This is a genomic window from Nesterenkonia xinjiangensis (assembly GCF_013410745.1).
Lineage (GTDB): Bacteria > Actinomycetota > Actinomycetes > Actinomycetales > Micrococcaceae > Nesterenkonia > Nesterenkonia xinjiangensis.
Map to the genome: position 1 here is coordinate 1,662,503 of NZ_JACCFY010000001.1, position 56,059 is coordinate 1,718,561.

Below are 56,059 nucleotides of genomic sequence, written 5' to 3' on the forward strand. Positions count from 1 at the left end.
GCTCGGCTCTACGTGGAGGAGCACCTGCGCGGCGGTCTCGGCGGACCGGACCACCAGGTGGCCAAGCAGCCCGCCCTGCACACCACGCTGCCGCTGCCGCTGGTGAAGAAGCATGCCAGCGCGGATCAGCTCCGACGCATCACCGCGCTCGCCGAGCAGGGTCGCATCGTCAATCCCTTCTTCTACGACGCCGACGGTGACCTGCGGCGGACCCTCTACCACCGTGCCATGCAGGGCAAGGCGTTCCGCACCTACCGTCAGCACCCGCCGCCCGTCGGCGACCTCCGCAAGTCCGCACAACTGCGGTAGTTTAGGGGGCATGAGTGCATACCTGGCGGTCATCGGCGAGTGCCTGGTGGATGTCGTCCATTCGGAGACCTCCGCCCCGAAAGCCCACGTCGGAGGCAGCCCTTTCAATGTGGCCGTCGGGCTGGCCAGGCTCGAGCATGACGTCGTGTTCGCCGGTCGGCACGGTGAGGACGAGTATGGGCGGATGATCGCCCGCAGTCTGCGCGCCCAGGGCATCACTGCTCTGCTCGACGCCGACGCGAGCCCCACCTCTGTGGCCAAAGCCGTGCTCGATCCGGCGGGTCAGGCCAGCTACGAGTTCACCCTGGACTGGACGCTGCCCCCGGCCGCCGCCCTGGAGAAGTCTTTCTGCGCCCTGGTGCAGGAGACCCGGGCTGAGGAGTCTCCCGCACTTGACCTGCTGCACACCGGCTCCATCGGGGCCATGATGCAGCCCGGGGCGGAGACCGTGAAGGGTCTGCTGCACCGTGCGCGCGACGTCGCGACCATCAGCTATGACCCCAACTACCGGCCCTCCATCATCCCCAACCGGGAGGAGGCCCGGGACCAGGCCGAGGAGTTCATCTCCCTGGCCGACGTCGTGCAGGCCTCCACCGACGACATCGACCTGCTCTACCCGGAGCGCACCCACGAGGACACCATGCGGGCCTGGCTGGAGCTGGGCCCCGGCGTCGTCATCATCACCCGTGGCTCCTCCGGAGCCATGGGCCTGGCCCGTTCCGGCTTCGTGGACCAGCCGGCGTTCTCCATCGAGGTGGCCGACACCGTCGGCGCCGGAGACTCGTTCATGGCGGCCACCCTGTCCACGCTGCGCGGCCTGGGGCTCCTCGGGGCGGCCCGTCGCGAGGCCCTGCAGGACATCACCGCCTCCCAGCTCACCGATGTGCTCAGCACCGCCGCCCGCGCGGCCGCCATCACCTCCTCACGCTTCGGCGCCCAGCCGCCCACCGCCGCGGAGCTCGGGGCCGCGCTCGAAGAGGGTGCAGAGCCTGCGTAGCGCACCGGTGACCACGCTGGAGAGGACCCGGCTGATCGCCAGCGACATCGACGGCACCATCCTCAGCTACGCCTCGGCCGAGACCGGGATCGTCACCGACCGCACCGTGGCCGCCTTCCGCGCAGCCCGCGACGCCGGTGTGCGCATCGTGCTGGTGACCGGCCGCCCGGTGCGCTGGCTCAAGCCGGTGGCCGACGCGCTGGGCGGGATCGGTCCGGTCATCTGCTCCAATGGGGCGGTGGTCTACGACCTCGCTGAGCAGCGGCTGCTGCGCGAGGACCCCATGGAGGAGGCCACCCTCTTCGCCGTGAAGGATCACATCCTCGAGATCGATGCGCAGGCCAGCTTCGCCGCCGAGACCCTTCAGAACCTGCACGCTGAGCCGCCCTTCCTGGTGGACTCGCTGTTCTTCGAGGAGGACCGCCGCCGCGCTGCTGGTGTCACCGACGACATGTTGCGCCTGGGGCGGCTCGACGACACCCTCGGCCGCCATGACAGCCGCTCCCGCCCCGGTGTGGTGAAGCTGCTGGCCAAGACGACCGCCATGGACGCCGACGCGTTCCTGGAGGCGGTCCGGTCCCGGGTCGGTCAGCTGGTCACCGTGACCCACTCCGCCCCCGGGGTCAGCCTCCTGGAGATCTCCGCCAAGGGTGTGGACAAGGCGGCCGCACTGAGGCGGTTCGCCGCCGCCGAGGGGATCACCAGGGACCAGGTCATCGCCTTCGGGGACATGCCCAACGACATCGAGATGCTCCAATGGGCCGGCACCTCCTGGGCCGTGGGCTCGGCCCACCCGATGGCCCGCTCGGCCGCGCGGCATCTCACCGCGGACTGCGACGCCGACGGCGTCGCGCTGGTGCTGGAGGACCTGCTCGACGGCGGGGACGGTGTCCTGTGGCGTACCTCCTGAACACGGTGCCCGGGCCCCTGGAGGGTCAGGTGCTGGCCTTCGCCCACCGAGGCGCGGACCCTGAGCGGGAGAACACCATGGGTGCCTTCCGCCGGGCCGTCGAGCTGGGCTTCCGCTACCTGGAGATCGACGTCCGAACCGCCGCCTGCGGCACCCTGGTGGTCTTCCACGACGAGATCCTCGACCGCGTCACCGACGGCACCGGCAAGCTGCGGGAGAAGACGTGGGAGCAGCTCTCCCGGCTGCGCGTCGGCGTCAAGGGCCGCGCCGGTGACGACGACGCCCGGCTGGTCCGCTTCGAGGACCTGCTCACCACCTGGGACGATGTCCACTTCAACGTGGACCTCAAGGATGCCCAGGCGGTGGAGGAGTTCGTCCGCATCGTCGAGGAGCATCAGGCCCATGACCGTGTCCTGGTCGCCAGCTTCAACGACGCCCGACGCCGGCGAGTCACCCGGCGGCTGACCCGCCGCATGCTCACCTCGGCCGGGCTGGCCTCCACCGCCGCCTTCGTCCTGCTCGGCCCGTTGGGGCTGATGCGCGCGATGTCCGGCCGGATCGCCGCCGTCGACTGTCTCCAGGTGCCGGTGCGGCAGGGCCCGATCCGGATCATCACCCCAGGATTCCTGCGCCGCTGCCACCGGGCCGGACTGCAGGTCCACGTCTGGGTGGTGGACGACGCGCAGGAGATGCACCGGCTCATCGACCTGGGTGTGGACGGACTGATGACCGACGACGCCGAGGCGCTCGCCGAGGTGATGCGCGCCCGCTCCGTGTGGCCCCAGCGATGACGACGATGCAGCCTCTCCACGTGCGGCTCTGGCAGACGCTGGGCCGGCGCCCATGGATCCTCGACGGGGGGCTGATCGCCCTCCCGCTGGCGCTGTTCGCCGTGCTGACCGCCGTGGGCGCGGAGGGACGCACGCTGTTCGGCGGGCAGGGGCCCTGGCTGCTCGTGCTGTCCCTGGACCTGATGACCACCCTGCCGCTGGCAGCCCGTCGCTCCCGACCGGCGTGGGCCGCCGGGCTCATCGCCCTCGGCGCGCTCGGGCAGGTGCTCACCCTCACCGGGCCCGGGTACACCGCGCTCACCGTCCCGATCGTGCTCTACTCGGTGGCGAAGTTCGGCACTCGGCGGGCCTCCCGGCTGTACCTGATCGTGGCGCTGATCGGCGCCGTCCTGCTGGGCGGGCAGGTGTTCGTCCAGCAGATGATCTTCCTCGGCGGTCCGCCGGTCGACCCCATGACGTTCGTCCTGGTCCTGCTGCTCACCGGATTCTCGGCGGCGGTGGTCCTGGTCGCCTGGCTGCTGGGCGATCTCGGGGGGCGTCGCCGTCGGGAGATCGCCGCCATCACCGAGCGCAACGAGCTGCTCGAGCTGGAGCGTGAGCATGAGACGCGGCTGGCCGCCGACGCCGAGCGGATGCGCATCGCCCGGGAGATGCACGATGTGATCAGCCATTCCATGTCGGTGATGATCGCCCAGGCCGATGGCGGCCGGTACGTGGTCGCCCAGGACCCGCAGCGCGCGGGGGAGGCCTTCGAGACCATCGGACGGACCGGTCGGGAGGCGCTCACCGAGATGCGCAGCATGCTCGGGGTCCTGCGTGAGGAGCGTGAGTCCCTGCTGCTTCGGCCTTCTCCGGGTCTGGAGGACCTGGGCCGGATGATCGCCGACGTGCGTGCCGCCGGCCTGCCCGTGGAGCTGAACGACCGGGTGGCCGAGACTCTCGGCAGGCCGCCCGCTCTGCCCGAGGGCGCCGGGCTGGCGGTGCACCGCATCGTGCAGGAGGCCCTGACGAACACGCTGAAGCACGGCGGCCCGGAGGCCTCGGCCACGGTGGCCCTCCAGGCCGAGGACGGCTGGCTGATCGTCGCGGTGCGGGACACCGGCCGCGGCTCTCGGGCTGAGACGGACGGAGCCGGCTCCGGGCTGCTGGGCATGGCAGAGCGAGCCCGGCTCCATGGAGGCACCGTGGAGGCGACGGCGCACACCCGAGGGTTCGACGTCGTCGCTCGGCTCCCGCTGACAGACCATGACGAGTGACGAGGAGATCCGATGACCACCACCGGTGTGTTGCTGGCCGACGACCAGGCGCTGCTGCGCGCTGGATTCGCGATGGTCATCGATTCCCAGCCCGACATGCAGGTCCTGGCCCAGGCCGGTGACGGGCAGCAGGCCCTCGAGGCGGTGGCGACGCACGCCCCTGACGTGGTGCTCATGGACATCCGCATGCCGGTGCTCGACGGATTGGAGGCCACCCGCCGACTCACCTCCGGGGCGGCGGGGCGGGCTGCGCCGAAGATCATCGTGCTGACCACCTTCGACACCGATGAGTACGCGGTGGAGGCGCTGCGGGCAGGAGCCTCCGGCTTCCTGCTCAAGGACGTCCAGCCGGAGATCCTGCTGGACTCCATCCGCACGGTCACCACCGGCGGGGCGGTGATCGCGCCCACCACCACCCGGCGTCTTCTCGACTCCACGCTGCTGTCCGGTGCCGGACGCCGGCTGCCCACCGCCGCACAGCGGGCGAAGCTGGACTCACTCACCGCGAGGGAGGCCGAGATCCTGCAGGAGATGGCCACCGGGGACTCCAACGGAGAGATCGCCCGTCGGCTGTTCCTCTCCGAGGCCACCGTGAAGACCCATGTGGGGCATGTGCTCACCAAGCTGGAGGTCCGGGACAGGGTGCAGGCAGTGGTGTTCGCCTACGACTCCGGGCTGGTGGGGGACTGATCTCTCATCCTGCAGGATGAGAGGGGAACCATCCTCTGTTCCGATGTGGGCTGACCTGGGCGGACCATAGCGTGGAGGTATGACACACGCACCTGCCGTCGCCGTCCGTGCGACCGACCTCACCAAGATCTACGGCTCCGGCGACACCGCCGTCCGGCCGCTGAAGCGCCTCAGCCTGGAGATCCCGGCTGCCCGGTTCACCGCTGTGATGGGGCCCTCCGGTTCCGGCAAGTCCACCCTGATGCACGTGCTCGCCGGCCTCGACGTCGCCGACGGCGGCAGCGTCGTCGTCGGGGACGTGGAGCTCACCGGGCTGGAGGACAAGCGGCTGACCCGGGTGCGCCGGGAACGCCTCGGGTTCATCTTCCAGGCCTACAACCTGGTGCCGGCGATGACCGCCGAGGAGAACATCCTGCTGCCCTCCCGGTTGGGACGCACCCCCGTGGACCGACAGTTCGTGGACCTCGTGGTGGAGCGGCTCGGACTGACCGGACGGCTGCATCACCGGCCCTTCGAGCTCTCCGGCGGGCAGCAGCAGCGCGTCGCCGTCGCCCGCGCACTGGTCTCCCGGCCTGAGGTGATCTTCGCCGACGAACCCACCGGCAACCTGGACCAGGCGGCCGGCGCCGAGGTGCTGGAGCTGCTCCGTGCCGCCGTCGACGAGTTCGGGCAGACCGTCATCATGGTCACCCACGACGCCGCGGCCGCCGCCCGGGCTGACAGGACGGTGCTGCTGGCCGACGGTCAAGTGGTGGACACCCTCGAGGCGCCCACCGCCGAGCAGCTGGCGGCCGCGATGATCGAGGCCGGCCGATGAACACGATCCTGCGCACGAACCTGCGCTCAGGCGGCACCCGGCTGTTCGCGGCGGGTGCCGCCATCGCGGTGGCGGTCGCCTTCGTGGTGACCTCCCTGCTGATGGTCGACGCCTTCAGCCGCACCATGGAGTCTCAGGCGGAGGCCGAAGCCGCCGGTGCCGACCTGATGGTCAGCGTCGGTGGAGTGATCGAGGATCCCGACGAAGCCGAGGAGCTGGCCGGTGAGGTGGGGGAGCTCGACGGGGTGGCCTCCGCCCAGCTGATCCGCACCGGCTTCGCTCCCGCCGACCTGGGAGGGCGCGACGGGTACCTGTCCGTCTCCGAGCTGCCCGAGCATCTCCCGACGGAGTACTCCGCAGGGCACGCGCCGCGGGCCGCCGGTGAGATCGTCCTCTCCGAGCAGTTCGCAAGCGCCTACGCCCTCAGCGTCGGGGACACGGTGACCTCTTCGGACTTCGACGGGGACACGACGGGGGTGCCCTATACCGTGGTGGGGCTGATCAGCGGCGTCCAGGGCGCCGGTGCGGCCTTCGTCACCGCCGAGGGGATGGACGCCTTCCCGGAGGATGCATATGCGGATTCCGTCCGCGTGGTGCTTGCCGGGGATCTGCATGGGGACCCGGCCGCGCAGCGGATCGCTCAGGAGCAGATCCAGCAGCTCGCCCCTGAGCTCGAGGTGCTCACCCACGAACAGATCGTCGAAGCCTGGCTGGAGGACCTCTCCGGCAGTGGTGACATTCTCATGAGCATCGGGCTGGGCTTCGGAGCGATCGCCGTCTTCGTGGCCGGGCTGGTCATCACCAACACCTTCGGGGTGCTGGTGGCCTCCCGGATGTCGACACTGGCGCTGCTGCGCGCCATCGGAGCCACCGCCCGCCAGATCAAGCAGGCGACGATCGCCGAAGGCGCGCTGCTGGGGTTGGCAGGCTCCGCGGTGGGTGTGCTGCTGGGCCTCGGCGCCGCCTACGGCCTGGGTGCTGCGGCCCGTGGCTTCTGGCTGGAGGAGTTCGCGGCCGTGCAGCTCACGGGGGCCGCCGTCGTCGTCGGGTTGGCGCTGGGCACACTGGTGACGAGTGCGGCCAGCCTGTTCCCCGCGCTGCGTGCCGGGCGCACCTCGCCGATGCAGGCGCTGCGCCCGGTCGACGTCGCTCCCGCCGAGGGCGGGGTGCCGCGGGTGCGGACCACGATCGGTGCCGTGCTGGCCGTGCTGGGGCTGGGCACGGTGGTGGCCGCCGCACTGCTGCACAGCTCGCTGCTCGGTGTCGCCGGGGCGATGACGGGGTTCCTCGGTGTGCTGCTGGCCGCCCGGGCGATCGTCCCCGCCGCGGTGCGCGGACTCGGGCTGCTGCTGGCGCGGATCACCGGCGGAGAGGTGCCCCGGCTGGTGGCGCAGAACGCCCGGCAGACCCCCGGCCGGCTCGCCACCACGACCTCGGCACTGCTGATCGGGGTGACGCTGGTGGTGACCATGACGGTCGGCGCGGCGACCGCCCAGCGATCGCTGGACAAGGATCTCGCGGAACGGTATCCGGTCGACGCCGCCGTGGCCTCCACCGAGTCCGACGCCGCCCTGTCCGCAGATGACGCCGTGACCGGCAGCGTGACCCTCGCCGGGGAGCAGGCCGAGCTGGCCACGGAGGACGGGGAGACCGCCCCGGTGCAGGTGGTGTCCGGCTCCGCGGAGGACGTGGAGACCGTGGCTCGCCGAGCAGGGGTGCTCCCTGAGTCGGGGAAGGCGCTGATGGCGTCCTCCTTCTACGAGGGTGAGCAGCCGGTGGCCGCCTGGGGCGAGACCGCTCGGGTGACGCTGAGCACCCCGGGGGAGGAGCCGCTGCAGGTGGAGGCCGAGCCGGCCGGGTGGCTGCCCGCCGGAACCGTGCTGGTGGCCTCCGGATCCGGATGGGACCTGGAGGAGGCCGCCGGACAGACCTGGCTGCGGATCAGTGATGCGGCCTCCGCCGATGACGTGATGCGCGTGGGTTCCACGCTCACCGATGTCGTGGGGGAGCAGACCCCCTCGACGGTGGAGGCGGCGCTGTCGCGGGCCTCCTTCTCGGAGGTGATCGACACCGTGCTGCTGGTGGTGCTGGTGCTGCTGGCCGCCTCCGTGGTGGTGGCGGTGATCGGGGTGTCCAACACCCTGGCGCTGTCGGTCTTCGAACGCCGGCGCGAGGCCGCCCTGCTGCGGGCGCTGGGTCTCACCCGCGGCGGAGTGCGTCGTCTGGTGTCCATTGAGGCGGTGCTGATGGCGGTCGTGGCGCTGCTGCTCGGCGGTGGGCTGGGCGTGTTCTTCGGCTGGGCCGGAGTGTCCTCTCTGGTGGCCGAGGACGTGATGGGAGTGGCGCTCGCGGTCCCCTGGGGCCGGCTGGGGCTGATCGCCGGGGCGACGCTGCTCGCCGCCGTCGTCGCCTCAGCGATCCCGGCCCGCGCGCTGGGCCGCACCGAGCCTGCGGCCGGCCTCTCGCGGGAGTAGCGCTCCCCTGCTGCGCCTGCGTTGCCTCCGGAGCCAATGTCACTAAAGCTCGCGTAAGTGCGAGTATTCCGACAATGGCTCCGGAGGCAACGTCAGGGCGTGGGCCACGCGAGCGACGATGCGGCGGAACCCGTCGCGGAGATCCTCCGCGTTGGCGTGGATGATCCGCCAGCCGTCCTGTTCGAAGGCACGGTCGCGACGTTGGTCCTTCGCCTGCTCGGCCGCAGAGAAGTGCCCGCTGCCGTCGTACTGGATCACGATCTTCAGCTCCGAGTATCCGAGGTCGCCCGACCAGGGGCTCCCGGGCCGCGGTCGGACCTGGAGCTCCGGTTCCGGGAGCCCGGAATCGAGCAGGGCGAGCCGAAGGAAGCTCTCGGGACGGGAATCCGCACCGATCCGAATCAGCTCGAGTGCGGCGCGCCCCTTGACGATGCCCTTGGTCTTGCGGTGCGCCCCGACCAGCTCGGCCAACGATGACGGCGTCTCCCAGGGATCGTCGCGTCCCTCGAGGGCCGGCCGGGGATGTCGGACCAGCTGATCCCCTAGGGCGACGAGCTCCTTCAGGGGCAAGTCCCGCATGAGATCGAAGTACACCCGCGCCGGCCGACTCACCGGCAGCCCCAGGTGCTCCGTGACCTCGCCGTCCTCCACGACCACCGCGTGCGATCGGAGGCCTGGGAGGCGATGGGTCGTCGTCGAGGACTCGGCCCGGCTCAGGTGGATCGGGGATGAACCGTCCAGCCAGGACGGCAGGTCCAGGCCGTAGAGGGCCGCGGCGGTCGCGTGGCTGAACCAGGATCCGGGGTACTCGTGGTGCAGGGCTCGCAGCGTGCTCATGAACCGCGCATGCTGGGTCGATGGGGAGAAGACTGGCTGGGCTGTGCATCGGTACAGGCCATGGCCGACGCGGGTGATGTCGCCTGCGCGGAGGCGCCGCGGCGAGACCCCGAGCTCCAGGGCGCGTCGTCGAGAGAAGACTCCCTCGAGGAGTTCTGTGGGGAGGGACGACGGTCGACGCATGCCCTGGAGTCTCCGGGTGAATGTCGCACGTGAGGAGGGGCAAGGCCCCGGCTGTGGAGCTCCCGGGCGTGTTGCGAACGCTGTGGAGGAGGCCATCGCCCGTTGCCTCCGGAACCGTTGTCGGAATACGCGCACTTAAGCGATGTTTAGCGACAACGGCTCCGGAGGCAACGCATTAGGACGGGTGTACGATCGCCTTCAGCGACCGCGGATCCTCTGCGGCCTCGAGGGCCTGGGCGGTCTGTTCCAGGCTGAATCGGCCGGTGACCAGCCGGTCCAGGTCCACACGTCCGGACCGGACCAGCTCGATGGCGGTCGGCCACGTGTTGGCATATCGGAAGACTCCGGTGACCTCGAGCTCACGGTTCTGCACTGCGGACAGCGGGATGGTCACGTCATCGGCGCCCATGCCGATCAGCACCGCGCGCCCGGCCGGGCCCAGTGCGCGCAGTCCGGCGTGGATGGCTGGAGGTGCGCCGGAGGCCTCCAGGAGGACATCGGCGCGCAGCTCCGAGAGGTCGGTGTCGGCGACGACGGCGCGTGTGGCGCCGAACGTCTCCGCCAGCCGCAGCCGGTCCTCGGAGACATCGGTGACCACCACCTCGGAGGCCCCCAGCGCGCGGGCCACCTGGGTGAGGATCAGCCCGATGGGACCGGCCCCGGTGACCAGCACGTGATCTCCGACGCCTAGGCGGGACTTCCGCGCGGCGGCCACCGCCACCGACAGCGGCTCCAGCAGGGCGCCGGCCTCGTCGGAGATCCCCTCCGGCAGCCGGTGGGCGAACATCGCCGGGATCGTCACGTACTCGGCGAACGCACCGTCCACGGGCGGGGTGGCGAAGAACTGCACCTGCGGGTCCAGGTTGTACCGCCCGGCGCGGGCCTGGGCGGAGGACCAGTCGATGCGCTGCGGCTCCACCGAGACCCGCTCGCCGATCCGGGAGGCGTCCACGCCGTCCCCGACGGCGGCCACGACGCCGGCGCTCTCATGGCCGAGCACCAGCGGCTCCTCCACCACGAAGGGTCCGATCCTCCCCTCCCGGTAGTAGTGGACGTCGGAGCCGCAGATGCCCACTGCGGTGACCCGCACCAGCACGTCCCCGGGGTCCGGGAGCGGGACGGGCCGCTCCTCCACGGTGATCTCTCCGGGGGCCTGCAGCACGGCGGCACGCATGGTGGGGGTCATCGTCGGGGCCTCTCTGCATGAGGGGAGGGGGTTGACGTCGGGGCTGCGGCGCGCATGCGGCTCATTTCACGGCTCCCATGGACAGGCCCCGGACGAGCTGCTTCTGAGCGAACCAGCCGGCCAGGACCACCGGCAGGGAGGCCAGCACCGAGGCGGCGGAGAGCTGAGCGAGGAACTGGCCCTCCGAGGTCATGGTGCTCATCAGGTAGACCGGCACGGTGGCGGCATTGGCCGCGGTGAGGTTCAACGCGAAGAAGAACTCGTTCCAGGCGAATATCACGCAGATCAGCGCGGTGGCCGCGATTCCCGGGGTGACCATGGGGATCAGCACCCGCCGCATGGTCAGCATCAGCGAGGCTCCGTCCATGGAGGCGGCCTCGAGCACCTCGCCGGGCACCTCCAGGAAGAAGGAACGCATCATCCATACCGCGATCGGCAGGTTCATCGCGGTGTAGAGGATGATCAGCGTGATGATGTTGTCCAGCATGCGGAGCTGTCCGGCGATCACGTAGATCGGCATGATCACTGCCACGATAGGCAGCATCTTGGTGGAGATGAAGAAGAAGAGCACGTCCTGAGTGCGCTTCACCGGGCGGATGCTCAGCGCATAGGCCGCCGGCACGGCCATGGCGATGACCAGCAGCGTGGAGACGGCGGTGGCCACCAGTGAGTTCAGGAAGTAGCCGCCGGCCTCTGAGGTGAAGATCGCTCGGTACTGGTCCAGGGTCGGACTGAACAGGAAGGTCGGGGGCGAGGAGGCGGCGTCGGACTCCTGCTTGAAGCTGGTGAGCACCATCCACAGCACCGGGGCGAAGAAGACGAACGCTGCCGCCCAGGCCAGGCCGGTGAGCAGGTTCCCGACGGCGCGGGGCCGGGCGTTCCCTTGCGGTCCCGTGGCCGAGCGGCTCCGGGGTGCGACGGGCGTCTCGACGGCGGCGGTCATGACTGCTCCTTGGAGTTGATGCTGCGGAAGATCAGCCGCAGGGCGAACATGGCGATGACGATGGTGGCGATGACGGTGACCACGCCCATGGCGGCGGACTGGCCGATGTCGAACCCGAGGAAGGCCCGCTGGTAGATGTAGAAGGGCAGGTTCGCGCTGGCGGTGCCGGGCCCTCCGGCGGTCATCAGGTAGATGTGGTCGAAGGTGTTGACCACGTAGATCGCCCCCAGCAGCACCGAGAGCTCCAGGTAGAACCGCAGGTGGGGCAGGGTCACGAACAGGAAGGTCTTCCACGCGCCGGCGCCGTCGATGGAGGCGGCTTCGAGGACGTCCTTGGACTGGGACTGCAGCCCCGCCAGGAGCAGAAGCATCATGAAGGGGGTCCACTGCCAGACCAGGGCCACGATGATCGAGAAGACCGGGAACTGGGAGGTCCAGTCCACAGGGGAGATCCCCACCAGTCCGATCAGCCAGTTCACCAGCCCGTAGCTGGGGTTGAACATCGAGATGCTCCACAGCATCGCGCCGGCCACCGGCATGATGAGGAATGGGGTGATCAGCAGGGTCCGGACGAGGCCACGTCCGACGAACCTCCGGTCCAGCAGCAGGGCGAGTCCGAGTCCCAGCAGCACGGAGACGAAGACACAGCCGAGAGTGATCAGCACCGAGTTCATCGCCGCGGTGCGGAAGGTGGAGTCCACGAAGAGGTCGGCGAAGTTGCGCAGTCCCACGAACTGATCGCCTTCGGGGCGGAGCAGGTTCCGGGACCGCAGCGAGTACCAGATGGTCAGCAGGAAGGGGACCTGCGTGCAGACGATCACGAACAGCAGCGCCGGCAGCAGCGGCAGACGACGACGTCGCGCCTCGGCCTTCTCCGCGGCGCGGTGGGCACGCAGGCGATCATCGAGGGCGGAGGTCCGTGGGCGGACCTTGTCGCCTCCGCTGTGCGGAGCGATGCGGGTGTCAGCAGGGGTGGCCATGGCTCATCCCTCCCATCCATAGGTGCGGGCGACGGACTCGGCGAAGGTCTGTGACTGGCTCAGCGCCTCGTCCACGCTCTGCCGGCCCGCCACCGCGGCAGAGATCTGCTGGGCCACGCGGGTGCCCACGTCCTGGAACTCGGGGATGCCGACGAACTGCAGTCCGGGGTAGGGGACTTCGTGGAGCATGCAGTTCTCCTGAGTCGCGTGATCCATCGAGTACAGAGTGGGCTCCGCGTAGTTCTCGGCCAGCGCGGCATACTCGGGGATCTCATAGGTGGACTGGCGTGAACCCGGGGGGAGCACCTCCCAGCTGAGCTCCTCTCCGACGAGCCGGAAGTAGTCCGGGTGAGTCATCCAGGAGATGAAGTCCCAGGCCGCCTGCTTGTGCTGGCTGGTCTCTGGGATCGCGAGGCTCCAGGCATAGAGCCAGCCCGCATGGTTGCTCTCCATGACGGGGGCGAGCGCGTAGCCGACGTCGCCCACCACGGTGGACGAGGCGGGGTTCTCGATCCCGGAGACCATGGAGGAGGCGTCGTACCACATGGCGGCGTTGCCCTGGCTGACGCGGGTGAGGCAGTCTCCGAACCCGGAGGTCGCGGCTCCCGGCTGACCCCACGTGCGGACCGTGTCGACGTAGGTGGACACGGCCTCGTGGACTTCAGGGGAGTCGAGCATGGGACGCCAGTCCATGTCGAACCATCGGCCGCCGAAGGTGTTGACCACCGTGTTGAGCGGGGCGAGGACTTCGCCCCAGCCGGCGAGGCCCCGCAGCGCGACGCCGGAGACGCCGTCTTCGGGGGCATGCAGCTCGGCGGCGAACTCGCGGACCTGATCCCAGGTCGGCTGGCGGGGCATCTCGAGGCCTGCCGCCTCGAAGAGGTCCCGACGATAGGCCAGGAACGAACTCTCGCCGTAGAACGGGACCGAATGCTGCCGCCCCTCGTGAGAGAGGGCCTCACGGATGGTCGGGATGAAGTCCTCCGCGTCATAGCCTCGGGTCTCTGCGATGTAGGGCTCGAGGTCGGTGAGCCATCCGTTCGCCGACCACATGGGTGTCTCGTAGTTGGAGATCATCACCACGTCGAACTCGCCGCCGCCGGAGGCGACGGATGCGGTGATCTTGGCCCGGGCCTCGTTCTCGGGCAGCGAGACGAAGCGGACGTCGACGTCGGGGTGGGCCGCGCGGAAGTGGTCGATCAGCCCCATCGCGTCCTGCATCTGGGGGTTGGAGACGATGGCGACGACGATGGTCTCTCGGGTGCCGGCGGCCGTCCCTGTGGCGCAGCCGTTCAGGCCGAGGGTCGCAGCGCCGAGCCCCGCGCCGAAGCCGGCGCCGAGGAGAGTGCGTCTGCTCAGGGCCGAGCCGGAGGACCTGCTGGAGGGAGGGTGCGGTGTCATGGGGAGTCCGTTCTTCGCGGAGGCACGATGTCCATGCTCATATGAGAGTGATCTATCGCTCATTTGATACGTGATCGTAGTCATATATGCTCGAATGAGCAAGCATTGGAGGCATCATGACGTCCGACCCGCAGGATGAGCGGCGTGATCTGACGCTGCTGGCCGAACTGGCGACGGAGTACTATCTCGGGGGGCTCTCGAAGGTCGAGATGGCTCGTCGTCATGGGCTCTCGCGCTTTCAGGTCGCGCGACTTCTGGATCAGGCCCGGGATGAGGGCATCGTCCGGATCACCATCGTCAACCCCTCCGACGGAGGGACCGAGCATGACGGCCTCGCCGAGAGGCTCGGCATCTCTTCGGTGACCGTGGTCGCCCAGCGCTCAGATGAGACGCTGCGCTCGGCGCTGGCCCGCCAGGTCGCGGACCTCCTCCCTCGTCGCCTGCATGACGGCGCGCGCCTCGGGGTGGCGTGGTCGCGTACGCTGATGCACCTGCCCGAGCACCTGGGGGAGCTGCCCAAGGTGGACGTCGTCCAGCTCGTCGGGCCGGTCAGCGCCCCGGGGTCCACCACGGGGGAGTCCTCGACCCTCGTCCATCGCCTGGCGTCACGGGCGGGCGGGCAGATCTGGCCGCTGCCGACGCCGCTGATCGTGGACTCCCCGGAGGTCGCCGCCGCGCTGCGTTCCTCCACCGAGGTGCGCTCAGCTCTGGATGCCGCCGATGAGCTCGACGTCGCCGTGATCGCCATCGGCGCCTGGGACGCGGGGATCTCGACCGTCTGGGCGAGGGTGAGCGACGAGGAGAAGCAGCTGGCGCGCGACGCCGGAGCGATCGCGGAGTGCTCCGGCATTCTGCTCGATGCGCAGGGTCGCGTGGCGAGGACCGGCATGGAGAAGCGGGTCATCGGGGTGACTCCGGAGCAGCTGCGACGCACCCGGGTGCTCGCGGTGGCCCCCGCCGTCGGCTACCCGGAGGCGGTGCTGGCCGCGGCCCGGGGCGGCTTCGTCGACGATCTGGTGATCTCGGCGGATCTGGCGGATCAGCTGATGGACCTGCTGGCCGCCGAGCGGCTCGACGCCCTGGGCTGATCGCCCAGGGGCCCCGGAGGTCACACTTCTACAACTTGTAGAAAAGTCTTCTACAAGCTGTAGAATTCAGAGGGAGGCGAGGCCGCGAGGACGGCCGCCTCCACGCCACGACCCCGTGACGCGGCCCTGCGAAGACTCAGGTGAGCCCGTGGAAGAACTCTTCGACCCTCTGTCCCTGGCGCGCTGGCAGTTCGGACTGACCACGCTCTACCACTTCCTCTTCGTCCCGCTGACCATCGGGATGGCGCTGATGGCCGCCATCATGCAGACCGCCTGGCACCGCACCGACGACGTCAAGTACCTGAAGCTGACCAAGCTGTTCGGCAAGATCTTCCTGATCAACTTCGCCATGGGCGTGGTCACCGGCATCGTCCAGGAGTTCCAGTTCGGGATGAACTGGTCCGAGTACTCCCGCTTCGTCGGGGACGTCTTCGGCGCCCCGCTGGCCATCGAGGGACTGGCCGCGTTCTTCTTCGAGGCCACCTTCATCGGCCTGTGGATCTTCGGCTGGGGCCGCATCCCGCGGCTGGCCCACCTGGCCTGCATCTGGACCGTGTTCGTCGCCAGCACGCTCTCGGCGTACTTCATCCTGGCCGCCAACGCCTTCATGCAGAACCCCGTCGGCTACAGCTTCAACCACGAGCGCGGGCGCGCCGAGCTGACCAGCCTGTGGGAGGTGCTCTCCAACCCCGTGGTGCTCGCGGCGTTCCCGCACACCATCTTCGCGGCGATCATGTTCGCCGCCACGGTGATGATCGCCGTCGCCGCCTGGCACCTGCGCCGCGGCCAGCACACCGAGACGATGCGCCCGGCGCTGAAGACCGGCCTGTGGGCCAACGTGCTGGCCTTCCTGGGTGTGGGCGTCTCCGGCGACCAGCTCTCCCTGGCCATGGTGGACGCCCAGCCGATGAAGATGGCCGCCGCCGAAGGGCTCTACGAGACCACGAACGCGGCGAGCTTCTCGATCTTCACCCTCGGCACCCCCGACGGCGCCTCCGAGCTGTTCTCCATCCGGATTCCATACCTGCTCTCGCTGCTGTCCACGCATACGCTCGATGGCGAGGTCGAGGGCATCAACGATCTGCAGGCCCAGTACGTGACCCAGTTCGGCCCCGGGGACTACACCCCGCTGATCTGGGTCACCTACTGGTCCTTCCGGTGGATGATCGGGCTTGGGGCGGTCTCCGCCCTGATCTCCCTGGTGGGACTGTGGCTGACCCGGAAGAACGCGCGGCAGCTGCCGGCCCGCCAGGAGCAGCTGATGTGGCGGATCTTCATTTGGGCCGCCCCGCTTCCGCTGCTCGCCTCCCTGGTGGGCTGGATCTTCACCGAGATGGGCCGTCAGCCGTGGATCGTCTTCGGGCTGATGAAGACAGAAGCCGCGGTCTCCCCGAACGTCTCCGGACTCGACGTCGCGATCTCGCTGGCCGCCTTCACGCTCATCTACGGGATCCTCGCCGTCGTCGAGTTCAAGCTCATCCTCAAGGCCGCCCAGGAGGGGCCGCCTGAGCTGGATGAGGACGTCGACGCCGACTCCGACGACCTCGCTGTCGTGTACTGATCAGGAGCCATCCATGGACTTCGCACTGCTGAGCCTCTCACAGGTCGACCTCCCGACGATCTGGTTCGTGCTCGTCGCGTTCTTCTTCGTCGGCTACTTCGTGCTTGACGGCTTCGACTTCGGCGTGGGCATGTCGCTGCCGCTGTTGGGCCGCGATGACACCGACCGGCGGGTCATGATCAACACCATCGGTCCGGTCTGGGACCTCAATGAGACGTGGGTGATCGTGGCCGGGGCGGTGCTCTTCGCGGCCTTCCCGGAGTGGTACGCCTCGCTGTTCTCCGGGTTCTACCTCCCGCTGCTGCTGATCCTGCTGGCGCTGATCGCCCGCGGGGTGAGCTTCGAGTACCGGCATCAGCGCAAACATCCGCAGTGGACCCGGACCTTCGACCGGATGATCATCTTCGGCTCGCTGCTCCCGGCCTTCCTGTGGGGCCTGATCTTCGCCAACGTGGTCCGCGGCCTGCCCATGGATGAGGGGCACAACGTCGTGGCGAGCCTGGGGGACGTGTTCAACCCCTACGCCCTGCTGGGCGGTCTCACCCTGACCCTGCTGTGTCTGGTCCATGGGGCGGTGTTCATCGCGCTGAAGACCGACGGCGAGATCCGCGGGCGGGCCCGCCGGCTCGCCGGACTCGCCGGGCTGCCGACGGCGCTGATCGCCGTCATCTTCCTGGTCTGGACTCTGCGTCTGGAGTCCTTCTCCGGGCAGCCTGGTCCGGCGCTGGCCGCGGCCGTCGGGGCCGCGCTGGCCCTGGTGGCGGCGCTGTTCGCCAACGCGCTGGGGCGGGAGGGTCTGGCCTTCGGTGCGATGGCGGCGACCATCGGGCTGGCCGTGGTGACCCTGTTCCTCTCGCTGTTCCCCCATGTGCTGCCCTCCACCACCGGGGTGGGCGGGCTGACCATCGCGAACGCGAGCTCCACCGACTACACGCTGACGGTGATGCTCTGGGTGGCGCTGGTGGTCACTCCGCTGGTGATCGGCTATCAGATCTGGACCTACTGGGTCTTCCGCCGTCGCCTCACCCGCGATCACATCCCCACCGCGGCGCACTGAGCCCGCCCGTGAGGACAGGACAGCCATGAAGCCGCTGGACCCCCGCCTGCTCCACCATGCCCGTGCCGCCCGCGGGTTCCTCGCCCTGTCCGTGGCGCTGGGGCTCGTGCAGGTGCTGCTGGTGCTGGCGTTCAGCGCCCTGCTGGCCGGGGTGCTGGCGACGGTGATCGCCGCCGTCGGGGTGCTTCCGGGGGACTGGGTGAGCGAGGAGCTGGTCGTCCAGGAGCCGGCCTCCGGGGTGGAGCTGCTGGGTCTGGTCGCTCCGCTGCTGGGCGGACTGGCGGCGGTGGCGGCGGCCCGTGCGGGGGTCTCCTGGGTGATGGAGTGGGTCGCGGCGCGGGCGGCGGCGCGGGTGAAGTCCCAGCTGCGGCGCCAGGCCGCCGAGGCCCTGGTGCACCGCGGTCTCCACGATGACGACGACGGCGCCGGCCCTGCCCATGCGGTCAGCGTCCTCGGTTCCGGCCTGGACGCCCTGGACGCCTATTTCTCCCGGTATCTGCCCCAGCTGGTGCTCACCGCCCTGGCGGTGCCGATCCTGCTGGGCGTGCTCGCCACCCAGGACCTGACGACGGCGGTGATCGTGGTGGTCACCATGCCGCTGGTGCCGGTCTTCATGGTGCTGGTGGGTTGGTCCACCCAGTCTGCCCAGCTGCGGCAGCGCCGGCGTCTGGACCGGTTGGGCACCGCCTATCTGGACCTCGTGGAGGGCCTCTCCACGCTGAAGATCTTCAACCGGCAGAACCGGCAGCGGCAGAACCTGCACCGGCTCACCGAGCAGCACCGGTCCGCCACCATGAAGGTGCTGCGGGTCAGCTTCCTCTCCGGATTCGTCCTGGAGCTGGCCGCCAGCCTCTCCGTGGCGCTGGTGGCGGTCTCGGTGGGGGTCCGGCTGATCGACGGCGAGCTGGGGCTTTTCGTGGGGCTCTTCGTGCTGCTCATCGTTCCGGAGGCCTACGCTCCGCTGCGGCAGGTGGGCGCCCAGTATCATGCCGCGGCGGATGGGATCGCGGCGTCCGAGGAGGTGTTCGCGCTGCTGGAGAGCGAGCCGCGGACAGTGCCGACCGGACCGGGGCAGGCCACGCTGCTGCGGCGTTCCGAGCTGCGGCTGCGAGGGGTCGGTGTCGCCCGGGGAGGGTCCGCCATCGTCGACGACGTCGACCTCACCGCTTCCCCAGGGCGGATCACCGCGCTCGCCGGCCCTTCCGGGTCAGGGAAGTCCACGCTGGCCGCCGCCGTCGTGGGGCTGGTCGCGCACACGGGGGAGATCACGCTGAGCGGCGAGGAGGGCTCGAGGCCGATCACCCGTGACGACGTCGCCTGGGCCGGGCAGCGCCATGGGCTGCGCTCCGGCACGGTGGGGGAGAACATCGCGCTCGGCGAGCCGCAGCTGCACTCCGGTGAGGCGCGCAGCATCCTCGACGCTCTGGACCTGCCGGAACTGCCGCTCGATCACCCTCTGGGCGTCCGTGGCGCCGGGCTCTCGGGTGGGCAGGCCCATCGGATCGCCGTCGCCCGGGCCGTGCATCGGGCTCGGGCCCGGAATGCTCCCGTTCTGCTGCTCGACGAGCCCTCCGCCGCGCTGGACGAGACCACCGAGCAGGCGCTGATCGGGCTCCTGCGGGCCGAGGCCGACGCCGGCCGGACGGTCCTGGTGATCAGCCACCGGCCTGGGGTGCTGGAGTCCGCCGACGTCGTCCACTCGCTGGAGGGAGTCCGATGAGCCCCGCACCTGCTCGTGATCTGCTCCGCCTGGCCCGCCCCGGAGTCCGGACCATGCTCCCGGCGCTGGCTTTCGGGGTGCTCTCCGGGCTGAGCGCGGTCCTGCTGCTGGGGCTCTCGGCATACCTGATCACGCGTGCCGCAGAGCAGCCGCCCATCCTCTACCTGGGCCTGCTGGTGGTCGGGGTGCGGGCCTTCGCGCTCTCCCGGGGGTTCTTCCGCTACCTGGAGAGGCTGAGCTCCCACGACGCCGCGTTCCGCACGCTGAGCACCCTGCGCGTGGGGCTGGTCGAGCGGCTCATGCCGCTGGCCCCGGCGGGACTGGTCGACCGCGGGCGGGGTGACCTGCTCTCCCGGCTGGTCCGGGATGTGGAGCAGCTGCTCGACCTGCCCACACGGGTGATTCAGCCCCTGGTGAGCTCCGGCGTCGTCGTGGTGAGCACCCTGGCCGGGCTGGCCTGGTTCTCCCCGGCAGCGGCGGCCGCGCTCGCCGTGCTGCTGGGGCTTGCTCTCCTGGCCGGTACCTGGCTGAACGCGAGGATCAGCGGGTCCGCTGAGCGCCGGACCGCCATGCTGCGCGGGGCGCTCGCCGATGAGGTCACCGACCTGGTGGTCGACGTGGACGTTCTGCTGGCCTACGGCGCGGCGGAGGAGCAGGTCCGCCGCGTGGAGCGGGCCGATGCGCGGCTGCGGGCTGCGGAGCTGCGCAGCGCGGTCGGGGCCGGCGTGGTCTCGGCGCTGCTGACCGGGCTCACCGGGGCGGCCGTGCTGGCGATGCTGCTGCTCGGCATCCCGGCTCTGCGGCCCAGCGCGCCGCTGGGTCCGGAGTTCCTGCTCAGCCCGGGGGTGGTGGACGGCCCGGTGCTGGCGGTGCTGGCCCTGGTGCCGCTGGCGGTCTTCGAGGTCGCCGCCGCCGTGCCCGCGGCCTGGTCTGCCCGACGCCGCGTGCTCGCCGCCGCGGAGCGGATCGCAGAGCTGACCGAGCGGCCCCGGCCGGAGGAGATCCCGGCCGACGACGGCGAGGACTCAGCTGCCGACGGCGCCGACACCCCGGCGGATCATCCGGACGGCGGTGTGCTGCTGGAGCTCGAGCAGATGACTGTGCGCTGGCCGGGTCAGAGTGTCGCGACGGCGGCGCCGGTGGATCTGCGTCTCGGCCCGGGGGAGCGGGCGCTGGTCACCGGTCCCAGCGGGGCGGGGAAGACGGCGCTGGCCCAGGCGCTGGTGCGTCTGCTGGAGCATGAGGGCTCGTGCCGGCTGGACGGCGTCGAGATCCGCGAGATGTCTGCGGCTGCGGTGCGGCGGCGCGTGTGCCTGATCGAGCAGCGGGCGCATCTGTTCGACTCCACATTGCGCGCGAATCTGAGCTTCGCCCACCCTCAGGGACCCGAGGCGGCCGGCGATGATCAGCTCTGGGAGGTTCTGGAGGCTGTCGGGCTGGGGGAGTGGGCTCGATCCCGGGACGGCCTGGACACGAGGGTGGGCCGCGAGGGCGCCCTGGTCTCCGGAGGGCAGGCGCAGCGCATCGCCGTCGCCCGCGGGCTCCTCTCCCGGGCCGACATGCTGGTGCTGGACGAGCCCACCGCGCATGTGGACCCGGAGCTGGGCGATCAGCTGATCCGGGATCTGCTCGGGGCTGCCTCGCGCACGCCGGAGCGAAATGTCGGCCGCGGACGGAGCGTGATCCTGATGTCCCACCTGCCCGTGCCGGAGCATCTGGTGGATCATCACCTGGGACTGACGGCGGCGACCTCCTCATGCTCAAATGAGCACCGAGTGACACTCATTTGATATGGTGGCGATCACATCGACCACCCGTCGTGGAAGGATCGTCATGACCGCCGCCACTCCGCTCTCCGCACGCACCGTCACCGAGCTGGGCCCTGACACCCCCTCCGGTGTCGCCCTCCGCACCCCTGACTACCCGTTGGAGGGCCGGCGCGTGGGCATCGTCCATTTCGGCGTGGGCGGATTCCACCGGGCACACCAGGCCCTATACCTGGATCGTCTCTTCTCCGGCGCGGGGCGCGCGGACTGGGCGGTCTGCGGAGTGGGCCTGCTGCCCGGGGATGTGCGCATGCGGGATGCGCTGGTACCTCAGGACGGCCTCTACACGCTGGTCTCCACCGGCCCGGACGGCACCCGTGACGCCCGGGTGATCGGCTCGATCGCCGAGTATCTCTATGCGCCCGAAGATCCTGAGGCCGTTCTGGCGCGGATGACGGACGAGGGCGTGAAGATCGTCTCGCTGACCGTGACCGAGGGGGGCTACAACTACAGCCCCACCACCGGCGAGTTCCTGACGGAGACCCCAGCGGCGGCTCGGGATCTCGCCCGGGGCGAGGGCGAGCACCCGGAGACGTTCTTCGGCTTCATCGTGGAGGCGCTGCGCCGCCGGCGGGCCGCGGGGACGAAGCCGTTCACGGTGCTCAGCTGTGACAACATCCGCGGCAACGGCGACCTGGCGCAGCGCATGATCCTCGCCTTCGCCCAGCACCGCGACGCCGAGCTGGCGGCCTGGATCCGGCAGGACGTCGCCTTCCCGAACTGCATGGTGGACCGCATCACGCCGGTCACCACCGAGGCGGATCGTGCGATGGTCGCGGAGGAATGCGGCGTCGACGACGCCTGGCCGGTGGTCAGCGAGGATTTCCTGCAGTGGGTGCTCGAAGACCGCTTCCCCGCCGGACGTCCCGCCTTCGAGGAGGTCGGGGTGCAGATGGTCCACGACGTGGAGCCCTATGAGCTGATGAAGCTGCGGCTGCTCAACTGCAGCCATCAGGTGATCGCCTACTTCGGCCTGCTGCTGGGCCACACCTATGCCCATGAGGCGTGTCAGGATGAGGTCCTGGTCCGATTCACGCGCGAGCTCTACATGGACCGCGAGGGAACCCCCACGGTGCCCGAGGTGCCGGGGATCGACCTGGAGGCCTACAAGGACCAGCTGATCGCTCGCTTCGGCAATGAGCACGTCCGTGACACCCTGGCCCGGCTGGCCGCCGAGTCCTCGGACCGCATCCCCACCTGGATGGTGCCGGTGATCCGCGAGAATCTGGCCGCCGGGCGGGACGTCAGCGCCTGCGCTGCCGTCGTCGCGTCCTGGGCGCGCTACGCCGAAGGCGTCGGGGAGAACGGTGAGGAATGGCCGGTGGTGGACCGGCTGCGCGAGCGGGTGATGGCCGCCGCCGCTCAGCATGACGACGACATCCTGATCTTTCTGCGCGATGAGGAGCTCTTCGGGGACCTGGTGGAGCACCAGGCCTTCACCCGCCCCTACGCAGAAGCCCTGACCACCCTGCGGGAGCAGGGGGCCAGGGCTCTGCTGGAGAGGTCGGTGGGTTGAGGGTTCACGTCATGTCAGCAGGATGATCACGACCACGATCAGGATCAGTGTGCCCAGACCGATGGGGATGTAGATGCCGCGCATAGATGTCACCCTCTCTGGTGTCTCGATGGCAGCTGGCGTGTACCCGCCAGATCTTCCAGCACAGAGGGTGGGCCTGGGTGTTCGCTGGATGCAGCCCCTGGACCCCGTGTGAATGTGGTCTGGATCACTTGTGGGTGATCAGTGTACGAGGTCCTCAGGCCTGCTCGTCCTGAGCGGGCCGCTCAGCGATTCGACCTCACCGCCTGGATCAGCCAGATGACCGCGGCGGCGATCAGTGCGATGAAGATCAGGTTGGCGACCAGGCTCATCGCGGCGCCGAGGATCCAGAGGACCACGCGGATCGCCACGATGACCAGGATGATGGTCAGGATGACAGACAGCAGCTGTTTCATGAAGTCAGCCTAGGCGATGAGCCCGAACGACGCTGAGGGCGGGCCCCGGATGATCTCCGGGACCCGCCCTCAGCGGTTGGTCAGCTCAGGCGGGAGTGCCGCTCGTTCACTCCCGTTCGCGCCTGGCCCCAAGCGGCGTCGCCGCCGCATGGGGTCCCTGACGCTCACTTGCTCGTCGGAGTGAACTCGCTTCGCTCGTTCACTCCTCCTCGTCCTGCAGGGCCTCGACGTCGGCGAGCTGGGCGTGCGGAGTGTGGTCCGGGATGTCGCCGTTGAGGCGCAGGCCGGTCTCGGAGTCGAACAGGTGGATGTGGTCCATCTGCGGGACGACCTTCACGCGGTCGCCCTTCAGCGGGGGGCGGCGGCCGTCGACGCGGACCACCAGCGGCTGGAAGGACTCGAGGCCCTCCGGCGAGCCGAAGATGTGTGCGTCAGCGCCGAGCTCCTCGGTGAGGTCCACGATCATCTCGATGCCGTGGACCTCGTCGATGTGGATGTCTTCGGGGCGGACGCCCAGGGTGACCGTGTTGCCGTTGGCCTTCTTCAGGGAGCCGTCGGAGATGGGGTACCGCTCACCGCCGAGGATGAGGCTGTCGCCGTCGTGCTGGACCTGGAAGAGGTTCATGGCCGGGGAGCCGATGAAGCCGGCCACGAAGACGTTGGCCGGGGTGTCATAGAGGTTGCGGGGGGAGTCGACCTGCTGCAGCACGCCGTCCTTGAGCACGCAGACGCGGTCGCCCATGGTCATCGCCTCGACCTGGTCGTGCGTGACGTAGACGGTGGTGACCGCGAGCTTGCGGGTCAGTGCGGCGATCTGGGTGCGAGTCTGCACGCGCAGCTTGGCGTCGAGGTTGGACAGCGGCTCGTCCATGAGGAAGACCTTGGGGGAGCGGACGATCGCACGGCCCATGGCCACACGCTGACGCTGACCACCGGAGAGGGCCTTCGGCTTGCGGTCGAGGTAGGGCTCGAGGTCGAGGAGCTTGGCGGCGTCCCTGACGCGCCTGGCTCGCTCGTCCTTCGGGACGCCGGCGATCTTCAGGGCGAAGCCCATGTTCTCCGAGACCGACATGTGCGGGTACAGCGCGTAGTTCTGGAAGACCATCGCGATGTCGCGGTCCTTGGGCGATACGTGGGAGACGTCCTCGCCACCGATGAGGATGCGGCCCTCGTTGACCTCTTCGAGGCCGGCGAGCATGCGCAGTGCGGTGGACTTTCCGCAGCCAGAGGGTCCGACGAGGACCAGGAACTCGCCATCGGCGATCTCCAGCTGGAGCTGATTGATGGCGGGGCGGGCACCGGGGGTGTAGATCCGGCTCGCGGCGTCATAGGTCACAGAGGCCATGGTGTATTTCCCTTTCACGGGCAGGTACGTGCCCGACGATCCGTGGTGAATGGGAGCTTGTGCGGTGAGTGCCGTCCACGACGGACAGCGCTCTCCGAATCTGCTCAGTTGTAGGCCGTGTCGCGTGATCTGCAACACAACCATGTGAATCACATCATAGTATGTGGGTCTTGTCCACTGCTCTGTGGGCATCGTCACCGGAGCGCATCGGGGCAGGTGACGGCGATGGACGATCAGCACGCGTTGATGAGCGTGGACCCGGATCAGGACCTCTCGCTGGAGGCGGCCACCAGGAAGCGCCGTACCGGCTGGAATCGGTCGATGCTGGTGTCCAGGCCGCCCGGGCGGGACGACAGCAGCCACGTCCGTCGCTGCTCGGCGACCAGCTGGTCGAAGCGGCTGAGCAGGCGGCGTGCGGCGCGCGACGAGCCGTGGTTCTGCTCGGCGCCGGGGACCAACCCCGAGCGCAGCAGGTCCACGCCGAATCTCGCCCACCGGATGGCCTGAGCCGTCTCGGCGACGGCGACAGGGCCCTCCGGGGCGGCCGGTCGGGCATCCTGCAGCGCCTCGAGAGCAGTGTCGAGAGTCCTGCGGGCCGCTTCCAGGCTGTCCTCCGAGGGCACATGGTGCGGCTCCAGGGTGCCTGGCTGCTGCACGGCGCGGAACAGCGGACTCGAGTTCGCCGTCTTGGCATCGAGGGCGTCTGCGACTCGTCCGATCTGGACGAGCGCCGAGCCGAGCACGCAGGCCTCATCCATGAAGATGAGGCGATCGAGCAGCCCGTCGAGGTGATGGGTGAGCTCGCGGTTGCTCTCAAGAGACCAGCTGGCCGCTCCGCCGAAGAGGATGGGCGCATAGGAGATCACCAGCGGATCGTAGTGACCGCAGTCTCCCCAGCTGGTGAGGAGGAACCCCTCGGAGCCGTGTTCGGCCCCGGTCAGGGCGGCGTCGGTGATGTTTCCCAGAGCGTTGTCCAGCCGCCCGACGAAGGACAGCCAGGTCCCCGTCCCGGGAGCCACCCAGAAGGGGACGTCCGCGTCGATGAGCGCCTGAGCCCGCGTCGCGAAGCTGCGCAGCTCCTCAGGATCCACCCCATGGGCTTGGGAGAAGGCCAGCTCCTTCTCGCTCATCCGGTCGATGACCGTCGCGATGTGCTCGGGGGAGTCATAGAGCCAGACCACCGGCACCGTCCCCTCCGGAAGCCTAGCCATGAGCTCCGGGTGGCTTCCCAGGATGTCGGACCAGAACTCCACGCGGTGCCCTCGCGAGGTCCAGGGCCGCGCGACGCGTTCGACATAGTCCAGGAACACCGTGCCCAGGCCTTCCTGCTCGGCACGTGCCCGACTCTCCCCGGTGCCGAGCTCCCAGGTCTCATCGGCGCCGATGTTGAGGCGGTCAGAGCGGAAGTGGGGCACCAGGTCCTCCAGCAGGCCGGTGATGAACCGGGCGTTCTCCTCGGTGGGCGCCAGCGTGGAGGGCGGCCGCAGGGTGCCGGCGAACTCCTGGGGCTCCGGGTTCTCCGCTCGGAACCTGTAGCTGTCATGGGCGAGCCATCGTTCCCAGTGGCCGAAGGTGTTCTGGTTCGGCACCAGTTCGATCCCGCGGGCAGCACAGAGATCGTCCAGCCAGCGCAGGTCCTCCCCGGTGAGCGGGGAGGCGTCCTGCCAGACCTCTTCGTGCCCCGGGTAGGCGAAGCTGTGCTCGGTGTAGAGCTCGAGATGGTTGTACCGTGCCTGGGCGAGCACCTCCACCAGGCGGCGAAGGCCCGCTCGGGTGGGGACACGGTCCCGGCTGATGTCCAGCATGAAGCCACGCCGGGCGAAATCGGGCCAGTCCTCGATGTGCACCGCCTGCTGCTCGGTCATCGGGGTGCCGCGCAGTTGGTCGAGGGTCTGCTGCGCGTAGCGCAGTCCGGCTTCGTCGGCGTAGGTCAGCCGGGTGGTCGGACCGTAGTCCAGCCGGTATCCCTGGGGCGGAAGGTCCGGGTCATGAGCGACGACGACCTCGGCCTGCGGACGCGGGGCGGGCCCGTCCTGGACGTCGATGCGGCGCGGCATGGGGTAGAGCTTCAGAGACATCTGTCAGTTCCTCGCTTGTCGGTCGCTGCAGGGGCAGCCGTGGTGTGGAGACGTGCGTTCGGGGGTGGGGCTCAGCCCTTGACGGCACCGGCGACCATGCCCGAGGCCATGCGTCGCTGGACGAGGCAGAACAGGATCAGCACAGGGACCGCGATGAGCGCGGAGCCTGCCATGACCCCGGCCCAGTCGGTGCCGGTCATCCCTTCCTGGAAGCCCTGGAGCCAGACAGGCAGCGTCACTCTCCCCCCGGAGGAGAGGATCACCAGGGCCAGGGTGAACTCGTTCCAGGACACCAGGAAGCCGAAGACTCCCGTGGCGACCAGGCCCGGCCCCAGCAGGGGGAAGGTCACCCGGAAGAAAGCCCCCACCTTCGTGCAGCCGTCGATCATGGCAGCCTCCTCCAGGTCCACGGGCACGCCGTCCACGAATCCCTTCAGCATCCAGACGATGAACGGCATGACGGTGCCCACATAGAGGAGTGAGAGTCCCAGGGCAGTGTTGACCAGGCCCCAGTTGGACAACATCCTGAACTGGGAGATGAACAGCGCCTCGGCCGGGATCATCTGCACGATCAGCACGGTCACCACGATGGCGGTCCGGCTGCGGAAGCGGAAACGGCTCAGGGCGACGGCGGCCAGCGTCGCTGAGCACAGTGCCACCGCGACCGCGAGGAGGCTCACCTGGAGGCTCATCTGCAGAGCGGTCCAGAAGCTGCTGTCCTGCAGGACTCCCAGATACGCGTCAGGGGTGAAGGAGAAGGGGAGCCATGTCGGCCCGTCGAGCCTCATCTGGGCGTTCGGCTGCAGTGAGACGTTCACCATCCAGTAGATGGGGAAGATCCACACCAGGGCGAGCGCGCCCGCCACGATGTTCAGCGCGAGGCGGCCGCCGGCGCGACGAGGACGCATCGGTGTCGTCGTCGGGCTCATGTCAGGTCTCCTTGTCGGCTGAGGATCCTGACGTACCGCCAGGTGAGCAGCACGAGGATCAGCAGCATGATCATGGCCAGGGCTGAGGCCATGCCGTAGTCTCCGCCGGCGATGCCGGTCTGATAGATGTAGGTCCCCAAGAGGTTCGTGTCGCTGGTGTTGCCGGCGCTCTGCTGCAGCGAATAGATCTGCGCGAAGACGCGGAGGTCCCAGATCACCTGCAGGATGGCCAGGAGCACCAGCACGGGACGGATGATGGGCAGCACGATGTGCCAGAGGATGCGCGGCGTGCTGGCGCCGTCGATCTGAGCGGCCTCGACCGTCGCCTCGTCGACCTGGCTGAGGGCGGCGAAGGTGGCCAGGGACACCAGCGGGGTGCTGGCCCAGATCACCACGGTCGCCGCGACGAGGAGGAACGGGATCGTCCCCGCCTGGAGCCAGTGGAAGCCGTCGAATCCACCGAGGCCGACGCCGGTCAGGAGCGTGTTCACGACACCGTGTCGATGGTCGGCCATGAGCTTCCAGATCGCGACGGCGGCGATCACCGGTGTCGCCCAGGCGAAGAGCAGCGCCAGCTGCAGCGCGATGCGCAGGCCGGCCGCCACACGCTGCATCAGCACGGCGAGGCCGACGCCGACCACCATCGTCGCTCCTGCCGCCACCGCGGTGAAGGCCAGCGTCCGGAGGGTGACCGTCCAGAAGTACGTGTCGGTGACGATGGTGGTGTAGTTGCTCAGACCCACCCATTCCGGCGGCTGGCCGAACTGCTGCGCAATGCCGAACTCCTGGAAGGACATCACCAGCTGACGGCCCATCGGATAGCCCAGGGCGAGGACCACCAGCCCGGCGGGCAACAGGAGCAGCAGGTACGGGGTGAGGTTCTGGCGCCGTCGGCGGGCGGCGGCAGCTCGGCCAGGGGGTCTGGCCCGGGACGGCGCCGAGGCGCCGTCCCGGGTGGTTCGTGGCGGTGCGAGTGCGGTCATCAGTCGTTCAGGATCTCTTCGAGCTGAGCGTCGACGTCGGCGGCGACATCTTCGACGTCCTCGCCGTCGGCGATGCGGGTCCAGATCTCCAGCGGAAGCTGGGCGCTGTCCGCCACGCCCCAGGACGGAGTGTTGGGAGTGAGCTGGGAGTGCGCCACCGCGTCCTGGAAGGGGTCGGCGCTGTGACCGGAGAGGGCGTCGGCGTAGTCGAGGTTGCCGGGCACCCAGCCGGCCTCCTCCGCGAGCAGGGTCTGGAAGTCCGGGGAGTAGATGAGCTTGAGGACCTCCTCTGAGAGCTCCTGGTTCTCGGAGGCCGCGGAGATCGCCACGTTGGACCCGCCTGCGAAGGTGGTCCCGGGGGTCTCCGGATCGGGGCCCGGCAGGGCCATCACCTGAGCCTGGCCGCTCTCCCAGAGCTCATCGTCGATGTCGTACTCCTTCAGGGCGAGCCCCGAGTAGAAGCCAATCCTGCCGGAGTTGAAGAGCTCGTAGGCCACCGGCACCGCCTCGTTGGGGTCGGAGACGTATTCTGAGCCGTCCTCCATGAGCTCCTGGGCTGCTCGGAGCCCCTCCAGGGACTCCGGAGTCGAGAGCGCGCCCTCCCATGTGCCGTCCGACTGCTGGGTCGCGTAGTCGCCGCCATAGGTGAACAGCCAGCCCTCCAGGGTCTTCGGGTCGGAGGAGGCCAGATAGATGCCGGAGAAGTCGTCGGTGTCCTCGGGGTTGGCCTCGTTGAGCTCGACTGCCGCCTCATTGAGCTCGTCGAGCGTGGTGGGCACCTCGATCCCTGCCGCGTCGAGAAGATCCTGGCGGTAGAAGATGATGCGGGATCCGGCGTAGAGGGGCGGCGCGTACGTGGTTCCCTCCCAGGTGCCGGCCTCCAGCCCTGACTCGATCAGCGAGTCCCCTCCGAGGTCCTCGAGGATCTCGTCGACCGGGGAGAAGGCGCCCACAGAGGTGAAGGTGGAGGCCTGGGTGTTGCCGATCTCCACGAGGTCAGGAGTCTGCGAGGAGTCAGGCAGAGAGGTCTGCAGCAGTTCGACGATTCCGGCCCATGGCTGCATCTGGACGGTGAGGGTGGAGCCTTCGTGGGTGGACTCGAACTCCTCCACCAGCCACTCCTGGGCGGCGTCGGGGACAGAGTCCTCCATGAGCCAGAGGGTGAGGTCGGCGGAGCCGGTCGCGTCGGCCTCCTCCTCCCCGCCGCCGGCGCCGCAGGCGGCCAGGGCGATGGTCAGGGTGGAGGCAACTGCCAGGTGCGGGAGCCGTCGCATGGGGTTCCTTTCGTGGTGCGGAGAGAAGGACGCCGCAGAGCGAACCAGCCACTCGTCGGTGCCGTCGTAGAAAAAGTATGGGTCCTTTACTAACAAAATGGAAGGGCTCATCGGAAATTCAGGTGAGGACCCACACATCGCGACTGGCCACCAGAAGCAGGGTTGACGGGAGTGTGCACTGCTGTGGAGGGCTAGGCGAATCCCGTCTTTGTAAGTCATACTTACAAACATGAGCTCTCTGGCCTCCCCACACGGCGCCCTGTCCCGCGGTGCTCGGGACGCACGTCCTGTGCTTCCCGGACACGCCCGCATCCACAATCTGGCGCTCGTCCAGCGGGAGCTCTTCCATGCCGGGGCGATGAGCCGGGCCGACCTCGCGCGGGCGACTGGACTGACCCGGGTGACCACGTCGGCACTCGTGGGGGAGCTCGTCGATCGCGGGACGGTGGTGGAGAGGGGCCTGCGTGCGCCCTCCGGGCCCGGCAAGCCCGGGGTGCTGGTGGACTTGGATCGGGAGGGCCTCCAGGTCATCTCCCTCGACCTCTCGGGAGTCGACGCGTACCGGGGCGCCCTCATGGATCTCACGGGCAAGGTGCTGGCTCGTGAGGAGGAGCCACGCCGCAGCGGCGAGAGCAGCCGACAGGCTCAGGAGGCCGTGCTCGCGCTTGCGAGACGCCTGCGAGGGCGGGCCGACCGTCGGGTCCTCGGCGTCGGGGTGGGCTCTCCGGGCGTGATCTCTGACGAGGGGGTCGTGCTGGCGGCGCCCAACATCGGGTGGGAGGGGGTTCCGCTGCGGGACCTCCTGCAGCGAGACCTGGAGGATCCCGTGGTGGTCCGCAACGACGCCAATGCCGCGGCGTTGGCGGAGCACACCCTCGGAGACGCCGACCCGGATCTGTTCCTGGTGCGAGTCGGACGAGGGGTCGGCGGTGCGCTGATGGTCCGTGGAGAGCTCGTCGTCGGGCGGTACAACGCGGCGGGCGAGATCGGGCATGTGCCGGTCGGAGAGGGCGGCGGGCCCCCCTGCGCCTGTGGGAAGCGTGGATGCCTGGAGGCATGGATCTCCGTGCCGAGCCTGACCAGGCTTCTGCACGAAGCCGACCGTGACGGGGGGAGTGCGGAGGACGTCCTCAGCGAGGCAGGCACCCGCCTGGGCATCATGCTCGCCCCCATCGTCGGTGCCCTCAATCTCTCTGACGTGGTGCTGGCCGGACCGGCGGATCTCCTCGGGGGCCGATTCCTCGACGCAGCCCAGGAGGCGCTGCGCAGCCACATCCTGGGCCGGTTCCACACCCAGGTGCGGATCCGCCTTCCCGAACACAGCGATGACATCGTGCTCCGTGGTGGCCTGGTGATGGTCCTCGAGTCGGAGCTCGGCATCTCATGAACCTGGTGCAGGCCGCGGAGGACGCGCCGCCGTCGACGCTGCGGGTCGGGCTGGACATCGGAGGCACCAACACTGATGCTGTGGTCCTGGATGAACGTCAGCAGGTCATCGCCCAGGTCCGGATCAGCACGGAGCCGGGCGTCGAGGGAGTCCTGGAGACTGTGCGCGAGGTGCTGTCCGCCCTGCGGAGCCACACCGACGCCCGGGGTTTCCTCTCGATCGGGATCGGCATCCCAGGGCAGGTGGACCCCTCTGGATCGACCGTGCGCCACGCGTTGAACCTGGGGCTGTCGGATCTGAACCTCCGCGGCGTGCTGGAGGCGGAGCTCGGCGTTCCGGTGAGCATCGAGAACGACGTGAAGGCCGCTGCTCTCGGCGCCTATGCCCTGCGAGGATCCGGGTCTGAGACGCTCGGCTACCTGAACCTGGGAACGGGTGTGGCGGCCGCGGCGGTGCTGCGCGGCGAGATCTGGCGGGGTGCGAGCGGGGCCGCCGGAGAGATCGGGCACGCGTCCATCGACCCTGGGGGGCCGCGATGTGCCTGTGGGCAGCGGGGGTGCATCGAGGCCTTCGCCGGCGGAGGAGCGGTGGCCCGCCGGTGGCGGGGCGCAGGATCCGGTGCGGTCCACGAGGTGTTCGACGCGGCCGAGACGGGTGACCCGCACGCCCGGCGGCTGCGCGATGAGCTCGCTTGGGCCGTCGCCGCCGCCGTCCGGCTCATGGTGCTCTCTCTGGACGTGCCCGTCGTGGTGCTCGGCGGCGGGGTCGCAGGGATGGGGCCCCGTCTGCTGGATCGGGTCACCGGGGAGCTCATTCGCGAGGCGGACAGCTCGCCCTTCCTCAGATCGCTGCGTCTCGACGAGCGCGTGGAGATGCTGCCTCCGGGGTCCCAGGCGGCGTCGTGGGGTGCGGCCCTGGTCGGCAGACCCCGGACATGACGACGGCGCCCGCCCCGGTGATCACCGGGGCGGGCGCCGTCGTGAGATGACGAGAGGCGGAGCTCAGGCCTCTTCGACGACCAGCGGGTACACGCCGTTCTCGTCGTGCACCTCCTTGCCGGTCACCGGCGGGTTGAAGACGCAGATCATGCGCAGCTCCTCCTCGACCTCCACGCGATGCTTCTCGTGGCCGTCGAGCAGGTAGAGGAAGCCGTCGGTGACGTCATGCTTCTCGCCGGTCTCCAGATTGGTCAGCGTGCCCTTGCCGCCCACGCAGTAGACGGCCTCGATGTGGTTGGCGTACCAGAACTCGCTCGTGGTGCCGGCGTAGATGGTGGTCTCGTGGAAGGAGAAGCCGACCTTCTCGCGGCCGAGGACCATGCGGCGTGAGCGCCAGTTGCCGTGCGTGATGTCGCGCTCGGTGCCGTTGAGGTCGTCGATGTGCAGGGTGTACATGCAGGGTCTCCTGTCTGCGGGGAGGATCTGGGGAAACGGGTGCTGGCCCGGATTCTAGCGCGGCGGAGCCGCCAGTGGGGATCGGCCCGCTGGGGAGCCACCCAGTGGGGATCAGCTCAGTGCGGGGCGCGCAGCCGCGACGGCTCGCCCATCTGGCCGGTGGCCGCCAGCACGGCGTCCTCGAGGATCTTGATCCCCTTCTGCAGGTCCTCGGACTCGATGGTCAGCGGCGGCATGACCTTCACGACCTCGTCCTCGGGACCGGAGGTCTCCACCAGCAGGTTCCGCTTATAGGACTCGGCGGCCACCTTGCCGGCAGTGTCCGGGTCCGGGAAGCAGATGCCGCTGAGGAAGCCGCGCCCGCGCAGGGTCGCGCCCCTGACATGCTCGGCGATCTGCTCCAGCCCCTCCGTGAGCTCGTCGATCCTGGCCGCCAGCTCCTTCTCGAAGGAGTCGTCGGCCCAGAACAGCTCGAGGGCTCGGGCACCGGTCACGAAGGCGAGGTTGTTGCCGCGGAAGGTGCCGTTGTGCTCGCCGCCCTCCCAGACGTCGAGCTCGGGCCGGAACAGGGTCAGCGCCATCGGCAGCCCGTAGCCGGAGATCGACTTCGAGACGCAGACGATGTCCGGGTGGATTCCGGCCTTCTCGAAGGAGAAGAAGGTGCCGGTGCGGCCGCAGCCGGCCTGGACGTCGTCCACGATGAGAAGGATGTTGTGGCGGCGCAGCAGGTCATAGAGACCCTTGAGCCACTCCATGCGGGCGGTGTTGAGGCCGCCCTCGCCCTGGACCGTCTCCACGATGACTGCGGCGGGCTTGTCCACGCCGGAGCCGGAGTCCTCGAGGACCTTCTCCAGCCAGATGAAGTCCGGGATGTCGCCGTCGAAGTAGTCGTCGTAGGGGATCTTCGAGGAGTTCGTCAGCGGGATGCCTGCACCGCGGCGCTTCATCGAGTTGCCCGTCACCGAGAGCGCACCCAGCGTCATTCCGTGGAAGGCGTTGGTGAAGGACAGGATGTGCTGGCGGCCGGTCACCTTGCGTGCCAGCTTCAGCGCGGCCTCCACCGTGTTGGTGCCTGTCGGGCCCGGGAACATGACCTTGTAGTCCAGGTTTCGCGGCTCGAGGATGATCCGCTCGAAGGTCTCCAGGAAGCGGCGCTTGGCCGGGGTCTTCATGTCCAGGGAGTGGGTGACGCCGTCGTTGGCGACGTAGTCGACCACGAGGTCGCGCAGCTCCGGGTGGTTGTGGCCGTAGTTCAGCGCGCCGGCTCCGGAGAAGAAGTCGAGGTAGCGGGAGCCGTCCTCGGAGTACTGGTAGGCGCCGGATGCCTTCTCGAAGACGGCGGGCCAGTTCTTGCAGTAGCTGCGGACCTGGGATTCACGGGTTTCGAAGATGTCGGTGGCCATGTGGCGGGTCTCCTCGGTGATGCGGCGGGCTCTCCGCCGCTGGGGGTCAGGTGGACGTCGGGGACAGGCCCTCAGGCCTGCTGGGCGTTCAGCGGAGTGACCGTGTACAGGTCCTCCGCGGCGTGCGCCTCGCCGCTCTCCGAGGACGTCGGGAACAGGTCTTCGGTGAAGAAGTCGGAGCGGGTGATCTCTGCGTCCTGGTCACGGGCCAGGCCGGTGAACAGCGCGATCGAGGCCGCGTTGTCCGCGGTGATCGTGGTCTCGAGACGGGAGGCTCCGGAGCGGGCGACGACGTCGGTGAGCATCCGGGAGGCCAGGCGGCGTCCGCGGAAGGCGGAGTCCACCGCGACCTGCCAGATGAACAGCGTCTGCGGGTCGTCCGGCCGTCGGTAGCCGGAGATGAAGCCTGCCGGTCGGCCGTCGACGAGCGCGATCACTGAGGTGTCGGCGAAGTCGCGGGCCCACAGCAGGTAGGCGTACGGGGTGTTGACATCCAGTACTCCGGTGCCGGCGGCCAGCCGCCACAGGGCGGCGCCGTCGGCGACCTCGAGAGCGCGGATCTCGACACGTTCCCCGGTCTGGGCAGGGGTGTCTGCGGAATGTGGCATCTGTTCCACAGTAGTGAGCCACACGGAGGGATCAAGCCTCCCCGGTGTGAAATCGGGGTGAAATCGACCCCGTCGATCCATTCTCTGAGCCTTTCTAGGAAGGGCGGCATCCTTGCCCTGAGAGGGATCCGCCGACACGGGCGGAGAATGGCAGATCAAATCAAATACTGTGATAGTGCTGTGATCATTGTTCAGGATAGGGATCAGCAGTGCATGTGAGCCACGTCATGAAGAGAGTGTGGATCTGTGCTTCTCAGGGGTCAGGGCCGTGGTCGTGCCGAGCGCCCCGGCTGGGCGTCGACGGCCGCACGTGCCGCCGCCACAAGCTCGGGACTCGTGGTCATGTAGCTTCCCTCCCCGCCGCCGGGCCCGGGAGAGCCGTGGGACGTGGGCGCACCGGCGGACAGATGCACGACGTCGGCGCCGGCCTCGGCCAGGCTCGGCACGTGCTGCGCCCGCACCCCGCCTCCTGCGATCACCTCGAGTCGTCCGGCCGAGGCCCCGACCAGTTCAGCGATGGTCTCCGCGCCTTCGGCAGCGGTGGGCGCCCCGCCGGAGGTCAGCAGCCCGTCGACCCCGAGCTCCACGAGCAGCGCCACCAGGGAGTCCGCCTCGGCGAGGCCGGCGGCGAGCACCACGTCCACGCAGCGATGCACGACCACCGGCATGCCCTGGGCCGCCCGGACGAGCCTGTCCAGGGACCGGTGGTCCAGCCCGCGATCGTCCAGGGCGCCGATGATGACCCCTGATGCGCCGGCGTCGAGCAGCGCGCGGACATCATGGTCCATGGCCGCCACCTCGGCCCCGGAGTAGAGGTAGCCTCCGCCGCGCGGCCGGATGAGCACCCGGGCCGGCAGCCCCAGCTCTGCTGCGCGCGCGACCATGCCGGTGGTCGGGGTCAGCCCACCTGTGCCCAGCGCCTGGCAGAGCTCTGCCCGGTCCGCACCCTGCTGCCGCGCTACGGCGAGCCCTTCCACATCCTGCACCGCGATCTCAAGCTTCATGGTCGTGCCTCCACCGTCAGTGAGCCCCGGTAAGGTTCTCTTCTGTGACCAAGACTCTCATCCCAGGCCTCGGGTGGACCCTGTACGGCGACGGCCGCACCATCCGTCCCGGTGACGTCGTCGCCCCTGACGAGCGGCTCAGCTGGGGCCGCACCACCGGCATCGGCATGCAGCACGTGGTGGCCATGTTCGGCGCCACCTTCCTGGTGCCGCTGATCACCGGCTTCCCTCCGGCCACCACTCTGCTCTTCTCGGGTTTGGGCACCATCCTGTTCCTGATCATCACCGCCGGACGCGTCCCCTCCTACCTGGGCTCCTCGTTCGCGTTCCTCGCCCCGGTGGGAGCCTCCATGGGGCAGTACGGGATGTCCGGGGCGCTGGGCGGCATCGTGATGACCGGTGCCGGGCTGTTCCTGGTGGGGCTCCTCGTCCACCTGGCCGGCACCCGATGGATCCAGGTGCTCATGCCTCCGGTGGTCACCGGTGCGATCGTGGCGCTCATCGGTCTCAACCTCGCTCCGGCGGCCTGGGACAACGTCAACGTCGAACCTGTCACGGCCACCGTGACCATCGTGTCGATGCTGCTCGCCGGAGTGCTCTTCCGGGGGCTGCTCGGCCGGCTGTCCATCCTGGTCGGCGTCGTCGTCGGCTATCTGGTGGCCTGGCTGCGCGGAGAGGTGGACTTCTCCGGCGTGGGCGAGGCCTCCTGGTTCGGGCTCCCCGACTTCACCGCCCCCACGTTCCACATCGGAGTGATCGGCCTGTTCCTGCCGGTGGTGCTGGTGCTGGTCGCCGAGAACGTCGGCCATGTGAAGTCCGTGGCGCTGATGACCCATCGGGACCTGGACCCGGTCACCGGCCGAGCGCTGATGGCCGACGGCGTGGCCACCATGTTCGCCGGCTCAGGCGGCGGCTCCGGGACCACCACCTATGCGGAGAACATCGGCGTCATGGCCTCCTCGCGCGTCTATTCCACCGCCGCATACTGGGTGGCCGGCCTCTTCGCCATCGCGCTCGGCCTGCTGCCCAAGGTCGGCGCGCTCATCGCCACGGTCCCCGCCGGGGTGCTCGGCGGCGCCGGCACGGTGCTCTACGGCATGATCGGCATCCTGGGCGTGCGCATCTGGGTGCAGAACCGGGTCGACTTCGCCAATCCCATCAACCTCGCGGTGGCCGGCGTGCCGCTGATCATCGCCGTCGCGAACTTCACCATGGTCTTCGGAGACATCGTCTTCGAAGGCATCGCCCTGGGCAGCTTCGCCGCTCTGGCCATCCATCACGGCATGAGCCTGATCGCGAGGCTGCGCGGCACGGATCCCGGAGCGCAGCGGGAAGCAGAGGGTGCCGAGGAGCAGGCGCTGAACTGACGTCTCAGCCCGCGTCGAGGCGAGCCGCGGCACGGTCCACCACGTCGCCGCGCAGCTCAGTCATCGAAGCGATCTGTGCGTTCGCGAGCTCGTCATCGGCGTCCGGACGGGAGGGCGCACCGGCATCGAAGGGCGGCTCCGGGTCATATTCCAGCTGCAGCTGGAGACGCTTGGCCACGTCATCGCCGTAGATCTCGGCGGTGAGCCGCAGCGCGAAGTCGATGCCGGCGGAGACGCCGGCCGCGGTGATCACATGGTCGTCGCGCACCACCCGTTCGGCGACCGGCGTCGCCCCCAGGCGCTCGAGCAGATGTAGGGAGCCCCAGTGGCTGGTGGCCCGCCGTCCGCGCAGCAGCCCGGCGGCGCCGAGAAGGAACGAGCCTGTGCACACGCCGGTGATCCACCGGGCCTCCGCCGCCTGGCGACGCAGGAAGTCCAGCATGACCTCATCCTCCAGCAGCTCGAAGGCACCGCGGCCCCCGGGCACGAACAGCACGTCGGCCTGCGGGGCGGCCTCCAGCGTGGTGGTCGGCAGGATGCTGAATCCGGCATCGGTGGGCACCGGCTCCTCGCGGTGCCAGGCCACATGCAGCTCGGCTCCGGGCATCTTGGAGAACACCTGGGCCGGGCCGGTGAAGTCCAGCTGGGTCACATGGGGGAACAGCAGTGCGACGATGCGGAAGGGATCACTCATGATGTCACCTCGACGAAGTGCTCGACACGGGGGAACGGGGCATAGAAGTCGTGCAGCAGGGCCTTCCACCGGGCATACTCCGGCGACCCGCGGAAACCTTCCGTATGGTGTTCCACGGTCTCCCAGCGCACCAGCAGCAGATACTCGTGCGGGGTCTCCCGCGAGCGGAGCAGCTCTAGGCCCAGGAAGCCGGCCATGCCGCTGATGAGCGGCCGCGCCTGACGGAAGGCGTCCTCGAAGTCCGCCTCCCGGCCGGGGAGCACCGGAAGGATCGCCTGCTCTGTGATCATGAGGTGAGCATGACATACCGCGAGGCTCCTCGGAAGAGCCGCTGAGGAGGAGAGATGCGCGACGGCACCCGGCCGGCGACCCTGATGGACCACCCCGCCGTCGTGCGTGTGGAGCGGCGGGCCGGTGAGATGTTCCTGGGCGCCCCGATGCAGGAGATCGCCGCTGACGAGGCGGTCTCCTGCGAGCAGTTCCGCGCCCTCGTCGACGACGATGCGGCATGGATCCACCGGCAGGGTGGGACAGTGGTCGGCTACCTGCTGGCCGAGCGCCTCGATGAGGCCGGGCATGTCGAACAGGTCTCCGTGGATCCGGCCTTCGCCGGGCGGCGCATCGGAGCCGACCTTCTCGACGCCGCCGCAAACTGGGCGGCGGGGCAGGGGCTGGCGATGCTGACGCTCACTACGTTCTCCGAGGTGCCGTGGAACGCGCCGTACTACGCCCGGCTCGGGTTCGAGGTGCTCCCGCAGGACCGATGGGGTCCCGAGCTCGCCACGCGGGTCCAGGAAGAGGTCTCCCACGGTCTGCATCGGTGGGCCCGGGTGACGATGGGACGGCCGACGTGAACCGTCGGCTCAGGGCCTCCATGCCGGATCGCGGCCGATGAACGCCATCAGCTGATCCTCCTCCGAGGCCTCGGGGCCCACGGGGACAGCGTGGCCGAAGTGCCCGGAGGCGCGCAGTGCATCCTCCGTACGGGCCATCCCGTCCAGCAGACGCCGGCACTCCTCCTCGTCGAGGCCGGACGGCCGTCCGAGTGCAGTGGCCAGGTCCCAGGTGTGCATGAGGACGTCGGAGGTGTAGAAGCGGTCCACCGCCTCGCGCAGCGGGAGGGTGCCCAGCTCGGGGTGGGTGAAGTCCCGTCCGGCGTCCTCGGCGTCGAGGAGGTGCTGCACCTCGTCCCGGTGGTGAAGCCAGGCCCCGTGCGGGTCGTGCAGCGGGGAAGCTCCCTGAGTGAGCATCACGCCGCCGGTGCGGAGGAACTCCGCCGACCATTCGACCAGGTGGCGGGGGATGTCCCGGGTGCGCCATTCCGGCACCGGCGTGGCGGCGTCCCAGTCGGTGACCGTGACGCTGACCTGAGTGAAGTCCTCAGCGATCTTGCGGTGTCGTGCGGCAGGGTCGGTGGGGATGCTCATGTCGGGTCTCCTCAGACTCCTCGGGCTTCCTCTGTGGCCAGGGTGGTTGACGGTGGCCTGAGTGTACCGCCGGGGCCGCAGGCCGAGGCAGGTCACGAGCCCCGACGTGAGCAGGGCGTTGTGGCGCGAGTGCGGTGGCCGCTGGTTTCCTGGGAGTTCGCCGGGAGCTGGTGACGGTGAAGCTTCCGCTCGGTAACCTGGGTGGTGTCCGCAGACATCGACGGAGAGGAGTCATGATGGGACTCGAGGACAAGTTCGACGCCGCGAAGGACCAGGTGTCCGGGCAGGCCAAGGAGACGGCCGGCAAGGCGACCGACGACAAGCGCACGGAGGCCGAGGGCAAGGCCCAGGGCCTCCAGGGCAAGGTCAAGGAGACCGTCGAGAACGTCAAGGACACAGCCGCCGACGCCAAGGAAGCGGCCAAAGGCGTCACTGACAACTTCAAGAAGTGAGACCTCTCCTCGGGGGCTGAGCCCCTGAGGTCCGTTCGACGCCGGGATCGCGATGCGGTCCCGGCGTCGTCGTGTCCAGAGGGAATGCGTCGTGGTTCGAGAAGAAAATCTTCCCCAGGGTGTTCACAACGTCGTGATTCCCTGTTATTGTTGAGCACGAAATTCCTGTGCCTCAGGATTCCACGAAAGGAGGGGGCGATCTTCATGGTGACCACAATGACTTCAGGTCAGGCCGGCACAACCAGCACTGCGGTGCACGGGTTCGTGATCGCGTACCCCCGTGGGATCTTTGACGGCGGTGCCCATCGAGGGTACTCCGCGCGATTCACGCGCGGCTGCTGAGTCGACGCACGTCAGGCCGCCCCGCAGGTGGGCCCCACGAGGTGACGCCACGGCGTCCACGAGGTGGCTGAAGCCCTGATGTGGTCGTATCGACTTCGCGGATCTGCACTGCTGCGGACTCTTCTTCACTGATTCTCCGATGCGCCGAGCTCTGCTCTGCGCCATGGTCGGCGCGCGCTGAATCGCGTCCTCCGTATCAGTTTTTGTTCTCACTCATCTTTACCGGGCACCCCTGTGCCCGGATATCTTCTGGAGATTCTTCTTGTCTGTCATCAATATCAATTCATTCAGTCAATCCCTCCTGCGGCGGGCCGCCCACTCGATCGGCGCCGCACTGGTGGAATGGGCTCAGCGGAGTGAGCGCCAGCGGGTGCGGCCGGCATCGCGGCTGAGTCCGCAGGAGCTCCACCGCCGTCACCTCGTCCGTCAGGAGGCCGAGCGCCGCAGGGACGAGGTGATCGTGCGGGCGCTGACCGGCCCGCGCCAGTTCTGATCGCGCCGCCGGGTCGATCCGCCTCTGTGCGGCGGCCCGGCGGCGTGGTGCCCCGCCCGGTCTCGCTCCGCTCAGTCCCGCTGCAGCGTCGCCGCCAGGGCGAGCAGCCGCTCCTCCGCACCGTGGCGGCCGATGATCTGCACTGACCAGCTCAGGCCGTCGTCACCGGTGAGCACGGGCACGTTGACGGCGGGCAGGCCCATCACGTTGACCACCGAGGAGTACGGGGTGAACCGACATTGCTGCACGTAGTCCTCGGCCGGGCCCAGGGAGGCGAACCATCCGACCTCCGGCGGGCGGAAGGCCAGCATCGGGGTGACCAGCACATCCCAGGGGTCCAGGCAGCTCTCGGCGTCCTCAGCGAAGGCCTGGAGGGTGCGCTGGGCCTGCTCCGTCTCGGACTGCGGTCGAGTGGAGGAGAGCTCCACGAAGTACCGGGTCAGCGGGGCCAGGAGCGAGAGCTGATCCTCGGTGAAGCCGATCTGCCCCAGGCGGGAGGTCCACAGTGCTTGGAAGTGCCGGTGATACCCCGTCGGCCAGATTCGGTCAGGGCTGGTGCCCTCCCTGCTCCCCTGCACCTGGTGTCCGAGCGCCTCGAGTCGGCTGATGGCCTCCTCCAGCGCCCGGACCGCGTCCTCCTCGAGCGTGATGTCCAGCTCCGGACTGAACGGCGACTCCGTGGTGACCCCCACCCGCAGCGGCTCCAGTCCGTCGTCCAGCGCCTCGCGCACGATCCGCATCGCCGGGCCCTCAGCCAGAGTCGGACCTGCCTGCGCCGCGCGTCGGCGCGCACGTCGGCCGCCCGGCCCTTCCGGGGCCCTGAACCGGTGCCCGGCCATGACGTCGAAGAGCAGCGCCGCGTCCTCCGCCGTCTCCGCGATCGGGCCGGAGACCACGAGGTCGCTCACCTGGTCGGAGACGACGTCATCGGGCAGCCGGCCGCGTCCGGGCTTCAGCCCCACCAAGCCGCAGGCCGCAGCCGGGATCCTCACCGAGCCGCCCCCGTCGCTGCCCGGAGCCAACGGCAGTATCCCTGCCGCCACGGCGGCGGCCCCGCCGCCCGTGGAGCCGCCCGAGATGCGCCGCGGATCCAGCGGATTCCGCGAGGGGCGGGCCAGGGAGTTCTCCGAATAGCAGGGCAGTCCGAACTCTGGGACCTGGGTCTTGCCCACGCTGACGGCTCCTGCGAAGTGCAGCCGCCGGGGCAGCGGATCGTCCCGGCCGGGAGTCTGCGGCGGAAGTGCCGCGGTGCCCCGTGTGGTGGGCATTCCGGCGACGTCGACCAGGTCCTTGAAGGCGGTCGGCAGGCCGAGCAGCGGGTGATGGGCCGAGAGCTCGCTCAGCCGCGCGGTCTGGCCGTGTCCGGCACCACGCACCAGCCCGCGCACCGTGTCGATCTCAGCGGCACGGGCGAGGGCGGCGTCGGGGTCCACATGGATGAAGGCGCCCAGCGAGGTGCCCGCCGCCGCTGCCGTCAGCGCGGTGGTCGTCAGCTCCACCGCAGAGACGTCGCCGAGGAGGAACGCGGTCCGCCACTGGGCGGCGGTCGCGGCCCGGAAATCCGTCATCGAGGTGTCCGTGGTGTGGGCCTGATCGGGGGCGGGAGGATCGGCGCGGTGGGTCATGACGCCACCCTAAGCGCATCCCGGCGATGGCCGCACGGGCCGGTGCTCACCCGTCCTGCCGTGTCTCGGATGGTGGGCCTGCGCCGTCGTCGGCCACCGTCGCCGGCGAGGAGCCGGTAGTCTCAGCCGGAGCAGCCAGACTGCACCTGGACCCCGTCCCCGTCTCCTGGGAGGTAGCGATGTCGGACTTCGAGACCATCCGTGCCGCCGACGTGCCCGAGGGCGCCCACCTGCTGGACGTCCGTGAAGGCTACGAGTTCTCCGCCGGCCATGCCCCCGGGGCGCTGCACATCCCCGTGAATGAGGTCCCCGCCCGCTTCGAGGGCGAGCTGGACCCGGACGAGGACTATCACGTGATCTGCCGTACCGGCGGCCGATCGGTGCAGATCACCCAGTGGCTCACCGCACAGGGCTACTCGGCGGTCTTCGTCGCCGACGGCATGGACGGCTGGATCGAGGCCGGTCGCACGCTGGAGGCCGACGGTGGAGAGGAGCCCCGGATCCTGTGACCCAGTCACCCGCACCCCTGCCTTTCACCCGCTACGCCTACCTGGGGCCGGCCGGCACCTTCACCGAGGCTGCCCTGCTGCAGATGCCTGGCGTCGAGACCGCGGAGAAGGTGCCTGCCTCCTCGGTGCTCTCCGCGCTGACCATGGTGGAGGAGGGCACTGTCGACGCCGCCATGGTGCCCATCGAGAACTCCGTGGAGGGTGGGGTGACCGCCACCCTCGACGCCGTCTCGGTGGCCCACCAGCTGCACATCGTGGCTGAGGCGCTGGTGCCCATCACCTTCGTGGTGGCCTCCCGCGCGCCCACCACGTTGAGCCGCATCCGCTCGCTGACCACCCACACCCACGCCTGGGCCCAGGTCCGCCGATGGGCCGAGGTCTCCGTCCCCCACGCCGAGTTCATCCCCGCCTCCTCCACCGCGGCCGGGGCGCAGGCGCTGCTCAGGGATGACCCTGCGGCCGATGCCTCGATCTGCGCCCCGCTGGTCGCCGAGCAGCTGGGGCTGCATGTGGTCGCCCGTGGCGTGGAGGACGTCCCGGGAGCGGTGACCCGGTTCGTGCTGGTCTCCAGGCCCGGTCCGATCCCGGAGCCCACCGGCGCGGACAAGACCGCCATCATGATTCCGCTGCCCGAGGATCGGGCCGGGGCGCTGATGGAGCTGCTGGAGCACTTCTCCACGCGAGGGGTGAACCTGTGCCGCATCGAGTCCCGTCCCACCGGAGACGGGCTCGGACAGTACTTCTTCTCCATCGACCTGGAGGGCCATATCGATGAGGCCCGGGTGGCCGACGCGCTCGCCGGAGTGCATCGGATCTCTCCGAAGATCCGCTTCCTGGGCTCCTACCCGCGGGCCGACCGGCGCCCCCAGCAGATCACCTCGGAGGTCAGCGACGCCGCGTTCTCCGCCGCGCGCACCTGGATCGAGGCGCTGCGCCGCCGATGAGCCGCACCTGCGGACGGTTCAGGGGTTCGGGCCGTCGGCCTCGTGAAGCTCGCTCCGGCGCTCCCAGTCCTCAGCCGGGTCCACCTCGAAACGTCCCGATTCGATCCACGGGGCCCCGGTCACACCGTTGACGATCAGCGAGGAGGGCCGGACGCGGGCTTCGACGGCGACGACCTCCCCGACGGCGTCGCCGTCGATCTGGAAGGGCAGCGGCTCCGCCATGGTCAGGGTGCTGACCCGTGCCTGCCGCACGGTCATCACCGGAATGTCCGCGGTGAAGCGGGTGACGGTCTTGGCCACGATCTTCGCCCAGTCCCATGCATGGCGCGGGGTGAACAGCACCGCGTCGAGCCGGCCGTCGTCGAACCGTGCCGAAGGCACCAGGATCATGCCGGCCTGGAGCATTCCGCAGTTGGCCAGAAGCACCGAGCGGACCCGGTGGGTCTCCGGCTCGGCGTCGTCGACGGCGACGGTGATGCTGCGTCGGCGGCCCATCACATGGCGCATGCCGGCCTCTCCGTAGGCCAGCCAGCCGGCGCGCTGCTTGAGTGCTTCGCGGGTGTCACCCATGACCTCGGCGTCGAGCCCGCCGCCGGCGATGACCAGCGAGTTCTCCTTGTCCGTGGTGCCGTCGGCGCGGTGCAGGGCGAGGTCCAGGGTGTCCACCCGGTGGGAGAGGCCGTGCAGCGACTCGTCCACGCAGGCGTGAAGATCCTGGTAGGGCAGACCGATGTTGCGGGCGAAGAGATTGCCGGTGCCCATCGGGATGATGCCCAGCGCGACGTCGGTGCCGGTCAGTTCGGCCGCCACGGCGCGGACCGTGCCGTCTCCGCCGGCGGCGATGACCACGTCGGCGCCCCTGCTCACCGCGTCGGCGGCCATCTGGTGGCCGGGATCCGATGCGGTGGTGGCCAGCAGCAGCGGCGCCTGCATTCCCGCGCGGGAGCAGGCGGAGTGCACCAGACGGACGACTTCGTCGGCCTCGGCCTTGGTCGGGTTGACCACCAGGGCGACCTGCCGCTCGGCGCGCGTCGGGAGGCCGTGGTCGGCGTCGTGCTGGACTCGGTCCTGGAGGCGGCCGATCTCGGCGATCTCCTCCTGGAGGCGGCGAGTGGTGACCAGGGCACGGATGATCACCACCAGGGCGATGACGTGCACCAGGGCGGAGACGATCAGCAGGGTAAACAGCAGCTCGAGGCTCACCACGCCAGTCTAGCCAGCAATCGACCAGCCGTTAGGCTAGACCCGTGATCGACATCAAGGACCTCATCGACAACCCCGACGTCTACAGGGCCAGCCAGCGCGCGCGGCAGGCCGACGAATCCGTGGTGGACCAGCTGATCTCCGCACAGCAGTCCCGGAACGAGGCGATCGCCCGGTTCGAGTCCCTGCGCGCCGAGCAGAAGGCCTTCGGCAAGAGGGTCGCCCAGGCCCAGGGCGAGGAGAAGCAGCGGCTGCTGGCTGAGGTCAAGGACCTGTCCACGCAGGTGAAGGCCGCCGAGGCAGCCAGCGGCGAGGCCGACGAGGCGCTCCGTTCGCTGCAGCGTCGGGTGCCCAACCTGATCCATCAGGGCGTCCCCTCCGGGGGCGAGGACGACTTCGTCGTGCTGCGCGAGGAGGGCTCCCCGCGAGACTTCACCGGCGAGGGCTTCGAGCCCCAGGATCATCTGGCGCTGGCAGAGGGTCTGGACGCCGTGGACATGGAACGTGGGGCGAAGGTCTCGGGTGCCCGCTTCTACTTCCTCAAGGGGTACGGAGCCCGCCTGGAGCTGGCCATCATGCAGATGGGGCTGGACAAGGCGCTCGGCGAGGGCTTCACCCCGATGATCACCCCCACGCTGGTGCGCCCCGAGACCATGCAGGGCACCGGCTTCGACGTCGAGCACGACGAGGAGATCTACCGCCTCGAGCGGGACGACCTCTACCTGGTGGGCACCTCGGAGGTGGCGATCGCCGGCTACCACGCCGACGAGATCATGGACCTCACCGACGGGCCCGTCCGTTACGCCGGCTGGTCCTCCTGCTACCGGCGTGAGGCCGGCTCGCACGGCAAGGACACCCGCGGGATCCTGCGGGTGCACCAGTTCAACAAGTTGGAGATGTTCATCTACTGCGCCCTGGAGGACGCCGAGGCGGAGCACCGTCGTCTGCTCGGCTGGGAGGAGGAGATGCTGAAGGCCCTCGAACTGCCCTACCGGGTGGTGGACATCGCCGCCGGGGACCTCGGGCTCTCTGCGGCGCGGAAGTTCGACTGCGAAGCGTGGGTCCCCACCCAGGGCACCTACCGGGAGCTGACCTCGACCTCGGACTGCGGCAGCTTCCAGGCGCGTCGGCTCAACATCCGGGAGCGCACGGTCAAGGAGGACGGCTCCAAGGGCCCCACCCGCCCGGTCGCGACCCTCAACGGGACCCTGGCCACCACGCGTTGGCTGGTGGCGATCCTGGAGAACCACCAGCAGGCCGACGGGTCCGTGCAGGTACCTGAGGCGCTTCGCCCGTACCTGGGCGGACTCGAGGTGCTCGAGCCGGTCCGCTGACTGACGTGACCCCCCCCAGGACTGCTGCCGGCTCGCCCCAGGACTGTTGCCGGCTCCTCGGGGGGATGCGGCGATCTGCTACTTCACCGCACCCTGGGTGACCCCGGAGAGCACCCAGCGCTGCGTGAAGACGAAGACGAGGATCGACGGCGCCAGCGCCATCAGATATGAGGCGAAGGAGACGTGGTAGTTGCTGCTGAACTGGCTCTGGAAGAGCTGGTTCACCACGGGCAGCGTCTGCAGCGAGGGATCCGAGATGATCATCGACGGCATCATGAAGTCGTTCCAAGAGAACAGGAAGGCGAAGATGCCCACGGTCGCGCTCATCGGGGCGAGCACCGGGAAGATGATCCTCCAGAAGGTCTGCCAGGTGCTGGCGCCGTCGATGCGGGCCGCCTCCTCCAGGGCGGGGGGCATGTTGCGCAAGAAGGTGGTCAGCAGCAGCACGTTGAAGCCCAGATGGAACATGATGTGCAGGATGCCGACGCCGAGCGGCGTGTCCAGGCCCACCATTCCGCTGAGCTTGATCTGTGAGAGTGCGAGCACCGGGAAGGGCAGGAACATCGCCGCCAGGATGTAGAAGAAGGCGAACCTGAAGAACCTGCGCTCCCAGTTGGCGTAGATCGAATAGGCGGCCATGGTGCTGATCAGCACGGCGCCCGCGACGGCGATCGCCGAGACGAACACCGAGATGGCGAAGCTGACCGGAAAGTCGGTCAGCCGCCATGCTTCGACGAAGCCCTCGATGCTGACCGGACTGGGCAGGGTGAACGCCTGCCCCTGGACCGCTTGGGAACCGGTCTTGAAGGCCATGGACACGGTGACGAAGAACGGCACCAGGACGGTCAGTGTGCAGACGACCAGCAGGATCGTCAGGGGGAGGTTGAACTTTCTCCGAGGCCGGATGAGCGGCCGAGAGCGTCTGGTGGGGACGGTGCTGGAGGTCGAGGTGAGGTCAGGAGTGGACATGATCACTTCTCCTTTCGGCGCATCAGGCGCAGCTGGACGAGGGCGATGGCCAGGGTGATGAGGAAGAAGATGGTGGCCGTGGCCATCTGGTAGGCGTAGTCGCCGTCCGTGAACCCGGAGAAGATCGTCATCGCCACGGTGCGCGTGGAGGTGCCCGGACCGCCGTCGGTCAGGCCGACGATGATGTCGTAGGCGTTCAGGAAGTTCTTGAAGGTCAGGATCACGTTGATGACGATGTAGCCCGTCATGAGCGGGACGGTGATCGTCAGCAGCTGCTTCCACGGCCCGGCCCCGTCGATGGAGGAGGCCTCATAGACGTCGTGGGGGATGGCCACCAGGCCGGCGATGTAGATCAGCATGGTGCCGGGGATGGCCTGCCAGGCGGTGACGATGACGATCGAGATCCAGGCGAGGTCCGAGTCGGCGAGGATGCTCGACTCCAGCGGACCGAATCCGACGGCCTGGGCCGCCGCCGGCAGCGAGCGGGCGAACAGGAACTGGAAGACGAAGGCGATGATGATCGGGGAGACCACCATCGGGATCACGAAGATGGTCCGCAGCACCACGCGGCCTCGGATCTGCGAGGTCAGACCGACGGCGAGCAGGAAGGCGATGACGTTGGTCACCACCACCGTCACGGCGGAGAACCCGAGGGTGAAGCCGAAGGACCACATGATCGCAGGATCCGTGAACATCAGCTGGTAGTTGGCCAGCCCGACGAAGTCCCAGTCTCCGTAGCCGACGGAGTTGGTGAAGCTGAAGAAGATGCCCATCACTGCCGGCAGCGCGATGCACAGGGTGAAGACGATCAGGGTGGGCAGCAGGAACAGCCAGTGCGTCCGGTCGGGTCCCCGCTTGCGGGTCGGGGCGGGCCGGGCCGGGGCGGCGGACTTCGTGGCGTCGGAGGTGGTGAGAGACATGATGCTCCTTGATCAGTCGGCCGGTCAGCTGCGCTTGGCCAGGCGGGCCCAGTCGGCGTCGAGCGTGCTGAGCATGTTCTCGAGATCTGCCCCGAAGACGAGATCCTGGCAGTAGCTTTCGAAGGGGATGGTGAGCGGGATGCCCTGGGACACTCCCTGGTAGATGGCGCCGCGGTCGACATAGGGCTGCATCTCGGCGATGCGTTCATCGGTGACGTCCGGGGCGTCTGTGCGCACTCCGAAACCGAGCGCGTGATCGTTGTACGCGTCCTGAATCTCTGGGCGGGCGAGAAACTGGAGCAGCTCGCGGGCTTCCTCCTGGTTTCTGGAGCCCTCGGGGATCCAGAGTGCGAGGTCCAGATTGACGCGGACCTTGTTGTCGGCGGGGTCCTCCGTCATGGGCAGCGGGAAGGTGCCGACTGCCAGATCAGGATTGATCTGCCCGACCTCGATGAGGGCCCAGGGCCCTTGGAAGTACATCGCTGCCTCGCCGCTGGCGAAGGCGTTGTTTCCATCGCCGTAGTTGCGTCCTCGGGCATCGCCCTGCGTGTACTGTGCGATCTCGAGCATCTTCTCCAGCGGTTCGCGCAGGACCTTGCTGAAGGACACCGGGGAGTCGGGGCCGACATCCGGGCCCTGGGCGCGCAGCTGCTCGAAGAAGTCGATGACGTCGACCATCCCGCCGACCGCATAGTCGACCAGGCCCTGCTTGACGGTCCAGGCGTCGCCATAGGTGCCGTAGACGGGTGTGACGTCGGCCGCCTCGAACGTCTCGCAGGCGTCGATGAACTCGCTGTAGGTGGTCGGCACCTCCACGCCGTGCTCGTCAAAGATCTCCTTGTTGTAGATGACTGAGGCGGCCATCATCGAGTACGGCAGCACCGAGGTGCGCCCCTCGTACTGCGGGTAGATCTCGACCTGTTCCATCACAGGATCGGCGATCGCCTGCGTCTCGGGCAGGTCAGAGAGGTCGCTCAGCTCGCCGCGCCCCACGAATCGGGCCATCTCGTAGTTGTAGAGCTGCAGTGCGAGATCCGGCGGTGAGCTGCGCACGAACATGCCGTTGAGGGTGCCCTCGCTGGTGTCGTGGATCGGGCGGATGCCCGGGAACTCCTCGCGGAAGTCTTGCAGCAGGCCCCCGACGTAGGGGATGACCTCGCGTTTGGTCTGGTAGAAGCGGAGCTCGGTGGCCTCACCGCGGCCGCCGGTGCACCCGACGAGGGAGAGTGCGGCGAGCCCCGCGGTTCCGGCGATGAGACTCCGCCGTGACACCGATGCTGGGGGTGCGCCCATGCTGGCCTCCTGGGGGTGGGTCGGTGAAGAGGTCGGTCGACATGGTGTGCAGTGACCTGCACCACATCATGCAATGCGTAAATTTAGCATGTAAATATAGGCGCGTCTATAATTCTGGCGTGAACGACGTCTCAGAACTTCAAGCCATCGCGGGTCAGGCCTCACAGCGCACGGTCAATGCCCGGCGCCTGCTCGACGTCGCATGGACCGGGGAGCCGCTGACTGCCACCGAGTTCATGGAGAAGACGGGCCTCACCCGAGCCACGGTGCTCTCCGTCTGCCGGGAGCTCGTCGAGGCCGGCTGGTTCCAGAAGGTGGCAGACGCCCGGGCCGCCGGCCGATACGCCAAAGGGCGCCCTGCGCTGCGCCATGCCTTCCGACCCGACGTCGCGCTGGTCGTGGCATGTGACGCCGACGAGGACCTGTTCACCGTCGCGGTGGCTGACCTGCACGGCGTGGAGCTGACGCGGGTCAGTCGGGATGTCAGTGCGATGCGGGGGGCCCTGGATCGACGCCAGACGTTGGAGCGACTCGTGGACGAGGCGCTGGAGGAGGCGGATGTGGCCTCGGGGCGCATCGCCGCCGTCGTCATCGGTGTTCCCGCTCCGGTGGATCCGGAGGGGGAGTCGCCCCCTCCGGATGACGCCGAGGATTATTGGCCCGCCATGAATCCGGGCCTGGCCACCCTGTTCGAGGAGCGCGGCTGGACGGTGCGGCTCGACAACGATGCGAACCTTGGCGCGCTCTGTGAGGCCTCCGACGGCATGGGTGTCGGCGTCCGCTCCTTCGCGACCCTGCTCTCCGCCGAGCGGTTCGGTGCGGGCATCGTGGTGGACGGCCGGCTGCTGCGCGGCACGCGCGGCGGTGTCGGAGAGATGCGCGTCCTGGACATGGTCATGGGGGTCGAGGCTCCTCACGGCCTGGCGCGCCGTGCGCGCTGGGAGCTGCGACGGCTGGCGCGGGAGGGTGAGCTCACCGGTGAGCTGGCCGAGCTTCCGGAGGACGAGCGCGGCGCGGAGGCGGTCTTCAGCGCGGCGGAGCGGGGTGATGCCACCGCACTGCAGGTCGTGGACGCGCTCGCCGGGCGCCTGGCCCCGGTGGTCCAGCTGCTCTCCGGGCTCCTGGACCTGGATCGGATCATCATCGCCGGGGCCTTCGCCTCCTCGGCGGAGCCGGTGCTGCGGCGCACCCGGGAGATCCTGAGCCGGAATCCGACACAGCGGTGGGCCGAGCTTGTCCCCTCCCAGCATGGTGCTGACGTCGTGCTGCGCGGCGCCATCTCGGCGGCGATCGCCGACGTGCGCGACGGAGCTCTGCTGGAGTCGAGCGCCGACGGCTGAGGGCCACCCTTTCTTTTGTTCTCTGAAGAGGCAATAATGCCTGTGAGTCGTATCACGTCAGAGAGGGCTTCATCATGCAGGCATCACGGATCACCACCATCGGCGCGACGACGGCGCTGCTGCTCGGCCTGACGGCCTGCGGCGGGGGAGGGGGAGGCTCTGAGCCCAATGCGTGGGTGCTCAACGGCGGAGTCTGGCCTGTCGTGGAGGAAGACCTCGAGGCGTGGAGTGACGAGAATCCCGACCAGGCCATCACTGTGGACAGCTTCGCGAACGACGTCTACAAGGAGCGCATCCGCACCGCCGTCGGCTCCGGGGAGGCGCCCACGCTCATCGCCGGCTGGACCGGCGGCACCTTGCTGGAGTACGTCGAGCACGACTACGTCGTCGATCTCACTGACTCCACCGAGCAGCTGCGCGAGCGGCTCATCGACTCCGTGGTCGCCAACGGAGAGGTCGACGGCAGCATCTACGCGGTGCCGATGAACAACGTCCAGCCGGTGGTCCTCTACGTCAATCAGGCCGTCTTCGACGAGGCGGGCGTCGAGGTTCCCACCGACTGGGACGAGCTGCTCACCGCCGTCGAGAGTCTCAACGAGGCCGGAGTCCACCCGTTCGCCCTCGCCGGCGGTTCCCGCTGGCCGATGCTGATGTGGGCCTCGTATCTCACGGATCGGATCGGCGGCCCGGAGGTCTTCGACGCCGTCGTCGCCGGAGAGCCGGACGCATGGTCCCATCCGGCGATCATCGAGGCGATGGAGAAGGTTCAGGAGCTGGTCGAGGCGGACGCCTTCGACCCCGGCTTCGCCTCGGTGGTGGCGGATCAGAACGAAGATGCACAGATGCTCGCCGACGGCCGAGCCGCGATGGTGCTGCAGGGTTCGTGGGTCTATTCACGCATGCTCGAGGACGTCCCGGACTTCGCCGCCTCCGACGACTTCAGGTTCACGACCTTCCCGGAGATCTCCGGAGGCGAGGGTGACCCTGCGAACATCGTGGGCAATCCGGCGAACTTCTGGTCGGTCTCCGCTGACGCCTCGGACGAGGAGCAGCAGGCCGGGATCGACTACCTCAGCGAGCACCTGTTCAACGACACCTCCGTGGACGCCATGCTGGAGACGGGCAACATCCCGCCGCTCGAGGGCCTGGACGAGAAGATCGCCGAGACGGACGACGAGGAGTTCCTCGGCTTCGCCTATGACGCCGTTCGCGAGGCGCCGAACTTCCAGCTCTCCTGGGACCAGGCGGTGGACCCCAGTCAGGAGCAGGTGCTGCTGGAGAACCTCGAGCTGGTCTTCCTCGGGCAGATCACTCCGGAGGAATTCGCGGAGAACATGGACGCCACCCAGCCGGAGTGAAGTTCGCGGATCCGTGACGCTCAGTCGTCGCCGTGCACGCGGTCGGCCACGGCCTCCAGGTGGATGCGCAGTGCATAGCGCATCTGCTCGGGGTCTCCGGATTCGAAGGCGGTCAGCACGGCCGCATGCTCGGCCAGCGCCTCGTCGAGGTCCAGCTCTCCGTGGTCCACAGTCTGGCGCAGTCGCTGCACGTGGGCGCTGAGCGATTCACTGGTCTGCAGCAGGTAGCGGTTCCCCGCCGCTTCAAGGATCACGCGGTGGAAGTCGCGGTCTGCGGCCATGTACTCCCGCAGGTCCTCGAAGTCCTCCGGCGCCGCGCCTGCCGCGTCGGCGTCGTCGCGCCGGGTGCGCAGGGCGCGCACCCGGTCTGCGGTGCGCACGTGCCGTGCGTGGGCGGCGCGGAGCCGCGGCAGCAGGGCCTCCCAGGAGCTGGCTGCACGCTCGACGGCGGCCATCTCCACGATCATCCGCATCTCGAAGAGCTCGCGGAGCTGCTCGCCGGTCAGCTGCGGCGCCACGCGATACCCCTTCAGCGCGACCCGGGTCACCAGGCCGGTGTGCTCCAGCTGCACCAGGGCCTCACGCACCGGAGTGGGGGAGACGTTCAGGTCGCGGGCCAGTGCATCGATGCTCATCGAGCTTCCCGCCGGGGCCGATCCGTCCAGGATCCGATCGAACAGGGCGCTGTAGACCTCGTCGCGCAGGGCGCGCCGGGCCACCGGCGGTCGGGAGTCGGTGCCAGGTGCCGAGGCCCCTGGGGTCTGGAGGCTGGAGGAGTTGCTCATCGTCTGGTGATCCTAGCGGGTCGGCGTCGTCCCCTGGCGGCACTTCCTATTTCCTATAGGATATGCCACGATGTGGCGCAGACCATAGGACCCAGCTCACATCGCTTCGGTCCACCCTTCGTCTCGGCAGAGAGGACTCCATGCCCGCCGACACCCCGCCCTCCGTCCCGCACACTGCGCAGAACTGGCCCATCGCCGGCAACATGCTCGCCTTCGGGCCCACCGGTCCGGACGGAGAGCCGGTGTCGGAGGCGCCGACGTCCTACTGGGCCGACTGCCTGGCCCAGATGCGCGACCTCGGCTTCTCCCACATCGATCCCACCGACGCCTGGCTGCCGCTGCACCGGCTCACGGACGCCCGGCTCGAGGAGTTCACGCAGGTGCTCGCCGACCACGACCTGCAGATCCCCTCGATCTCCATGACCCGCAACTCCGTGGTCGACGCCCAGCACGGGGAGCGGAACCTCGCCGACGCCCACCGGCTGATCGACATCGCCCCCGAGTTCGGTGCCACCATCGTCAACACCGGCTTCATGCAGGCCTTCACCCCTGCCCAGGCCGACGCCCTCTGGTTCTGGCTCGCCGAGGGACACGTGGACGACCCGGCACTGCGCCCCCTGGCCGTCGAACGCATCCGCGAGCTCGGGGACCATGCCCAGGCCAACGGCATTCAGCTCAGCCTGGAGATGTACGAGGACACCTTCATCGGAACCCCCGACGAGGCGGTCGCCTTCATCCGCGACGTCGACCACGCCGCCGTCGGGCTGAACCCCGACCTGGGCAACCTGGTGCGCCTGCACCGTCCTGTGGAGGACCCCGACGCGATGTTCGAGAAGGTCCTTCCGCACACCAACTTCTGGCACATCAAGAACTACTCCCGGGACTTCGACCCCGCCACCGGGGCCTACGCAACCGTGCCCCTGCCGCTCAAGCACGGCTACATCAACTACCGGCGCATCATCCGCCGGGCGCTGGAGCTCGGCTTCACCGGACCCTTCTGCTGCGAGCACTACGGCTCCGACTCGATCGGCGTCTGCGCCGAGAACCGCGACTACATCCGCCAGGTGCTGGGTTCCGCGACGCCGGCCCGCACCTCACCCATCTCAGAGGAGAACCCCGCATGACCACGATCACCACCGTCACCGTCGTCGGCGCAGGCTACATGGGCGGAGGCATCGCCCAGTGCATGGCTCTGGCCGGACTCGACGTGCAGATCGTCGACGTCGACCCCGAGACCACCGCCCGAGGCCTGGAGCGCCTGCTTCGCGAGGCCCAGGAGTTCGAGGATCAGGGCCTCTACCCCGCCGGCTCCACCGAGACGATCCGCGCCCACCTGCGCGCCGGGACCAGCTTCGAGGACTCCGTCGGCCGCGCCGACTTCATCGAGGAGGCCGTCTTCGAGGCTCCGGAGGTCAAGCAGGAGGTGCTCGGCAGGATCTCCCAGCACGCCCGCGAGGACGCCGTCATCGGCACCAACACCTCCACGATCCCCGTCCACGTGCTCGCCCCGCATGTGAAGAATCCCGAGCGGTTCCTCACCGTCCACTTCTCCAACCCCGCGCCCTTCATCCCCGGGGTCGAGCTGGTCTCCGGCGAGGCCACCGAGCAGTGGGCCGTCGACGCCGTCCGGGAGCTGCTGCCGCGCATCGGCAAGGAGGGCGCCGAGGTCGCCGACGTGCCCGGCATGGTGCTCAACCGGCTGCAGTACGCCTTGCTGAAGGAGGCCGTCTCCGTGGTGGAGGAGGGCGTGGCCACCCCCGAGGCGGTGGACACCATCGTGCGCACCACCTTCGGCTTCCGGCTGGGCTTCTTCGGTCCCTTCGCCATCGCGGACCAGGCCGGGCTCGACGTCTACGCGAAGTGCTTCCGTATCGTCGAGGAGGCCTTCGGGGAGCGTCTGGCCACTCCCAAGATGCTGCAGGAAACCGTCGATGCCGGCCGCCACGGGGTCAAGAACGGCAAGGGCTGGACCGGCGACTTCGACGAGAAGACCGCCGCCGAGCTGATCGCCTACCGGAACAAGGCCTACGCCCGCATGGGGGAGCTGCTGCGCGAGCTCGGCCCGGCCCCGCGAGGCACCGCGCCTGCCGACCCCGCCGCCCAGCAGGCCTGAGGAAACACCCATGGATGAGATGACACTGGCCGTGGAGCATCCCACCTGGGCGCTGCTGCTCATCGCGGCGGCCTCGATCGCGGTGCTGATGCTGCTGATCGTCAAGGTCAGGCTGCACGCCTTCTTCGCGCTGATCATCGTCTCCCTGCTCACCGCCCTGGTGGCCGGGATCGGGGTCGGCGATGTGCTCGACGTCGTCGTCGGCGGGTTCTCCACCACCGTGGGCAACGTGGCGCTGCTCATCGGCTTCGGCGCCGTGCTGGGCCGGCTCGTGGAGGCCTCCGGCGGCGCCCAGGTCCTCGCCGAGAAGATGCTGCGGACGTTCGGGGAGCGGAAGGCCCCGCTGGCGCTCGCCGTGGCCTCGCTGTTCTACGCGTTCCCGATCTTCCTCGACGCCGGCTTCATCGTGATGCTGCCGATCATCTACACGGTGGCCCGCCGACTCGGCGGCAGCTTCATGCTCTATGTGCTGCCCTCCATCGGGGCGTTCCTGATGATGCACGCGCTCACCCCGCCCCATCCGGGCCCGACGGCGGCGGCCACCGTGATGGGTGCCGACGTCGGCACCGTCCTGGTGGTCGCACTGCTCGTGGGCCTGCCGACCTGGTATCTGGCCGGCTACCGGCTGGGCCTGGTCCTGGCCAAGCGTTACCCCGACTACCCGGTGCCGAACCTCTTCGGGGAGCCGGAGGTCAAAGAGAAGGACGAGCTGCCGGCCTTCGGCATCGTGGTCTTCTGCTTGGTGCTGCCGCTGGTGCTGATCTTCTTCAACACGCTCTCCACCACTTTGGAGGCCGACGGCACGCTCAGCGACGAGAGCGCGGTCTTCGCGCTCTCCCAGCTGATCGGTCCGACTCCGGTGGCGCTGCTGATCTCCTCTCTGGTGGCGATGTACCTGCTCTACATCCGGCCGCGTCGCGGGAGAGGCGAGTCCGTGGGCTCCGCGCTGTCCGACCTCACCGACAACGCCTTGGCCCCGGTCTGCTCGATCATCCTCATCACCGGCGCCGGCGGCGCCTTCGGGGCCGTGCTGACGGCCACAGGCATCGGCGAGTCCATCGCCGGGGGCCTCGACGCCATGGGCCTGCCGGTCATCCTCGCCGGGTTCCTGGTGGCCGTGGCCATCCGGGTGGCCCAGGGCTCGGCCACCGTCGCCGCCACCACAGCCGGCTCGATCATGGCGCCCGGCGTGGCGTCCCTCGGCCTGGACGGCTTCGCGCTGGCCACCGTCGTGGTCGCCATCGTCGCCGGCTCGATCACCTGCTCCCACTTCAACGACTCCGGCTTCTGGCTGGTCGGCCGGTTCTGCGGTTTCGACACGATGACCACGCTGAAGACCTGGTCGGTCATCGGCACCGCGATCGGCGTCATGGCCTTCCTGCTCAGCTGGGTGACTTATGCGCTGGTCACCTGAGCTGGTCACCTGATCCGGACCCTGCACGAGAGAACTTGAGACGAGGACACCTGATGACTCACCTGATCAATGCTCCATCGGCCTTCGCGGCCG

The 56,059-nt window shown here is 69.0% G+C and carries 53 protein-coding genes (2 of these 53 cut by a window edge); 29 read left to right on the top strand and 24 right to left on the bottom strand.

Annotation, left to right across the window (positions count from 1 at the left end; all coding sequences use genetic code 11):
• The 8 genes from HNR09_RS07585 to HNR09_RS07620 form a co-directional block, all read left to right on the top strand.
• Positions 1-309, top strand: partial view of a carboxylate--amine ligase gene (locus HNR09_RS07585; protein ID WP_179541482.1) — the 3' end only. It extends 996 nt beyond the left edge of the window; 309 of the gene's 1,305 nt are visible here — the last part of the coding sequence; its start codon lies beyond the left edge, outside the window; it ends in the stop codon at positions 307-309.
• 10 nt (positions 310-319) lie between these two features.
• Positions 320-1,306 (top strand): carbohydrate kinase family protein, encoded by a 987-nt coding sequence (locus tag HNR09_RS07590; protein ID WP_179541483.1) that lies wholly within the window; start codon positions 320-322, stop codon positions 1,304-1,306.
• A gap of 7 nt (positions 1,307-1,313) precedes the next feature.
• Entirely contained in the window at positions 1,314-2,216 is a 903-nt protein-coding gene (locus tag HNR09_RS07595) for a Cof-type HAD-IIB family hydrolase (protein WP_343047484.1), read from the top strand.
• Entirely contained in the window at positions 2,201-3,007 is an 807-nt protein-coding gene (locus HNR09_RS07600; RefSeq protein WP_179540183.1) for a glycerophosphodiester phosphodiesterase family protein, read from the top strand. Before HNR09_RS07595 ends, HNR09_RS07600 begins: the two co-directional genes overlap by 16 nt.
• Positions 3,008-3,012: 5 nt before the next feature.
• Positions 3,013-4,263, top strand: a complete 1,251-nt coding sequence (locus HNR09_RS07605; protein WP_179541485.1) for a sensor histidine kinase — start codon at positions 3,013-3,015, stop codon at positions 4,261-4,263.
• 12 nt (positions 4,264-4,275) lie between these two features.
• Positions 4,276-4,953 (top strand): response regulator, encoded by a 678-nt coding sequence (locus tag HNR09_RS07610; RefSeq protein ID WP_179541486.1) that lies wholly within the window; start codon positions 4,276-4,278, stop codon positions 4,951-4,953.
• Between the two features lie 79 nt (positions 4,954-5,032).
• Complete coding sequence (locus HNR09_RS07615) at positions 5,033-5,770, top strand: ABC transporter ATP-binding protein (protein ID WP_179541487.1); 738 nt, start codon at positions 5,033-5,035, stop codon at positions 5,768-5,770.
• A complete protein-coding gene (locus HNR09_RS07620; RefSeq protein WP_179541488.1) occupies positions 5,767-8,244 on the top strand; it encodes an FtsX-like permease family protein in 2,478 nt (825 codons plus the stop codon). Before HNR09_RS07615 ends, HNR09_RS07620 begins: the two co-directional genes overlap by 4 nt.
• A gap of 42 nt (positions 8,245-8,286) precedes the next feature.
• Here HNR09_RS07620 and HNR09_RS07625 read toward each other — a convergent pair whose 3' ends face one another.
• The 5 genes from HNR09_RS07625 to HNR09_RS07645 form a co-directional block, all read right to left on the bottom strand.
• Positions 8,287-9,081 carry an endonuclease domain-containing protein gene (locus tag HNR09_RS07625; RefSeq protein ID WP_179541489.1) on the bottom strand — a complete coding sequence of 265 codons (795 nt, stop codon included), beginning with the start codon at positions 9,079-9,081 and terminating at the stop codon, positions 8,287-8,289.
• A gap of 358 nt (positions 9,082-9,439) precedes the next feature.
• A complete protein-coding gene (locus HNR09_RS07630; RefSeq protein WP_218881901.1) occupies positions 9,440-10,450 on the bottom strand; it encodes an NAD(P)-dependent alcohol dehydrogenase in 1,011 nt (336 codons plus the stop codon).
• Positions 10,451-10,511: 61 nt separating this feature from the next.
• Positions 10,512-11,393 carry a carbohydrate ABC transporter permease gene (locus HNR09_RS07635; RefSeq protein WP_179541490.1) on the bottom strand — a complete coding sequence of 294 codons (882 nt, stop codon included), beginning with the start codon at positions 11,391-11,393 and terminating at the stop codon, positions 10,512-10,514.
• Positions 11,390-12,373, bottom strand: a complete 984-nt coding sequence (locus tag HNR09_RS07640; protein ID WP_179541491.1) for a carbohydrate ABC transporter permease — start codon at positions 12,371-12,373, stop codon at positions 11,390-11,392. The genes HNR09_RS07635 and HNR09_RS07640 overlap by 4 nt, the downstream gene beginning before the upstream one ends.
• Positions 12,374-12,376: 3 nt before the next feature.
• A complete protein-coding gene (locus HNR09_RS07645) occupies positions 12,377-13,774 on the bottom strand; it encodes an ABC transporter substrate-binding protein (protein WP_179541492.1) in 1,398 nt (465 codons plus the stop codon).
• A 116-nt stretch (positions 13,775-13,890) separates the two neighbouring features.
• Between HNR09_RS07645 and HNR09_RS07650 the strand changes: the two genes are divergently transcribed.
• The 6 genes from HNR09_RS07650 (at position 13,891) to HNR09_RS07675 (ending at position 22,542) form a co-directional block, all read left to right on the top strand.
• Positions 13,891-14,862 carry a sugar-binding transcriptional regulator gene (locus tag HNR09_RS07650; protein WP_179541493.1) on the top strand — a complete coding sequence of 324 codons (972 nt, stop codon included), beginning with the start codon at positions 13,891-13,893 and terminating at the stop codon, positions 14,860-14,862.
• 148 nt (positions 14,863-15,010) lie between these two features.
• Complete coding sequence (locus tag HNR09_RS07655) at positions 15,011-16,423, top strand: cytochrome ubiquinol oxidase subunit I (protein ID WP_179541494.1); 1,413 nt, start codon at positions 15,011-15,013, stop codon at positions 16,421-16,423.
• Between the two features lie 13 nt (positions 16,424-16,436).
• The gene (cydB, locus tag HNR09_RS07660; RefSeq protein WP_179541495.1) at positions 16,437-17,480 is read left to right on the top strand and encodes a cytochrome d ubiquinol oxidase subunit II; all 1,044 of its coding nucleotides are present in this window, start codon (positions 16,437-16,439) and stop codon (positions 17,478-17,480) included.
• A gap of 25 nt (positions 17,481-17,505) precedes the next feature.
• Complete coding sequence (cydD, locus tag HNR09_RS07665) at positions 17,506-19,200, top strand: thiol reductant ABC exporter subunit CydD (RefSeq protein ID WP_179541496.1); 1,695 nt, start codon at positions 17,506-17,508, stop codon at positions 19,198-19,200.
• Positions 19,197-20,990: a thiol reductant ABC exporter subunit CydC gene (gene cydC, locus HNR09_RS07670; RefSeq protein WP_179541497.1), complete on the top strand. Its 1,794-nt coding sequence runs from the start codon at positions 19,197-19,199 to the stop codon at positions 20,988-20,990. The genes cydD and cydC overlap by 4 nt, the downstream gene beginning before the upstream one ends.
• A 43-nt stretch (positions 20,991-21,033) precedes the next feature.
• Positions 21,034-22,542, top strand: a complete 1,509-nt coding sequence (locus HNR09_RS07675; protein WP_179541498.1) for a mannitol dehydrogenase family protein — start codon at positions 21,034-21,036, stop codon at positions 22,540-22,542.
• A 266-nt stretch (positions 22,543-22,808) separates the two neighbouring features.
• Here HNR09_RS07675 and HNR09_RS07680 read toward each other — a convergent pair whose 3' ends face one another.
• The 6 genes from HNR09_RS07680 to HNR09_RS07705 all read right to left on the bottom strand — a co-directional run bounded on the left by HNR09_RS07680 (position 22,809) and on the right by HNR09_RS07705 (position 29,588).
• Complete coding sequence (locus HNR09_RS07680; protein ID WP_179541499.1) at positions 22,809-22,979, bottom strand: hypothetical protein; 171 nt, start codon at positions 22,977-22,979, stop codon at positions 22,809-22,811.
• A 199-nt stretch (positions 22,980-23,178) separates the two neighbouring features.
• Positions 23,179-24,324, bottom strand: a complete 1,146-nt coding sequence (locus HNR09_RS07685; RefSeq protein ID WP_179541500.1) for an ABC transporter ATP-binding protein — start codon at positions 24,322-24,324, stop codon at positions 23,179-23,181.
• A 263-nt stretch (positions 24,325-24,587) separates the two neighbouring features.
• The gene (locus tag HNR09_RS07690; RefSeq protein ID WP_179541501.1) at positions 24,588-26,402 is read right to left on the bottom strand and encodes a beta-N-acetylhexosaminidase; all 1,815 of its coding nucleotides are present in this window, start codon (positions 26,400-26,402) and stop codon (positions 24,588-24,590) included.
• Positions 26,403-26,473: 71 nt separating this feature from the next.
• Positions 26,474-27,331 (bottom strand): carbohydrate ABC transporter permease, encoded by an 858-nt coding sequence (locus HNR09_RS07695; RefSeq protein ID WP_179541502.1) that lies wholly within the window; start codon positions 27,329-27,331, stop codon positions 26,474-26,476.
• Complete coding sequence (locus tag HNR09_RS07700; RefSeq protein ID WP_179541503.1) at positions 27,328-28,314, bottom strand: carbohydrate ABC transporter permease; 987 nt, start codon at positions 28,312-28,314, stop codon at positions 27,328-27,330. The genes HNR09_RS07695 and HNR09_RS07700 overlap by 4 nt, the downstream gene beginning before the upstream one ends.
• Positions 28,314-29,588 (bottom strand): extracellular solute-binding protein, encoded by a 1,275-nt coding sequence (locus tag HNR09_RS07705; protein ID WP_179541504.1) that lies wholly within the window; start codon positions 29,586-29,588, stop codon positions 28,314-28,316. The genes HNR09_RS07700 and HNR09_RS07705 overlap by 1 nt, the downstream gene beginning before the upstream one ends.
• 229 nt (positions 29,589-29,817) lie before the next feature.
• Between HNR09_RS07705 and HNR09_RS07710 the strand changes: the two genes are divergently transcribed.
• The gene (locus tag HNR09_RS07710; RefSeq protein WP_179541505.1) at positions 29,818-30,975 is read left to right on the top strand and encodes an ROK family transcriptional regulator; all 1,158 of its coding nucleotides are present in this window, start codon (positions 29,818-29,820) and stop codon (positions 30,973-30,975) included.
• On the top strand, positions 30,972-31,913 hold the full coding sequence (locus tag HNR09_RS07715) for an ROK family protein (protein ID WP_246348760.1): 942 nt from the start codon (positions 30,972-30,974) through the stop codon (positions 31,911-31,913). Before HNR09_RS07710 ends, HNR09_RS07715 begins: the two co-directional genes overlap by 4 nt.
• Positions 31,914-31,976: 63 nt before the next feature.
• On the opposite strand, the gene HNR09_RS07720 is transcribed toward HNR09_RS07715, so the two are convergent.
• From HNR09_RS07720 to HNR09_RS07735, 4 genes are all read right to left on the bottom strand, one after another.
• Complete coding sequence (locus tag HNR09_RS07720; RefSeq protein WP_179541506.1) at positions 31,977-32,369, bottom strand: ectoine synthase; 393 nt, start codon at positions 32,367-32,369, stop codon at positions 31,977-31,979.
• A 116-nt stretch (positions 32,370-32,485) separates the two neighbouring features.
• On the bottom strand, positions 32,486-33,772 hold the full coding sequence (gene ectB / locus HNR09_RS07725) for a diaminobutyrate--2-oxoglutarate transaminase (RefSeq protein WP_179541507.1): 1,287 nt from the start codon (positions 33,770-33,772) through the stop codon (positions 32,486-32,488).
• A gap of 71 nt (positions 33,773-33,843) precedes the next feature.
• On the bottom strand, positions 33,844-34,380 hold the full coding sequence (gene ectA / locus HNR09_RS07730) for a diaminobutyrate acetyltransferase (protein WP_179541508.1): 537 nt from the start codon (positions 34,378-34,380) through the stop codon (positions 33,844-33,846).
• 260 nt (positions 34,381-34,640) lie between these two features.
• The gene (locus HNR09_RS07735) at positions 34,641-35,384 is read right to left on the bottom strand and encodes a copper homeostasis protein CutC (RefSeq protein ID WP_179541509.1); all 744 of its coding nucleotides are present in this window, start codon (positions 35,382-35,384) and stop codon (positions 34,641-34,643) included.
• A 44-nt stretch (positions 35,385-35,428) separates the two neighbouring features.
• Here HNR09_RS07735 and HNR09_RS07740 point away from each other — a divergent pair, with 44 nt between their 5' ends.
• A complete protein-coding gene (locus HNR09_RS07740; protein WP_179541510.1) occupies positions 35,429-36,751 on the top strand; it encodes a solute carrier family 23 protein in 1,323 nt (440 codons plus the stop codon).
• Between the two features lie 4 nt (positions 36,752-36,755).
• Here HNR09_RS07740 and HNR09_RS07745 read toward each other — a convergent pair whose 3' ends face one another.
• Both HNR09_RS07745 and HNR09_RS07750 read right to left on the bottom strand, forming a co-directional pair.
• Positions 36,756-37,445 carry a DJ-1/PfpI family protein gene (locus tag HNR09_RS07745; RefSeq protein ID WP_179541511.1) on the bottom strand — a complete coding sequence of 230 codons (690 nt, stop codon included), beginning with the start codon at positions 37,443-37,445 and terminating at the stop codon, positions 36,756-36,758.
• Entirely contained in the window at positions 37,442-37,735 is a 294-nt protein-coding gene (locus tag HNR09_RS07750) for an antibiotic biosynthesis monooxygenase family protein (protein WP_179541512.1), read from the bottom strand. The genes HNR09_RS07745 and HNR09_RS07750 overlap by 4 nt, the downstream gene beginning before the upstream one ends.
• 54 nt (positions 37,736-37,789) lie before the next feature.
• Here HNR09_RS07750 and HNR09_RS07755 point away from each other — a divergent pair, with 54 nt between their 5' ends.
• Positions 37,790-38,299, top strand: coding sequence for a GNAT family N-acetyltransferase (locus HNR09_RS07755; RefSeq protein WP_218881902.1), 510 nt, complete (start codon positions 37,790-37,792; stop codon positions 38,297-38,299).
• A 9-nt stretch (positions 38,300-38,308) separates the two neighbouring features.
• On the opposite strand, the gene HNR09_RS07760 is transcribed toward HNR09_RS07755, so the two are convergent.
• The gene (locus HNR09_RS07760; RefSeq protein WP_179541513.1) at positions 38,309-38,872 is read right to left on the bottom strand and encodes a DinB family protein; all 564 of its coding nucleotides are present in this window, start codon (positions 38,870-38,872) and stop codon (positions 38,309-38,311) included.
• A gap of 233 nt (positions 38,873-39,105) precedes the next feature.
• Between HNR09_RS07760 and HNR09_RS07765 the strand changes: the two genes are divergently transcribed.
• On the top strand, positions 39,106-39,324 hold the full coding sequence (locus tag HNR09_RS07765; protein WP_281366342.1) for a CsbD family protein: 219 nt from the start codon (positions 39,106-39,108) through the stop codon (positions 39,322-39,324).
• A 604-nt stretch (positions 39,325-39,928) separates the two neighbouring features.
• The gene (locus HNR09_RS07770; protein WP_179541514.1) at positions 39,929-40,159 is read left to right on the top strand and encodes a hypothetical protein; all 231 of its coding nucleotides are present in this window, start codon (positions 39,929-39,931) and stop codon (positions 40,157-40,159) included.
• A gap of 71 nt (positions 40,160-40,230) precedes the next feature.
• Here HNR09_RS07770 and HNR09_RS07775 read toward each other — a convergent pair whose 3' ends face one another.
• Complete coding sequence (locus tag HNR09_RS07775) at positions 40,231-41,784, bottom strand: amidase (protein WP_179541515.1); 1,554 nt, start codon at positions 41,782-41,784, stop codon at positions 40,231-40,233.
• Positions 41,785-41,963: 179 nt separating this feature from the next.
• On the opposite strand from HNR09_RS07775, the gene HNR09_RS07780 reads away from it, so the two are divergent.
• Together HNR09_RS07780 and pheA are read left to right on the top strand one after the other, a co-directional pair.
• On the top strand, positions 41,964-42,293 hold the full coding sequence (locus HNR09_RS07780; protein WP_179541516.1) for a rhodanese-like domain-containing protein: 330 nt from the start codon (positions 41,964-41,966) through the stop codon (positions 42,291-42,293).
• Positions 42,290-43,237, top strand: coding sequence for a prephenate dehydratase (gene pheA / locus HNR09_RS07785; protein ID WP_343047485.1), 948 nt, complete (start codon positions 42,290-42,292; stop codon positions 43,235-43,237). Before HNR09_RS07780 ends, pheA begins: the two co-directional genes overlap by 4 nt.
• 18 nt (positions 43,238-43,255) lie before the next feature.
• Here the strand turns inward: pheA and HNR09_RS07790 are convergent, their stop codons facing one another.
• On the bottom strand, positions 43,256-44,440 hold the full coding sequence (locus HNR09_RS07790) for a diacylglycerol kinase family protein (protein ID WP_179541517.1): 1,185 nt from the start codon (positions 44,438-44,440) through the stop codon (positions 43,256-43,258).
• A gap of 44 nt (positions 44,441-44,484) precedes the next feature.
• Here HNR09_RS07790 and serS point away from each other — a divergent pair, with 44 nt between their 5' ends.
• Complete coding sequence (gene serS, locus HNR09_RS07795) at positions 44,485-45,774, top strand: serine--tRNA ligase (RefSeq protein ID WP_179541518.1); 1,290 nt, start codon at positions 44,485-44,487, stop codon at positions 45,772-45,774.
• 78 nt (positions 45,775-45,852) lie between these two features.
• On the opposite strand, the gene HNR09_RS07800 is transcribed toward serS, so the two are convergent.
• From HNR09_RS07800 to HNR09_RS07810, 3 genes are read right to left on the bottom strand one after another with little or no spacing between them, the layout of a single operon-like run.
• Positions 45,853-46,743, bottom strand: a complete 891-nt coding sequence (locus HNR09_RS07800) for a carbohydrate ABC transporter permease (RefSeq protein ID WP_179541519.1) — start codon at positions 46,741-46,743, stop codon at positions 45,853-45,855.
• Between the two features lie 2 nt (positions 46,744-46,745).
• A complete protein-coding gene (locus tag HNR09_RS07805; protein ID WP_179541520.1) occupies positions 46,746-47,663 on the bottom strand; it encodes a carbohydrate ABC transporter permease in 918 nt (305 codons plus the stop codon).
• 24 nt (positions 47,664-47,687) lie between these two features.
• On the bottom strand, positions 47,688-48,956 hold the full coding sequence (locus HNR09_RS07810; protein WP_179541521.1) for an ABC transporter substrate-binding protein: 1,269 nt from the start codon (positions 48,954-48,956) through the stop codon (positions 47,688-47,690).
• A gap of 119 nt (positions 48,957-49,075) precedes the next feature.
• Here HNR09_RS07810 and HNR09_RS07815 point away from each other — a divergent pair, with 119 nt between their 5' ends.
• Together HNR09_RS07815 and HNR09_RS07820 are read left to right on the top strand one after the other, a co-directional pair.
• Positions 49,076-50,296 carry an ROK family protein gene (locus HNR09_RS07815; RefSeq protein WP_179541522.1) on the top strand — a complete coding sequence of 407 codons (1,221 nt, stop codon included), beginning with the start codon at positions 49,076-49,078 and terminating at the stop codon, positions 50,294-50,296.
• A gap of 74 nt (positions 50,297-50,370) precedes the next feature.
• Entirely contained in the window at positions 50,371-51,654 is a 1,284-nt protein-coding gene (locus HNR09_RS07820) for an extracellular solute-binding protein (protein WP_179541523.1), read from the top strand.
• A 20-nt stretch (positions 51,655-51,674) separates the two neighbouring features.
• Here HNR09_RS07820 and HNR09_RS07825 read toward each other — a convergent pair whose 3' ends face one another.
• Positions 51,675-52,439, bottom strand: a complete 765-nt coding sequence (locus tag HNR09_RS07825) for a GntR family transcriptional regulator (RefSeq protein WP_179541524.1) — start codon at positions 52,437-52,439, stop codon at positions 51,675-51,677.
• A gap of 140 nt (positions 52,440-52,579) precedes the next feature.
• On the opposite strand from HNR09_RS07825, the gene HNR09_RS07830 reads away from it, so the two are divergent.
• The 4 genes in view from HNR09_RS07830 to HNR09_RS07845 are tightly spaced (at most 53 nt apart) and all read left to right on the top strand, a layout consistent with a single transcriptional unit that may run on beyond the window.
• Positions 52,580-53,563, top strand: coding sequence for a sugar phosphate isomerase/epimerase family protein (locus tag HNR09_RS07830; RefSeq protein ID WP_179541525.1), 984 nt, complete (start codon positions 52,580-52,582; stop codon positions 53,561-53,563).
• Positions 53,560-54,552 carry a 3-hydroxyacyl-CoA dehydrogenase family protein gene (locus tag HNR09_RS07835; protein WP_179541526.1) on the top strand — a complete coding sequence of 331 codons (993 nt, stop codon included), beginning with the start codon at positions 53,560-53,562 and terminating at the stop codon, positions 54,550-54,552. Before HNR09_RS07830 ends, HNR09_RS07835 begins: the two co-directional genes overlap by 4 nt.
• 10 nt (positions 54,553-54,562) lie before the next feature.
• On the top strand, positions 54,563-55,966 hold the full coding sequence (locus HNR09_RS07840) for a GntP family permease (protein ID WP_179541527.1): 1,404 nt from the start codon (positions 54,563-54,565) through the stop codon (positions 55,964-55,966).
• Between the two features lie 53 nt (positions 55,967-56,019).
• Positions 56,020-56,059: the 5' end (the start) of a dihydroxyacetone kinase family protein gene (locus HNR09_RS07845; RefSeq protein ID WP_179541528.1), read on the top strand. The gene runs 1,682 nt beyond the window's last position; 40 of the gene's 1,722 nt are visible here — the first part of the coding sequence; the start codon lies at positions 56,020-56,022; the stop codon falls past the right edge of the window.

Bases quoted from the DNA above. Each gene is read 5' to 3' on its own strand.
- HNR09_RS07625 (WP_179541489.1), bottom strand. From the start codon at position 9,081: ATGAGCACGCTGCGAGCCCTGCACCACGAGTACCCCGGATCCTGGTTC.
- HNR09_RS07615 (WP_179541487.1), top strand. From the start codon at position 5,033: ATGACACACGCACCTGCCGTCGCCGTCCGTGCGACCGACCTCACCAAG.
- HNR09_RS07775 (WP_179541515.1), bottom strand. From the start codon at position 41,784: ATGACCCACCGCGCCGATCCTCCCGCCCCCGATCAGGCCCACACCACG.
- HNR09_RS07695 (WP_179541502.1), bottom strand. From the start codon at position 27,331: ATGAGCCCGACGACGACACCGATGCGTCCTCGTCGCGCCGGCGGCCGC.
- HNR09_RS07720 (WP_179541506.1), bottom strand. From the start codon at position 32,369: ATGTACACCCTGCACATCGACGACCTCAACGGCACCGAGCGCGACATC.
- HNR09_RS07835 (WP_179541526.1), top strand. From the start codon at position 53,560: ATGACCACGATCACCACCGTCACCGTCGTCGGCGCAGGCTACATGGGC.
- ectB (WP_179541507.1), bottom strand. From the start codon at position 33,772: ATGGCCACCGACATCTTCGAAACCCGTGAATCCCAGGTCCGCAGCTAC.
- HNR09_RS07840 (WP_179541527.1), top strand. From the start codon at position 54,563: ATGGATGAGATGACACTGGCCGTGGAGCATCCCACCTGGGCGCTGCTG.
- cydC (WP_179541497.1), top strand. From the start codon at position 19,197: ATGAGCCCCGCACCTGCTCGTGATCTGCTCCGCCTGGCCCGCCCCGGA.
- HNR09_RS07765 (WP_281366342.1), top strand. From the start codon at position 39,106: ATGATGGGACTCGAGGACAAGTTCGACGCCGCGAAGGACCAGGTGTCC.
- HNR09_RS07715 (WP_246348760.1), top strand. From the start codon at position 30,972: ATGAACCTGGTGCAGGCCGCGGAGGACGCGCCGCCGTCGACGCTGCGG.
- HNR09_RS07590 (WP_179541483.1), top strand. From the start codon at position 320: ATGAGTGCATACCTGGCGGTCATCGGCGAGTGCCTGGTGGATGTCGTC.
- ectA (WP_179541508.1), bottom strand. From the start codon at position 34,380: ATGCCACATTCCGCAGACACCCCTGCCCAGACCGGGGAACGTGTCGAG.
- HNR09_RS07755 (WP_218881902.1), top strand. From the start codon at position 37,790: ATGCGCGACGGCACCCGGCCGGCGACCCTGATGGACCACCCCGCCGTC.
- HNR09_RS07605 (WP_179541485.1), top strand. From the start codon at position 3,013: ATGCAGCCTCTCCACGTGCGGCTCTGGCAGACGCTGGGCCGGCGCCCA.
- HNR09_RS07635 (WP_179541490.1), bottom strand. From the start codon at position 11,393: ATGACCGCCGCCGTCGAGACGCCCGTCGCACCCCGGAGCCGCTCGGCC.
- HNR09_RS07685 (WP_179541500.1), bottom strand. From the start codon at position 24,324: ATGGCCTCTGTGACCTATGACGCCGCGAGCCGGATCTACACCCCCGGT.
- HNR09_RS07645 (WP_179541492.1), bottom strand. From the start codon at position 13,774: ATGACACCGCACCCTCCCTCCAGCAGGTCCTCCGGCTCGGCCCTGAGC.
- HNR09_RS07675 (WP_179541498.1), top strand. From the start codon at position 21,034: ATGACCGCCGCCACTCCGCTCTCCGCACGCACCGTCACCGAGCTGGGC.
- HNR09_RS07760 (WP_179541513.1), bottom strand. From the start codon at position 38,872: ATGAGCATCCCCACCGACCCTGCCGCACGACACCGCAAGATCGCTGAG.
- HNR09_RS07705 (WP_179541504.1), bottom strand. From the start codon at position 29,588: ATGCGACGGCTCCCGCACCTGGCAGTTGCCTCCACCCTGACCATCGCC.
- HNR09_RS07640 (WP_179541491.1), bottom strand. From the start codon at position 12,373: ATGGCCACCCCTGCTGACACCCGCATCGCTCCGCACAGCGGAGGCGAC.
- HNR09_RS07820 (WP_179541523.1), top strand. From the start codon at position 50,371: ATGCAGGCATCACGGATCACCACCATCGGCGCGACGACGGCGCTGCTG.
- cydD (WP_179541496.1), top strand. From the start codon at position 17,506: ATGAAGCCGCTGGACCCCCGCCTGCTCCACCATGCCCGTGCCGCCCGC.
- cydB (WP_179541495.1), top strand. From the start codon at position 16,437: ATGGACTTCGCACTGCTGAGCCTCTCACAGGTCGACCTCCCGACGATC.
- HNR09_RS07710 (WP_179541505.1), top strand. From the start codon at position 29,818: ATGAGCTCTCTGGCCTCCCCACACGGCGCCCTGTCCCGCGGTGCTCGG.
- HNR09_RS07810 (WP_179541521.1), bottom strand. From the start codon at position 48,956: ATGGGCGCACCCCCAGCATCGGTGTCACGGCGGAGTCTCATCGCCGGA.
- HNR09_RS07780 (WP_179541516.1), top strand. From the start codon at position 41,964: ATGTCGGACTTCGAGACCATCCGTGCCGCCGACGTGCCCGAGGGCGCC.
- HNR09_RS07750 (WP_179541512.1), bottom strand. From the start codon at position 37,735: ATGATCACAGAGCAGGCGATCCTTCCGGTGCTCCCCGGCCGGGAGGCG.
- HNR09_RS07830 (WP_179541525.1), top strand. From the start codon at position 52,580: ATGCCCGCCGACACCCCGCCCTCCGTCCCGCACACTGCGCAGAACTGG.
- HNR09_RS07680 (WP_179541499.1), bottom strand. From the start codon at position 22,979: ATGAAACAGCTGCTGTCTGTCATCCTGACCATCATCCTGGTCATCGTG.
- HNR09_RS07700 (WP_179541503.1), bottom strand. From the start codon at position 28,314: ATGACCGCACTCGCACCGCCACGAACCACCCGGGACGGCGCCTCGGCG.
- HNR09_RS07800 (WP_179541519.1), bottom strand. From the start codon at position 46,743: ATGTCCACTCCTGACCTCACCTCGACCTCCAGCACCGTCCCCACCAGA.
- HNR09_RS07690 (WP_179541501.1), bottom strand. From the start codon at position 26,402: ATGTCTCTGAAGCTCTACCCCATGCCGCGCCGCATCGACGTCCAGGAC.
- HNR09_RS07745 (WP_179541511.1), bottom strand. From the start codon at position 37,445: ATGAGTGATCCCTTCCGCATCGTCGCACTGCTGTTCCCCCATGTGACC.
- HNR09_RS07825 (WP_179541524.1), bottom strand. From the start codon at position 52,439: ATGAGCAACTCCTCCAGCCTCCAGACCCCAGGGGCCTCGGCACCTGGC.
- HNR09_RS07620 (WP_179541488.1), top strand. From the start codon at position 5,767: ATGAACACGATCCTGCGCACGAACCTGCGCTCAGGCGGCACCCGGCTG.
- HNR09_RS07650 (WP_179541493.1), top strand. From the start codon at position 13,891: ATGACGTCCGACCCGCAGGATGAGCGGCGTGATCTGACGCTGCTGGCC.
- HNR09_RS07630 (WP_218881901.1), bottom strand. From the start codon at position 10,450: ATGACCCCCACCATGCGTGCCGCCGTGCTGCAGGCCCCCGGAGAGATC.
- HNR09_RS07735 (WP_179541509.1), bottom strand. From the start codon at position 35,384: ATGAAGCTTGAGATCGCGGTGCAGGATGTGGAAGGGCTCGCCGTAGCG.
- HNR09_RS07610 (WP_179541486.1), top strand. From the start codon at position 4,276: ATGACCACCACCGGTGTGTTGCTGGCCGACGACCAGGCGCTGCTGCGC.
- HNR09_RS07805 (WP_179541520.1), bottom strand. From the start codon at position 47,663: ATGTCTCTCACCACCTCCGACGCCACGAAGTCCGCCGCCCCGGCCCGG.